This is a genomic window from Microbulbifer sp. A4B17 (genome assembly GCF_003076275.1).
Classification (GTDB): Bacteria; Pseudomonadota; Gammaproteobacteria; order Pseudomonadales; family Cellvibrionaceae; genus Microbulbifer.
Genome location: NZ_CP029064.1, coordinates 3,574,527 through 3,632,197 on the forward strand (window position 1 = coordinate 3,574,527; position 57,671 = coordinate 3,632,197).

49 protein-coding genes and 1 pseudogene (2 of these 50 cut by a window edge) are annotated in these 57,671 nt (G+C 51.0%); 19 read left to right on the forward strand and 31 right to left on the reverse strand.

Going from position 1 to position 57,671, the window contains the following annotated elements:
- The 4 genes from BTJ40_RS15745 to BTJ40_RS15760 all read right to left on the reverse strand — a co-directional run.
- On the reverse strand, positions 1-489 hold the 5' portion of the coding sequence (locus tag BTJ40_RS15745; protein WP_108733988.1) for a DMT family transporter. It extends 423 nt beyond the left edge of the window; 489 of the gene's 912 nt are visible here — the first part of the coding sequence; the start codon lies at positions 487-489; its stop codon lies beyond the left edge, outside the window.
- Positions 490-568: 79 nt separating this feature from the next.
- Positions 569-2,296, reverse strand: a complete 1,728-nt coding sequence (gene recJ / locus BTJ40_RS15750) for a single-stranded-DNA-specific exonuclease RecJ (protein ID WP_108733989.1) — start codon at positions 2,294-2,296, stop codon at positions 569-571.
- 60 nt (positions 2,297-2,356) lie between these two features.
- Positions 2,357-3,757: a threonine synthase gene (thrC, locus tag BTJ40_RS15755; protein ID WP_108733990.1), complete on the reverse strand. Its 1,401-nt coding sequence runs from the start codon at positions 3,755-3,757 to the stop codon at positions 2,357-2,359.
- An 86-nt stretch (positions 3,758-3,843) separates the two neighbouring features.
- The gene (locus BTJ40_RS15760) at positions 3,844-5,166 is read right to left on the reverse strand and encodes a homoserine dehydrogenase (protein WP_238152223.1); all 1,323 of its coding nucleotides are present in this window, start codon (positions 5,164-5,166) and stop codon (positions 3,844-3,846) included.
- A gap of 404 nt (positions 5,167-5,570) precedes the next feature.
- On the opposite strand from BTJ40_RS15760, the gene BTJ40_RS15765 reads away from it, so the two are divergent.
- The 3 genes from BTJ40_RS15765 to aspA all read left to right on the forward strand — a co-directional run bounded on the left by BTJ40_RS15765 (position 5,571) and on the right by aspA (position 9,078).
- Complete coding sequence (locus tag BTJ40_RS15765; RefSeq protein ID WP_108733992.1) at positions 5,571-6,584, forward strand: asparaginase; 1,014 nt, start codon at positions 5,571-5,573, stop codon at positions 6,582-6,584.
- A gap of 105 nt (positions 6,585-6,689) precedes the next feature.
- On the forward strand, positions 6,690-7,505 hold the full coding sequence (locus BTJ40_RS15770; protein WP_108733993.1) for a helix-turn-helix transcriptional regulator: 816 nt from the start codon (positions 6,690-6,692) through the stop codon (positions 7,503-7,505).
- A 106-nt stretch (positions 7,506-7,611) separates the two neighbouring features.
- On the forward strand, positions 7,612-9,078 hold the full coding sequence (aspA, locus tag BTJ40_RS15775) for an aspartate ammonia-lyase (protein WP_108733994.1): 1,467 nt from the start codon (positions 7,612-7,614) through the stop codon (positions 9,076-9,078).
- A 53-nt stretch (positions 9,079-9,131) separates the two neighbouring features.
- Here the strand turns inward: aspA and BTJ40_RS15780 are convergent, their stop codons facing one another.
- From BTJ40_RS15780 to ffh, 6 genes are all read right to left on the reverse strand, one after another.
- Positions 9,132-9,881: a DsbC family protein gene (locus BTJ40_RS15780; protein ID WP_108733995.1), complete on the reverse strand. Its 750-nt coding sequence runs from the start codon at positions 9,879-9,881 to the stop codon at positions 9,132-9,134.
- Positions 9,882-10,200: 319 nt separating this feature from the next.
- Positions 10,201-10,551, reverse strand: coding sequence for a 50S ribosomal protein L19 (gene rplS, locus BTJ40_RS15785; protein ID WP_108733996.1), 351 nt, complete (start codon positions 10,549-10,551; stop codon positions 10,201-10,203).
- A 79-nt stretch (positions 10,552-10,630) separates the two neighbouring features.
- Positions 10,631-11,395, reverse strand: a complete 765-nt coding sequence (gene trmD / locus BTJ40_RS15790; protein ID WP_108733997.1) for a tRNA (guanosine(37)-N1)-methyltransferase TrmD — start codon at positions 11,393-11,395, stop codon at positions 10,631-10,633.
- Positions 11,396-11,407: 12 nt separating this feature from the next.
- Positions 11,408-11,947 carry a ribosome maturation factor RimM gene (rimM, locus tag BTJ40_RS15795; protein ID WP_108735295.1) on the reverse strand — a complete coding sequence of 180 codons (540 nt, stop codon included), beginning with the start codon at positions 11,945-11,947 and terminating at the stop codon, positions 11,408-11,410.
- Between the two features lie 22 nt (positions 11,948-11,969).
- Positions 11,970-12,209 (reverse strand): 30S ribosomal protein S16, encoded by a 240-nt coding sequence (gene rpsP / locus BTJ40_RS15800; protein ID WP_108733998.1) that lies wholly within the window; start codon positions 12,207-12,209, stop codon positions 11,970-11,972.
- Positions 12,210-12,364: 155 nt separating this feature from the next.
- Positions 12,365-13,786: a signal recognition particle protein gene (ffh, locus tag BTJ40_RS15805; RefSeq protein ID WP_108733999.1), complete on the reverse strand. Its 1,422-nt coding sequence runs from the start codon at positions 13,784-13,786 to the stop codon at positions 12,365-12,367.
- Between the two features lie 205 nt (positions 13,787-13,991).
- On the opposite strand from ffh, the gene BTJ40_RS15810 reads away from it, so the two are divergent.
- Complete coding sequence (locus BTJ40_RS15810) at positions 13,992-14,792, forward strand: inner membrane protein YpjD (protein WP_108734000.1); 801 nt, start codon at positions 13,992-13,994, stop codon at positions 14,790-14,792.
- Positions 14,793-14,871: 79 nt separating this feature from the next.
- Entirely contained in the window at positions 14,872-16,134 is a 1,263-nt protein-coding gene (locus BTJ40_RS15815) for an HlyC/CorC family transporter (RefSeq protein ID WP_202862817.1), read from the forward strand.
- A gap of 13 nt (positions 16,135-16,147) precedes the next feature.
- On the opposite strand, the gene rnhB is transcribed toward BTJ40_RS15815, so the two are convergent.
- The 16 genes and pseudogenes from rnhB to rpsB all read right to left on the reverse strand — a co-directional run bounded on the left by rnhB (position 16,148) and on the right by rpsB (position 32,722).
- Positions 16,148-16,765, reverse strand: coding sequence for a ribonuclease HII (rnhB, locus tag BTJ40_RS15820; protein WP_108734002.1), 618 nt, complete (start codon positions 16,763-16,765; stop codon positions 16,148-16,150).
- 6 nt (positions 16,766-16,771) lie between these two features.
- Complete coding sequence (gene lpxB / locus BTJ40_RS15825; protein ID WP_108734003.1) at positions 16,772-17,944, reverse strand: lipid-A-disaccharide synthase; 1,173 nt, start codon at positions 17,942-17,944, stop codon at positions 16,772-16,774.
- Between the two features lie 99 nt (positions 17,945-18,043).
- Positions 18,044-18,823 (reverse strand): acyl-ACP--UDP-N-acetylglucosamine O-acyltransferase, encoded by a 780-nt coding sequence (gene lpxA, locus BTJ40_RS15830; RefSeq protein WP_108734004.1) that lies wholly within the window; start codon positions 18,821-18,823, stop codon positions 18,044-18,046.
- A 104-nt stretch (positions 18,824-18,927) separates the two neighbouring features.
- The gene (gene fabZ, locus BTJ40_RS15835; RefSeq protein WP_108734005.1) at positions 18,928-19,368 is read right to left on the reverse strand and encodes a 3-hydroxyacyl-ACP dehydratase FabZ; all 441 of its coding nucleotides are present in this window, start codon (positions 19,366-19,368) and stop codon (positions 18,928-18,930) included.
- Between the two features lie 79 nt (positions 19,369-19,447).
- Positions 19,448-20,509, reverse strand: coding sequence for a UDP-3-O-(3-hydroxymyristoyl)glucosamine N-acyltransferase (lpxD, locus tag BTJ40_RS15840; RefSeq protein WP_108734006.1), 1,062 nt, complete (start codon positions 20,507-20,509; stop codon positions 19,448-19,450).
- 14 nt (positions 20,510-20,523) lie between these two features.
- On the reverse strand, positions 20,524-21,039 hold the full coding sequence (locus BTJ40_RS15845; RefSeq protein WP_108734007.1) for an OmpH family outer membrane protein: 516 nt from the start codon (positions 21,037-21,039) through the stop codon (positions 20,524-20,526).
- 68 nt (positions 21,040-21,107) lie between these two features.
- A complete protein-coding gene (gene bamA, locus BTJ40_RS15850) occupies positions 21,108-23,660 on the reverse strand; it encodes an outer membrane protein assembly factor BamA (protein WP_108734008.1) in 2,553 nt (850 codons plus the stop codon).
- Between the two features lie 68 nt (positions 23,661-23,728).
- Positions 23,729-25,000 (reverse strand): annotated as a pseudogene (bamA, locus tag BTJ40_RS15855) (outer membrane protein assembly factor BamA); the annotation flags it as partial.
- Positions 25,001-25,113: 113 nt separating this feature from the next.
- Positions 25,114-26,469, reverse strand: a complete 1,356-nt coding sequence (gene rseP / locus BTJ40_RS15860; protein WP_108734010.1) for an RIP metalloprotease RseP — start codon at positions 26,467-26,469, stop codon at positions 25,114-25,116.
- A gap of 60 nt (positions 26,470-26,529) precedes the next feature.
- The gene (gene ispC, locus BTJ40_RS15865) at positions 26,530-27,714 is read right to left on the reverse strand and encodes a 1-deoxy-D-xylulose-5-phosphate reductoisomerase (RefSeq protein WP_108734011.1); all 1,185 of its coding nucleotides are present in this window, start codon (positions 27,712-27,714) and stop codon (positions 26,530-26,532) included.
- A 108-nt stretch (positions 27,715-27,822) separates the two neighbouring features.
- Positions 27,823-28,668: a phosphatidate cytidylyltransferase gene (locus tag BTJ40_RS15870; RefSeq protein WP_192879340.1), complete on the reverse strand. Its 846-nt coding sequence runs from the start codon at positions 28,666-28,668 to the stop codon at positions 27,823-27,825.
- Positions 28,669-28,789: 121 nt separating this feature from the next.
- A complete protein-coding gene (gene uppS, locus BTJ40_RS15875; RefSeq protein ID WP_108734013.1) occupies positions 28,790-29,545 on the reverse strand; it encodes a polyprenyl diphosphate synthase in 756 nt (251 codons plus the stop codon).
- Entirely contained in the window at positions 29,545-30,102 is a 558-nt protein-coding gene (frr, locus tag BTJ40_RS15880; protein ID WP_108734014.1) for a ribosome recycling factor, read from the reverse strand. The genes uppS and frr overlap by 1 nt, the downstream gene beginning before the upstream one ends.
- Positions 30,099-30,836 carry a UMP kinase gene (pyrH, locus tag BTJ40_RS15885; protein ID WP_108734015.1) on the reverse strand — a complete coding sequence of 246 codons (738 nt, stop codon included), beginning with the start codon at positions 30,834-30,836 and terminating at the stop codon, positions 30,099-30,101. The genes frr and pyrH overlap by 4 nt, the downstream gene beginning before the upstream one ends.
- A gap of 162 nt (positions 30,837-30,998) precedes the next feature.
- A complete protein-coding gene (gene tsf, locus BTJ40_RS15890) occupies positions 30,999-31,862 on the reverse strand; it encodes a translation elongation factor Ts (RefSeq protein WP_108734016.1) in 864 nt (287 codons plus the stop codon).
- 113 nt (positions 31,863-31,975) lie between these two features.
- Positions 31,976-32,722, reverse strand: coding sequence for a 30S ribosomal protein S2 (gene rpsB, locus BTJ40_RS15895; RefSeq protein ID WP_108734017.1), 747 nt, complete (start codon positions 32,720-32,722; stop codon positions 31,976-31,978).
- A 325-nt stretch (positions 32,723-33,047) separates the two neighbouring features.
- On the opposite strand from rpsB, the gene map reads away from it, so the two are divergent.
- From map to BTJ40_RS15955, 13 genes are all read left to right on the forward strand, one after another.
- Entirely contained in the window at positions 33,048-33,818 is a 771-nt protein-coding gene (map, locus tag BTJ40_RS15900) for a type I methionyl aminopeptidase (protein ID WP_108734018.1), read from the forward strand.
- Positions 33,819-33,940: 122 nt separating this feature from the next.
- Positions 33,941-36,646: a [protein-PII] uridylyltransferase gene (locus BTJ40_RS15905; RefSeq protein ID WP_108734019.1), complete on the forward strand. Its 2,706-nt coding sequence runs from the start codon at positions 33,941-33,943 to the stop codon at positions 36,644-36,646.
- A 31-nt stretch (positions 36,647-36,677) separates the two neighbouring features.
- Entirely contained in the window at positions 36,678-37,850 is a 1,173-nt protein-coding gene (gene dapC, locus BTJ40_RS15910) for a succinyldiaminopimelate transaminase (RefSeq protein ID WP_108734020.1), read from the forward strand.
- Positions 37,851-37,924: 74 nt separating this feature from the next.
- Positions 37,925-38,593, forward strand: a complete 669-nt coding sequence (gene nth, locus BTJ40_RS15915; protein ID WP_108734021.1) for an endonuclease III — start codon at positions 37,925-37,927, stop codon at positions 38,591-38,593.
- Between the two features lie 2 nt (positions 38,594-38,595).
- Positions 38,596-38,940 (forward strand): ArsC family reductase, encoded by a 345-nt coding sequence (locus BTJ40_RS15920; protein WP_108734022.1) that lies wholly within the window; start codon positions 38,596-38,598, stop codon positions 38,938-38,940.
- Between the two features lie 21 nt (positions 38,941-38,961).
- A complete protein-coding gene (dapD, locus tag BTJ40_RS15925; RefSeq protein ID WP_108734023.1) occupies positions 38,962-39,993 on the forward strand; it encodes a 2,3,4,5-tetrahydropyridine-2,6-dicarboxylate N-succinyltransferase in 1,032 nt (343 codons plus the stop codon).
- A gap of 94 nt (positions 39,994-40,087) precedes the next feature.
- Complete coding sequence (dapE, locus tag BTJ40_RS15930; protein ID WP_108734024.1) at positions 40,088-41,221, forward strand: succinyl-diaminopimelate desuccinylase; 1,134 nt, start codon at positions 40,088-40,090, stop codon at positions 41,219-41,221.
- A gap of 371 nt (positions 41,222-41,592) precedes the next feature.
- Positions 41,593-42,324 carry a cupin domain-containing protein gene (locus BTJ40_RS15935; protein WP_108734025.1) on the forward strand — a complete coding sequence of 244 codons (732 nt, stop codon included), beginning with the start codon at positions 41,593-41,595 and terminating at the stop codon, positions 42,322-42,324.
- A gap of 19 nt (positions 42,325-42,343) precedes the next feature.
- Positions 42,344-43,219, forward strand: coding sequence for an SDR family oxidoreductase (locus tag BTJ40_RS15940; RefSeq protein WP_157954113.1), 876 nt, complete (start codon positions 42,344-42,346; stop codon positions 43,217-43,219).
- Positions 43,220-43,679: 460 nt separating this feature from the next.
- A complete protein-coding gene (locus BTJ40_RS22365) occupies positions 43,680-43,844 on the forward strand; it encodes a hypothetical protein (RefSeq protein WP_157954115.1) in 165 nt (54 codons plus the stop codon).
- A 611-nt stretch (positions 43,845-44,455) separates the two neighbouring features.
- Positions 44,456-45,100 carry a hypothetical protein gene (locus BTJ40_RS15945; protein ID WP_108734027.1) on the forward strand — a complete coding sequence of 215 codons (645 nt, stop codon included), beginning with the start codon at positions 44,456-44,458 and terminating at the stop codon, positions 45,098-45,100.
- Positions 45,101-45,840: 740 nt separating this feature from the next.
- Positions 45,841-47,916 carry a S9 family peptidase gene (locus tag BTJ40_RS15950; RefSeq protein WP_108734028.1) on the forward strand — a complete coding sequence of 692 codons (2,076 nt, stop codon included), beginning with the start codon at positions 45,841-45,843 and terminating at the stop codon, positions 47,914-47,916.
- A gap of 166 nt (positions 47,917-48,082) precedes the next feature.
- On the forward strand, positions 48,083-50,143 hold the full coding sequence (locus BTJ40_RS15955) for a S9 family peptidase (protein ID WP_108734029.1): 2,061 nt from the start codon (positions 48,083-48,085) through the stop codon (positions 50,141-50,143).
- Between the two features lie 178 nt (positions 50,144-50,321).
- Here BTJ40_RS15955 and BTJ40_RS15960 read toward each other — a convergent pair whose 3' ends face one another.
- Positions 50,322-52,112, reverse strand: coding sequence for a hypothetical protein (locus BTJ40_RS15960; RefSeq protein ID WP_108734030.1), 1,791 nt, complete (start codon positions 52,110-52,112; stop codon positions 50,322-50,324).
- A gap of 1,823 nt (positions 52,113-53,935) precedes the next feature.
- Here BTJ40_RS15960 and BTJ40_RS15965 point away from each other — a divergent pair.
- A complete protein-coding gene (locus BTJ40_RS15965) occupies positions 53,936-55,264 on the forward strand; it encodes a S9 family peptidase (RefSeq protein ID WP_108734031.1) in 1,329 nt (442 codons plus the stop codon).
- A gap of 88 nt (positions 55,265-55,352) precedes the next feature.
- On the opposite strand, the gene BTJ40_RS15970 is transcribed toward BTJ40_RS15965, so the two are convergent.
- From BTJ40_RS15970 to BTJ40_RS15985, 4 genes are all read right to left on the reverse strand, one after another.
- Positions 55,353-55,805, reverse strand: a complete 453-nt coding sequence (locus tag BTJ40_RS15970) for a Spy/CpxP family protein refolding chaperone (protein WP_108734032.1) — start codon at positions 55,803-55,805, stop codon at positions 55,353-55,355.
- A gap of 297 nt (positions 55,806-56,102) precedes the next feature.
- The gene (locus BTJ40_RS15975) at positions 56,103-56,471 is read right to left on the reverse strand and encodes a hypothetical protein (RefSeq protein WP_108734033.1); all 369 of its coding nucleotides are present in this window, start codon (positions 56,469-56,471) and stop codon (positions 56,103-56,105) included.
- Between the two features lie 6 nt (positions 56,472-56,477).
- Positions 56,478-57,020 carry a flavodoxin gene (locus BTJ40_RS15980; RefSeq protein WP_108734034.1) on the reverse strand — a complete coding sequence of 181 codons (543 nt, stop codon included), beginning with the start codon at positions 57,018-57,020 and terminating at the stop codon, positions 56,478-56,480.
- A 221-nt stretch (positions 57,021-57,241) separates the two neighbouring features.
- Positions 57,242-57,671, reverse strand: partial view of a Spy/CpxP family protein refolding chaperone gene (locus BTJ40_RS15985; protein ID WP_108734035.1) — the 3' portion only. Its footprint extends 35 nt past the window's final position; 430 of the gene's 465 nt are visible here — the last part of the coding sequence; the start codon falls outside the window, past its right edge; it ends in the stop codon at positions 57,242-57,244.

A 57,671-nucleotide genomic window follows, 5' to 3' on the forward strand; every position in this document is an offset into this window, starting at 1 on the left:
TAAGTCGCCCACCAGCTGGGATTCTTCACTGAAGTCTGCCAACCAATAGAGACCGAACAAAGCAAGGCCAATTCCCATCCAGGTCCAGCGGTTGGTTTTATGCCCCAGGGACAAACCGATCACCGGCACCAGCAGTAAATAAAAACCGGTAATAAATCCAGCGCGACCGGCAGTGGTATAAAGCAGGCTCACCTGCTGCAGCGCTGCACCGAGAAACAGCCAAAAACCCAACAGTGCACCACCGGGCAGGCAGGCGCGCCAGGTGTGATTCACCGATTGCCCCTCGGCTTCACCGGGCTGGGCATCGCGACGGGAGGACAACCAGTAAACGATGGGGATCAGGATTAAACCACCGAGAATAAAACGCCATGCGTTAAATGCCAGCGGCTCAATATCCGCCATGGCAATCTTTTGCGGCACAAAGGCAACGCCCCAGAAGAGAGCGGCTAATAACAGTAGGACTTCGGCCTGGACTTGTTTGCGTTTCACTACTTTTTACTTCCAAACAACTTGGGAGCTGTTGCAAAAAACTCCATGTTTTTCCCAACAGCCAAATACAAAGTGCACCCTATACCGCTTCTAACAGGCTCACCATTAATTGCAGGGATTCCCGCCCGCGAAATTCATTAACATCGAGCTTAAAAGCCAAGCGCACTCTTTCCGTGGGCTGCGGCCACTGCTCGGAGTCCACATTAAAAGCAATAGCATCCAGCTCTAATTGCGGCGCCTGGGGCGGCGCCACCACCATTTTTAAATGGCGCTCGCCGACAATGCGCTGTTGCAGCAACAGGAATTCACCGTCGAATACCGGCTCTGGAAACGCCTGTCCCCAGGGCGCGCAAGCACGCAACATGGCTGCCGTGTGCAAAGTGTAATCCCCAGATTCCAACTCACCATCAGAGTCGATAACCGCGTGCAGCTGGTTTTCATTCAGGCGGTTGCGCACCACCTGCTCAAAAGCCTTGCGGAAAGCCTCCAGGTTTTCCTGGGGTAAGCTCAGCCCCGCCGCCATAGCGTGGCCACCGAACTTGCTGATCAGGTCCGGATGAGAGGCGGCTACGTCACTCAGGGCATCGCGAATATGCAGCCCGGGAATCGAACGCGCAGAGCCCTTCACCAGGCCATTATCACCCTCAGCAAATGCGATCACCGGGCGGTGGAACTTCTCTTTGATGCGGCTGGCCAAAATACCCACCACACCTTGATGCCAGTTGGCATCGTACAGACACAAACTCCAGGGAATTTCGCCCTCCAGGCGCAACTCATCCAGGGCCGCCATTGCTTCCCGCTGCATCCCCTGCTCGATCGCTTTGCGATCCCGGTTCAGGGCGTCCAGCTCGCCGGCCAGCTCCCGCGCTTCACTGGGATCGCGGGTGAGCAGGCAGCGGATACCGGTGCCGATATCGTCGAGACGGCCAGCCGCATTAATACGCGGCCCCAAAATAAAACCAATATCTGTGGTGGAGAGCCTGCGCTGATCGCGCCCGGCAACCTCCATCAGGGCGGCAATTCCGGGCCGGCAGCGGCCGGCGCGGATACGGGCGATGCCCTGGTGAACCAGAATCCGGTTGTTGTGATCCAGTGGGACCAGGTCGGCCACAGTACCCAAGGCGACCAAATCCAGGTATTCGGCCATATTGGGCGGGGCGATACCGCTCTGCTCAAACCACCCACTCTGCTGCAGGGCCGTGCGCAAACGGCTGAGCAGATAAAAGATCACCCCCACTCCGGCGAGGTTCTTGCTGGGAAAGCCACAGTCCGGCTGGTTCGGGTTTACGATGGCATCCGCCTGCGGCAGCTCACTGCCGGGCAGGTGGTGATCCGTCACAATCACTTTCATACCAGCAGCTTTTGCCGCTGCCACGCCCTCGATACTGCTGATACCGTTATCTACGGTGATCAGCAGATCGGGCTGATAATCTTTGGCTACCTCGACAATTTCTGGAGTCAGCCCGTAGCCAAAGTCAAAGCGATTCGGCACCAGGTACTCAACCCCCGGCGCGCCCATTGCACCCAGGGCCAACACCCCCAAGGTGCTACTGGTGGCTCCATCCGCATCGAAATCCCCCACGATAAGGATTTTCTTCTGCCCGTGGATAGCCTCCACCAGCAAAGCAACGGCAGCCTCCAGCCCGCGCATACTCTGCGGGCTCTGTAATTGAGAGAGACTGTGATCCAGCGCTTCTTCGCTGACAATCCCCCGCCCCAACAGGACACGTTGCAATATTTTTGGTGTTTCAGAAGCAAAACGGCCAGTAGACAAATCCACTGGCCGTCGCTGAATTTTTGTACTCAATGTATTTCTCAGCAAACAAATAGCTAATCGGTTGCCGCTTATTGCACGACAGTGTGCCGATTAACTGCCTTCTGACAGCATCGTCGCCATATAGTCGTGTACTTGGGACAAGTTATTGGGCAATACCTTGAAGCGCTCCTCCCGCTGCCAGAGATCCTGCATATGACTCGGCAGGGGAATCTCTTTTTCTGGCAGGGCCTGGGCCACGGCATCGGGGAATTTTGCCGGGTGTGCGGTAGATAAGCAAACCATGGGCTGTTCGGTGGAGTGACGTACCTGTCGTGCGGCTTCAACCCCGATAGCTGTATGCGGATCGAGCAGATATTCGCAGGAGCTGAAGGTCTCGCCAATCACTTCAACCGTGCGCTTGTCATCCACCCGGCTGGAGGAGAAAACTTCTCTCGCTTTGCCCAGGGCCGATTCACTCAAATGCATGGGTTGGCTGCGATCCGCGAGCAATTCAGCAACCGTCGCACCATCGCGACCGTAGAGGTCAAACAGCAATCGCTCAAAGTTACTCGACACCATAATATCCATACTGGGAGACAAGCTGTGCACCAGTGGTTTGGGAGTGTGGTCATTGCCGCTGATGCAACGATGCAGAATATCGTTGGCATTGGTCGCAATTACCAATTGGTCGATAGGCAAACCCATCTGCCTCGCCAGGTAACCGGCAAAAATATCGCCAAAATTACCGGTGGGTACGGAGAAATTAACGGTTTTATCCGGCGCCCCCAGGCGCAGGGCGGCATAAAAGTAGTAGACGATCTGCGCCATAATCCGCGCCCAGTTAATGGAATTAACCGCTACCAGGCGGCGTCCATCGGGCAGGAATGATTGATCGGCAAAACTCGCTTTCACCATATTCTGGCAATCGTCGAAATTACCTTCGAGAGCGATATTAAATACGTTGTCCGACTGCACTGTGGTCATCTGGCGTCGCTGGACTTCAGACACACGGTTATGGGGGTGCAGAATAAAAATATCGATATTGTCGCAGTGGCGGCAACCTTCGATCGCGGCCGAACCGGTATCCCCAGAAGTTGCCCCCATAACCACCACTCTTTCACCGCGCTTTTTCAGCAGGTGATCAAAGAGTTGACCGAGGAACTGCAAGGCAAAATCTTTAAATGCCAGGGTGGGCCCGTGAAACAACTCGAGCACCCACTCATTGGTGTCCGTCTGCACCAGCGGGGCAATAGCTTTGTGGCGGAAGTGCTTATAGGAACGCCCGATGATACCGCTCAGCTCTTCATCACTGAGATCATCCCCCACAAACGGCTGGATAATGCGAAAGGCCAGCTGCTCGTAATCGAGCCCCGCCATAGAGGCAATTTCCTCACGAGAAAACTTCGGCAAAGTCTCGGGAACATAGAGACCTCCATCGCTGGCAAGGCCTGTTAGTACAGTATCGGCGAAGGAGAGAGACGGCGCGCTGCCGCGTGTGCTGACAAATTTCACAGTATTTCTTGGCTCTTATCGCTGGCTGGGGAGTTTATTGATTGGGGCACCGAGCCCGGGGTTATGTCACTCGGCGCCCGCAGGGTTTATCCGAGGCTCTCAACACGAATCCTGACGACTTCACCTTCGACCGTTTCCAAAGCCTCTATTTGTGCAACCGCTTCGCGGAGGCTGGCTTCATCGGCTCGACTGGTCAAAATCACCACCGGGACAAGTGCCTCACCTTCAACCGGTTCGTGCTGGATCAGAGCCTCGATGCTGATGCCCTGATCACTACAAATGGTGGCTACCTGAGACATAACACCAGGCTTGTCGTGGGCTGCGATACGCAGGTAATAACTGGTAATAACATCTTCTTCTGGCAATACCTGGGTTCCCCCTTGATCCGCAAGGGCGACACCCGCTGCCGGCACTCTGTGCTCCGGCTTGGCCTCAAGAGTGCGGGCCACATCAACAAGATCGGCGATCACTGCCGATGCCGTGGCTTCATCGCCCGCACCAGCGCCGTAATACAGGGTTGGTCCCACAGCATCGCCGCTGACCAGCACCGCATTCATAACGCCGTTTACGTTGGCGATCAAGCGGCGCTGGGGAATTAAGGTCGGGTGCACCCGCAACTCCACACCCTTGTCGGTGCGACGCGCAATCCCCAGGTGCTTGATACGGTATCCCAGCTCATCTGCGTAGCGAATATCTTCACTACAGATCCGGCTGATGCCTTCGGTGTACACTTTGTCAAAAGCAAGCGGCATAGCAAATGCCAGGGAAGCCATGATCACCAGCTTGTGAGCAGCATCGATACCTTCCACATCAAAAGTGGGGTCCGCTTCCGCATACCCTAAAGCTTGGGCCTGGGCCAGAGCTTCATCGAAACTCCGCCCTTTTTCCCGCATCTCAGTGAGGATGTAATTGCCGGTGCCATTAATAATTCCGGCGAGCCACTGCACCTGGTTGCCCACCAATCCTTCGCGCAGGGATTTAATAATCGGAATACCGCCAGCTACCGCCGCCTCATAGGCAATGGTGACATTGTGCTTTGCGGCCAGCTCAAACAGCTCGTTGCCGTGTTCGGCAATCAGCGCCTTATTGGCGGTGACAACATGCTTGCCATTTTCAATCGCTGTGCGCACCAGCTCCTTGGCTACCGTAGTGCCACCGATAAGCTCCACCAAAATATCCACGTTGGGATTATTGGCGACATCGAAAATATCCCGGGTAACGTTTATCTGGCTGGTATCACAGTGTGCGTTATCGCGGCGCGCGCCTATTTGCTCAATGACCAGGGCGCGACCACAACGGACTGCAATTTCCCGCCCATTGCGCGCCAATACATTCACCGTTCCACTGCCGACAGTACCCAGGCCACAGATACCGATCCGCACGGCACGGGGTGCCTTTTTTACAACCACCTGAGCCTCCGCCTCCGCAGTCTCTTCCACTGTTGCGCTCACAATGTTCCTCCGCGCAACTATAGGGGCAGCGAACCAGACCGGGATCTATCCCCGATTACATAGAAAGTGCCACCACAGGAAGCCGCGCAATAAATGCAAATAAAATTGACAAAAGATCATCAACCTTACCGAGCGGAACGTAAAAAAGTCAATATAATTGCGCCATAAAGGCACCGCTTCCGGCTAGAGTAGAGTCGAAACTTCTGTCACCCAAAATCACCTCTTGAAACCAACAGCGTCCTCAGTAGATGCTATAGAAGCATCTACTAGCATCAGGTAACAGCAACCTGCGAAATTGCATCCACCGCGCCTTTGCACAAAATAGGGGCGTACTGAATCCGGACTCAGATAGTGGTCGAGTAATGAAGAAAACCCTAATCCTTTATACAGGCGGAACCCTGGGAATGCGCCGAAGCGAATCGGGCTATGTGCCTGACGCCGACCTGGAAGGCGCACTGGGCCGCCTCTTACAAGATGTTATCGGCCAGCTTCCACAATACGATTTCCAGGCACTCGACCCACTGCTGGATAGCGCCAATATGCGACCAAAGGACTGGTATCACATTGCCAGCCTGATACGCGACAACTATAGCCAGTACTCAGGCTTTTTGGTGCTGCACGGCACCGACACCATGGCCTACACCGCCTCAGCACTGTCCTTTGCCCTGCAAGGCATTGAAAAGCCCGTGGTCGTCACCGGCTCCCAGATCCCCTTGCGGGAGATGCGCAGCGACGCCTATAACAACTTAATTGCGGCGCTACTATTAAGCGGCTCCGACGATATCAGGGAGGTTTGCCTCTACTTCAACGGCAAACTTCTACGCGGCAACCGTGCAGTAAAGGTCAGTTCTGGCTCACTGGATGCTTTTAGCAGCCCCAATTACCCCTGCCTCGGGGAAGTGGGTATCCAGGTCAATATCGACCACAACGCCCTGCTGGTGCCCACCGGTGAACCGCAGTTTCAGATTCCCGCCGATGCCAATGGCGGAGTGATTTTACTGAAACTATTCCCCGGTATATCTCCCTCACTGATTGAGAAAATTTTAGAGAGCCGCCCCGAGGGCCTGATTATTGAAACATACGGCACCGGCAATGCGCCGACTGACGACAGCGCATTTACCGAGCAGCTTGAGAAGGCTTCAAAGCTCGGCACTATTTGTGTAGCAGTGTCCCAGTGTTTGGAACACCAGGTGGATCTCGGGAAATACGCTGCGGGCTCCGCACTGCTTGATGCCGGTGTTATAGGTGGTCTGGATATGACCAGCGAAGCCTGTTTTGTAAAGCTCAACCATCTGTTGGCAATGGGCTATTCCGATACGGAAATTAAAACCCTATTACAGCGCCCGTTGTGCGGTGAGTGCAACCACCCCAACTGATAGAAACTGGAACTATTGGCGAAGCCATATGGCTTCGCCTTTTAAAAGGGACCGAGTGATTAACAGGGATTGAAGGGATAACCTCTATCCAGAAGCAAAATACCGATGAGCAACGATTTTTCGCAAAACCTCCGCCTTCTGTGCAGCTTCTACCCATCCATAGCCGAGGTGTGCCGGCGAATTGGGGTGAATCGTGCCCAGTTCAATAAATATCTCAACGGTAACACTCAACCCTCCCAGTATACCCTGGGAAAGATATGTCATTTTTTTGGCGTAGAGCCCCATGAAATCGTGATGCCCCACGAGCAATTCCGCCAAATTGTTCGCGTGCGCAATGTACCTTCTTCCGACAGTCTCCCAGCCAGGCCCTACAATCGCGATATTGATATCCTGATGCGGGAATCCCTGGGACGAGCCGATAAATATTTGGGTTTCTATTTTGAATATCACTATTCTATGACCTTTTCCGACCATATTATTCGCAGCCTGCTGCATATTGAGTCGGATGGTGATGGATATTACTTTCAGCGCTTTGAGCGTATGCGATACCCGGATAGGGATGAGTGGTATAAATCCCGCTATAAAGGCATGCTGCTCTTTCTTGCCGATCGTATTTTTTTGGTCGGCTATGAGTCGTTGACTCACAATGAAATCGCACAAACTATTTTATACCCTACCTATAAAAGCCGGGTCAGCTATCTATCCGGATTAAAACTGGGAGCATCCGCCAGTGACAGGCGTGAGCCCGTCTGCACAAAAGTGGTTCTCGAATCTCTCGGTCGCAACATCAGCATTAAAAACGCACTGAAATTATGTGGTGTTTTTGGTCCAGAGTCCGAAGAGATAAACAAAAATATTCGCGAGAATATTCGCGCAACCTCTACAGAGGGGCCGCAGAGTTTCTTTGCGACACCACTCTAAAAATACTTCCCAATTAATTACTAAATTACCCCAACACGAGGCTTGCGGGAGGTGGGGATATTACCGCACCCCACACAGGCCCATACGATGAAGAGAAGAGAAACTGATGACTAACGATTTCCACACACTCAAACCAATGCCGGTTTTTAGTGCAGGTGCAGAAACCCGCTTGGAGAAAGATTTATTGGGTGAGCGCGAAGTACCTGCCGATGTCTATTTTGGCATTCAAACTTTGCGCGCTTTGGAAAATTTCCAGATTACCGGAATTACCCTGAACCACTTCCCCAATCTGGTAAAAGCACTGGCGATGGTTAAAAAAGCTGCGGCCAGCGCCAATGGACAGCTCGGCTACCTGGAGCCCAAAGTGCAGGGTGCCATTGCCACCGCCTGTGACGAGATTATCGATGGCAAACTGCACGATCAATTTTTGGTAGATATGATTCAGGGCGGCGCTGGCACTTCTACCAATATGAATGCCAATGAGGTGATTGCCAACCGCGCACTGGAATTACTCGGTCACAACAAAGCCGAGTACAAAAAAGTCCACCCCAACAACCATGTAAACCTGTCGCAATCTACCAATGATGTTTATCCAACCTCGATAAACCTGGCCATTCTGCTCAGCTACAGCGACCTGGTTCAGTCCATGGAGAGCTTGTGCGTTGAGTTCGACAAGAAGGCCAAAGAGTTTGCCTCAGTAATTAAAATGGGGCGCACCCAGCTGCAAGATGCCGTACCCATGACCCTGGGCCAGGAGTTTGCCGCTTTCGCCGCTACTGTGCGCGAAGATGTCGACAGAGTGAAGGAGCTGGTCGCTCTATTCAAAGAGATCAATATGGGTGGTACCGCGATCGGCACCGGCATTAATACCGACCCGGAATATCGTCAGCTGGTTGTTAACGCGCTGTCAGAAATTTCCGGCATCGATTTTGTCTGCGCAGAAAACCTGGTGGAAGCCACTTCCGACATGGGCGCCTTCGTGATGTTCTCCGGCGTAATGAAACGCATCGCCGTTAAGATCTCGAAAATTTGCAGCGATTTACGCCTGATTTCCAGCGGCCCTCGCGCTGGCCTCAATGAAATTAACCTGCCGCCGATGCAACCCGGCTCATCCATTATGCCCGGCAAGGTCAATCCGGTTATTCCCGAAGTAGTTAACCAGGTTGCCTACCAGGTGATCGGCAACGACCTCACGATTACCCTGGCTGCTGAATCCGGTCAGTTGCAGCTCAATGTAATGGAGCCAGTGATCGCCTTTAACCTGCTACAGTCCATGCGCCTGATGACCCAAGCCATGACCACGCTTGCGGAGCGCTGTGTGAGCGGCATCACTGCCAACGAAGAGCACTGCCTGCAACTGGTTGAGAACAGCATCGGCCTGATTACTGCGGTAAACCCGTTTATTGGCTATGAAAATGCCACCCGCATCGCCAAGCAGGCACTGATCACTGGTGCCAGTGTGAAGCAGTTAATTCTTGATGAGGGGTTACTGAGTGAGGAGGAACTGAACGATATCCTCGCGCCGGAGAATATGACCCAGCCGAGAAAAGTAGAAATTAAAAACCCTGCTTAAAAACAAAAACCGGCGGCCTCTCGGCTGCCGGTTTTTTTAGCTATCAGCCGGGCTTAAATTCCCAGCTCTTTAAGCAGGCGATCCGGTGGCAGATAACCGGGAACAACCCGACCATCTTCCATCACGATAGTCGGCGTACCGCGCACATCGATAGCCTCGTTGCCCAACTTGTATTGAGCTGCAACCGGGTTTGTCTTACAGACATCCAATGGCACATTTTCACGGTTCTTAAGTGCAGTCAGCGTCTTGTTGCTGTCTTCCGCACACCATGCAGTTGCCAGCTTGCGATATCCCAGGGAATTCAGGCCACCTCGCGGGAATGCCAGGTAGCGTACTTCGATTCCGCGCTTGTTCAGCTCAGGCACATCCTGGTGCAGCTTGCGGCAGTAACCGCAGTCCACATCGGTAAATACATAAACACTTGCCTTGGTTTCACCTTTCGGCGAGAAGACAATCATATCCTCAGTATCCAGGGCACCCATCACCTCAGCGCGGCGTGTCGCCCTACGCTGTTCGGAAAGGTTGGCAACACCGCCAGCCTTCACCTGGTAGAGATCGCCGTAAACAAAGTGATTGCCATCAGCAGAGACGAACAGGGTCGTGTTGCCGTCATCGACATCCACTTCGTAAAGCCCCTCGATTGGGCTCTCCCGCACCTCTCCATAGGTTGCTTTGGGATTACTCGCCTCAAGGCGTGTCTTGATGGTTTTAACAACGTTGGTATCGACTTCTGCCAACGCTGCAGAGCCCACCAGACTGAGTAGCGCGCCAGCGATTGCCAGCGGCTTCTTGATAAGCGTCATTACCAATTGCTCCTTAAATTCTCATTGGGCTTCGACTTAATCATCGGCCTTCAGTTCCAGCCAGTATGGCAGCTCTTTGCCGCTGCGAACCTATTTGGCACGTTTTAACATATCCAGTCACCTTGGACTACGCAAAACACCGCAAGACGTGAGCGCTTTAGCGAAACTGACTGCATCCCCGCGCCACGGCAAGCCCGTGTCCATTTATGTCAGTTAAGGCAAGCTGACCCAATCTGGGACACCAAATAAGCTGCTCGTAACCCACATACAAAAAAGGCCGAAGCGTACGCTTCGGCCTTTTTCTGCGATCAAGGAGAGCTTAGTTGAGCTTCTCTTTGATACGTGCAGCTTTACCAGTCAGGCTGCGGAGGTAGTACAGCTTGGCCTGACGCACGTCACCGCGACGCTTAACCTTGATGCTGTCAACCAGCGGGCTGTGAGTCTGGAAAGTACGCTCAACGCCAACACCGTGGGAAATTTTACGCACAGTGAAGGAGGAGTTCAGACCACGGTTGCGCTTACCGATAACCACGCCTTCGAACGCCTGCAGACGCTCGCGGTTGCCCTCTTTTACTTTTACCTGAACGATTACAGTGTCGCCCGGTGCGAAGGGAGGTACTTCGCTCTTCAGCTGTTCCTGCTCCAGCTGCTGGATAATTTTGTTAGTCATTTGGATCGCTCCCAAATACAGATTGTGTAGCTTCTCAGCTAGTTCACCGAACTACTCGCGCCTCCCGGCGAATTCGGCCTCAATTTTCTTCGAGCTTCTGTTCCCGCTGGATCTCATCCAGCAACAACTTCTGCTCATCGCTCAGCTCCAACCCTTGCAATAAGTCCGGGCGTCGCTGTTGCGTGCGCGCCAATGCCTGTTTCAGGCGCCAGCGGCGTATTCTTTCATGGTTGCCGGAAAGCAAAACTTCCGGTACCGCTACTCCCCGATATTGTTCCGGTCGGGTGTAGTGTGGGCAGTCCAGCAGGCCAGAGGAGAAAGAGTCCTCAACCGCCGATTGGTTGTGTCCAAGTGCGCCGGGAATCAAGCGGGTAATAGCATCCACCATCACCATAGCAGCCAGTTCGCCACCGCTGAGGACATAGTCACCAATGGACCACTCCTCGTCGATCATAGATTCGACGATACGCTCATCCACACCTTCGTAGCGCCCCGCCAACAACACCAGGTTGCCAGCTGCAGACAGCTGCTCCACTCCACCCTGATCGAGCTGTCGACCCTGGGGAGACATGTAGATACTGCGTACAGATTCACCGTCTTCACCAGCCCAAGCTCGAGCAGCCTCGAGAGCCTGGTAAAGGGGCTCAGCTAACATCACCATTCCCGGTCCACCGCCGTAAGGGCGATCGTCCACAGTCCGGTGCCTGTCACTGGTAAAGTCCCGAGGATTCCAACAGCGAACTTCTAAAAGGCCATCTTTCACAGCCCGTCCACTGACGCCATACTCGGTCAATGCGGCAAACATCTCCGGAAAAATGCTTACCAGAGCGATTCGTTTTGCCATCGCTCCTACGCCTTAAAAAGCCGGGTCCCAGTCGACGGTTATGACACCGACTTCCAGGTCAATATTGGTAATAAACTGATCCGGCAGATAGGGAATCAAGCGCTCGCGCTTATCCGCTCCACCGCGCACCACCATTACATCGTTGGCGCCAGTTTCCATCATGCGAGCGACGGTACCAAAGTCATGATCTTCGCCATCGAAATGGCTGACAACCTTTAACCCTTCGAGCTGGTGCCAGTAATACTCACCATGCTCAAGCTCAGGCATCAGTTCACGAGCTACAGCAATATCGCGCTGGCAAAGCCGAGCCGCCAAATCGCGGTCATCAATGCCTTTCACATGTACAATCAAGCCCTTGCCGTGACGCTTGCCAGCGTCAATTTCGAGAGCTTCCCAACCTTTCGGCCCCTGCAAGCGCCAATTAGGGAACTGCAGGATGTTGTCCATCGGCTCGGTATAGGAGTGAACCTTGACCCAGCCGCGCACACCATAAACGGTAGTAACGCGCCCAACCGTGACCAACTCTTCGGAAGGTTTTCCGTTATCTGTCACAGGAGCACCACTTACGCGCAAATTAAGCAGATTCTTTCAGAAGCTTGCCGACGCGGTCAGAAACCTGTGCGCCACGACCCAGCCAGAAATCAACACGCTCGCGATCAACACGCAGACGCTCTTCCTGACCACGGGCAACCGGGTTGAAGAAACCAACACGCTCAATAAAACGACCGTCGCGAGATTTGCGGCTGTCGGTAACGGTCAGATGATAAAACGGGCGCTTTTTAGCACCACCACGGGCCAAACGAATGGTTACCATGTAACTTTCCTATAGGTTCAACACTAGGCAACCGCACTAAGCAGTCACCACAACAACTTTTTACCGGCAGCAGGGCCGGCAGAAAGGCGGCGTATTCTAATGTACCACCCCAGATTTGTATAGGGTCGCCAAGCCGCTCGGAGAACCGCAGCTCTCTACTTCTTTTTAAGGCCCGGTGGCAGGCCTCCTGGCATACCGCCCATGCCACCCATACCGCCAGGCATACCACCACCCATACCGGGCAGGCCGCCGAGGCCGCGCATCATTTTGCCCATGCCGCCGCCTTTGAGCTTCTTCATCATCTTGCCCATCTGCTTGTGCTGCTTGAGCAGGCGATTCAAGTCCTGCAGCTGGGTGCCGGAACCGGCAACGATGCGGCGCTTGCGCGAACCGTTAAGAAGGTCTGGATTGCGGCGTTCGGCGGGCGTCATAGAGGAAATCAATGCGTCCATACGCTTAAATTCTTTGCCCATATCGGCCTGTTGTGCAGCCTGCGCTACACCGCCCATGCCGGGCATTTTCTCCAACAGGGAGCCAAAGCCACCCATGTTTTGCATTTGCTGCAGCTGATCGCGCAAGTCTTCCAGGTCAAAGCCTTTACCCTTCTGGACCTTCTTAACCAGCTTTTCGGCTTTCTCTTTATCGATCTTCTGCTCTGCTTCTTCAATCAGAGACAGAATGTCGCCCATCCCCAGGATACGAGAGGCGATACGATCCGGGTGGAAGGTTTCCAGGGCGTCGGTCTTTTCACCAACACCGATAAACTTGATTGGCTTACCGGTGACGTGACGCACGGAGAGAGCGGCACCACCACGGGCATCGCCATCGGCCTTAGTGAGAATCACACCGGTCAGCGGCAGTGCATCATTAAAGGCACTTGCGGTATTTACCGCATCCTGACCGATCATTGCATCGATCACGAACAGGGTTTCCGCCGGGTCCAACTCGCTGTGCAGCTCACGGATCTCATCCATCAGCTCGGAATCTACATGCAGTCGACCGGCAGTATCCACAATCAGCACATCGGCAAACTGCTTGCGGGCAGCGTCCATAGCACCCTTGGCAATATCCAGCGGCTTCTGCTCAGCTGTAGAGGGGTAGAACTGTGCCCCCACTTCACCGGCCAGGGTCTCCAGCTGTTTGATAGCGGCGGGGCGGTAGACGTCCGCACTCACCACCATGACTTTTTTCTTTTCACGCTCTTGCAGGTATTTGGCCAGCTTGGCCACACTGGTGGTTTTACCAGCGCCCTGGAGGCCCGCCATCAGGATTACCGCCGGAGGTTGCACGGCGAGGTTGAGAGGCTCTGCAGCCGCACCCATTACCTTAACCAGCTCATCCTGAACAATCTTGACGAACTGCTGGCCCGGGTTGAGAGCCTTGCTAACCTTCTGTCCTACCGCGGCGGTGCGCACTTGCTGAACAAATGCCTTAACCACTGGCAGGGCGACATCCGCCTCCAACAGGGCCTTGCGCACTTCGCGCAAAGTATCGCGGATATTGTCATCCGTAAGGCGCGCTTTACCGGTAACTTTCTTTAAGGCCGCCGATAAGCGGTCACTCAGGTTATCGAACATAAATTCGTCTCGATTTCTCCGTTTACGGACTCAACCCCAGTGCGGAGGGGCGCGAAATTAGGGGGGAGCAAACTGCAACTCCCTCTCTGAGGCGCGGCAGTATAGCCCAGGTCTCGCCACAGCCGAAATATCGCAAGTCTTCCTTGTTTCAACTGGCTATGACACACTCCTGCCCTAACGCAATAATGAAGACACGGATTTACCCATGGCGGCTTTCGCCCACTGGACAGCTATCGCTCTCTACCTGGCCACAACCATAGTTGCAGGTGCGGCTCTGGCCCGAAAACAACAGCCGAATTCCAAGCTGCTTCTCAGCCTTTTGGCGGGTGCACTTGTCACCCACGGAATATCCCTGGGACACGTTCTCTTTTCACCCGAAGGCTATCGCTTTGACCTGCTGGCAATGCTTTCGCTGATATCCTGGGTAGTTAACTTTCTATTATTGATCCTGGCCGTTGGCCGGCCACTTACGCTACTTATTCTTATTTTCGCACCAGTGGGAGCCGCCACTGAATTTGCCGCATCCCATATTTGGGGCACCGTAACGCCACATCAACAGATCTCTGCCGGCATTGCGGTACACGCTCTACTGTCTATTTCTGCCTATTCGCTGCTGACCCTGGCTACCCTGCAGGCGATCTATCTCTATTACCTCAACCAGCAGCTGCACAACCACAGGCCGGTAGGCGCCACCCGTCTTCTTCCACCATTGCAGAGCATGGAATCACTGCTGTTCGGCCTGATCACTTTCGGGCAACTACTGCTCACCGCCTCCCTGCTGACCGGCTTCGTCTTTGTTGGCAATTTGTTTGAAGAGGGGCCAATACACAAAACCATCCTCTCTATGGTCGCCTGGGTTCTTTACACCATACTCCTATGGGGACACTGGAGGTTGGGCTGGAGAGGCAATACCGCTGTGCGTTGGACCTTAAGCGCTTTCGCCGCCCTACTACTTGCCTATTTTGGTAGTAAGCTGGTTATGGAAGTCATTCTCCAGCGCGGGTAATCGAATATACGACTGCAAAGCTTGCGGAGGTCGGCAATATGTTCCAATATCTCCGCCTGGAAATAAAAAGAGTTCTCCCTTGAACGAGATGCCCACGGGCCTGCTATTCGGTTTGCTGGCCCTATTGATACTGATATCCGCCTTCTTCTCCAGCTCCGAAACCAGCATGATGGCGCTTAACCGCTATCGCCTGCGGCACCAAGCCAAAAGCGGGCACCGCGGGGCAAAGCGCGCCACGGAGCTGCTCGCACGCCCGGACAAGCTGATCGGCTCAATTCTGATCGGCAACAATCTCGTTAACGTTCTTGTATCTGTAATCGCCGGCTCGGTATTCGCGCAAATTTACGGAGAAATACTCACCACCATAGTCTTAACTCTTGCCCTGCTGATTTTTGCTGAGGTCACACCAAAGACTATTGCCGCTCTACACCCGGAAAAAATTGCTTTCCCCGCCTCATTTATTTTGCGCCCACTGCAGTGGTTGCTCACCCCCCTGGTGTTGTTGATCGGTGGCATATCCAACGGCCTGGCGCGCATGCTGGGAGTCGAAACAAAAGCGAATAGCGAAGCGGAACACCTGGCCCCCGAAGAACTCCGAACCGTTGTATTCGAATCAGGCGCCCTGCTTCCCAGCAAGCACAAAGGCATGTTGCTCAACGTATTGGACCTGGACCAGGCAACCGTTGAAGACATCATGATCCCTCGCAATGAAGTTATGGGCGTTGACCTGGAAAACAGCGCCGAACAGATCCTACAGCAGCTAGCGGAAAGCTCCTACACTCGCCTCCCGGTATATCGCGGTGACATCAATCGAGTAGTCGGCATACTTCATCTGCGAAAAGCGGCGCAAATACTGCGCGACGGACCCAAGAATTTAACTGCAGAGCGGCTCAACTCCTTCATCGATGAGCCTTACTTCGTACCCGAAGCAACACCGCTCCCTACACTGCTGATGAACTTCCAGAAAACCAAGCGCCGGATGGGGCTGGTAGTTGATGAGTACGGAGAGGTAATGGGTATCGTTACCCTGGAAGATCTGCTGGAGGAAATTGTCGGCGACTTTACCGCGAGCCCAGTACCCAGCGATGACGAGGAGATAGTCGCCATAGAAGATGGCTGGTATATGATCGAGGGCGGCACTTCTATTCGCGATATTAATCGCACCCTGGGCTGGGAGCTGCCCACTGACGGACCGAAAACCTTTAACGGCCTGGCAATGGAACACCTGGAGAGTATTCCTGATGGAAACATCAGCCTGTACATCCTCAATTACCTGGTGGAAATTGAGGAGGTCTCAGACAAGATGATTACCCGGGCCAGAATCAAGCGAATCGACAAGTAACGCTACAAGCGTTTCACTCAACCTCTTCTAGCAAGCGCCTTACCGGTGCAAAGCTGGTGCGGTGTATTGGAGTGGGGCCCTGCAATTGTAAAGCTTCCATATGCGCCTTGGTGGGATACCCTTTATGACCTGCAAGGCCGTAACCGGGATATTCAGAGTCCAGCACCACCATTTCCCTATCACGGGTCACCTTAGCCAAAATAGACGCCGCCCCAATTGCAGCGACACGACCATCTCCCTTTACAACGGTATCGCAAGGGTAAACCCAGTTCGGTTTTTTATTGCCATCCACCAACACAAATTCAGGCTGCACGGATAGCTGCGCAACTGCACGATGCATCGCCAGTAAGCTTGCCTGCAAAATATTTAGCCGGTCAATTTCCTCAACCGTTGCACGAGCGATGGAGTAACTGAGTGCTCGCTCACAAATCTCATCAAATAACTGCTCGCGCTTTTTTTCAGTCAGTTTTTTGGAATCTGCAAGCCCCGCAATTGGCTTGTTAGGGTCGAGAATCACAGCTGCGGCAACTACATCACCAGCCAAGGGGCCGCGCCCTACCTCATCGACACCTGCAATCAAATCACCCTTGAAGGGGCAAACATAGGGGGGCAATTCTGTTTTACTACTCATAACTTATTACCACTCGACAGATTCAGGCTTAGCTTCCAGCAACCCCAGCACTGCATCCGCAGCACGCTCAGAAGCATTTCGCCTTAGCTGCTGATGCATTTCAAAAAACTCACGCTCTAAATGATCTCCAAGTAGCGGATCTTCAAAATACTGCATCACCGCCGCACCAAGATTCTCCGGAATAGCATCATTCTGCAAAATTTCCGGCACCAGTTCTTTCTGAGCTAACAAATTCGGCAGGGAAACCCATGGGGTATGCAGCATTCGCGAGACAATCATCGACGTCAGCCTTCCTAACTTATAGGTAACGACCATGGGTTTTTTGAGCAGCATCGTCTCTAGAGTTGCCGTACCCGATGCGATAAGTACACAGTCTGCCGCAGAGACAGCCCGCCTCGACTGCCCTTCCAGCAAAGTAACAGGTAACTCCGGGTAATCTTTTAACTGCTCTTGAATCTCAACCATTCGCTGCTGATTAGCAGCGGGAATAACAAACTTAATATCCGGGTTACGTTGGTGACACCAGCGCGCAGTTTGTAAAAACAGCGGTCCGAGCATACGAACCTCGCCCCCGCGACTACCGGGCAAAAGTGCAATTACCCGGTCGTCCTTCTCGAAACCCAACGCTTTGCGCTCGCCGGCAATATCAACTTGAAGAGGCATTTCATCGGCAAGGGGGTGGCCGACAAAGGTAACCGGTACCTGGTTTTCTCGATAGAAATTCGCCTCAAATGGAAGCAAAGTCAGCATATGATCAACAGCGCGGGCTATCTTTTTAATCCGCCCCTGTCGCCAGGCCCATACCGAAGGGCTGACATAATGGACAGTGGGAATGCCCTCTGCCTTGAGTGCAGCCTCAAGAGTCAATGTAAAGTCCGGGGAGTCTATACCAATAAATAAATCGGGAGGGCTATCAGTAAAATGGCGACGGAGAGATCTGCGAATTTTCAACAGTTCTGGAAGGCGCTTTAAAGGCTCCACCAGTCCCATTACCGACAATCGCTCCATAGGAAATAAGGTTTCGGCTCCCTGCTCCAGCATTCTCGGGCCGGCAATCCCCTCAAACCGTACATTGGGAAGTCGCGCCTTTAATGCGGCCATCAAACCAGAACCGAGGATATCCCCTGACGCCTCACCGACAACAATACCAATTCGTATCGGCTTATTTTTTTCTGACACGCCTATATCCCTCCTCTTAGGGAGCTGTTTAAATTAGTAAGTGGGAATTTGCATAAAGTACAACCGGAGCTGTAAAAGACAGCTCCGCAGAGAAATGAACTAGCGAACAATGCCGCGAGTAGTAGATTGCAAAGACTCTATCCACGGCTGAATAACTGGAGATTGTTCACGCAACTCCATCAAAGCCTGCAATGCCTCCTGCATAGTCAGCCCGCGACGATACACGGTCTTATAGGCTTTATTAATCAGGGCAATATCCTCCCGGGAAAAACCTCGTCTGCGCAGGCCCTCCGAATTAATCGTCTTCGCCTCAGCCGGATTTCCCGCAACCATTACATAGGATGGAACATCTTTACCAATAGCCGCACCCATCCCCAGGAAAGCGTGCTCTCCAACAGTACAATTTTGGTGAACCAGGCTATAGCCACTCAGGATCGCCCAATCCTTCACGATGACATGTCCAGCCAAGCCCGAATTATTCACCATAATAATATGGTTACCTACAACACTGTCGTGACCGATATGCGCGTAAGCCATAATTAGGTTGTCGTTACCGATAGTGGTTTCGCCACGGTCCTGCACCGTACCGCGATGGATCGTTACTCCCTCGCGGATTACATTGTTATCCCCAATAACAAGTGTGGTTTCTTCACCACGATATTTTTTGTCTGGGGTATCCTGCCCTACAGAGGCAAACTGGTAGATACGATTATTCTTTCCCATCTTAGTCGGCCCGCTAAGCACGACATGGGAGGCGATATCGCAGCCATCACCTATCTCTACCCCTGCTCCAACAATGGTGTAAGCACCGATACTCACCCCAGTACCAATTACTGCCGTAGGGTCGACAATAGCTGTAGGGTGGATACTTGTCTGCATTCTGGAATCTACTCCTCGGCATTAATCGTAGTGGGTAACCTTTACCCTATAATAAAAGCGGCTCGCAAAATTCCAGTTCGGGCTCTTCTGCGAGCTTTACAGAGCTACTGAACTTTTTTAACCGCACATAGGATATCAACAGAAGCTGCCAGCTCGCCATCGACACTGGCTTTACAGGCGAACTTCCAGATATTTCTGCGAACAGATACCGCTTCAGACTCAAGCTCAAGACGGTCACCGGGAATTACCTGGCGCTTAAAGCGCGCTTTATCCACTCCACCAAACAGGTACAAGTATCCGTCTTCCGGCTTTTTGCCGAACGTCTTAAAACCGAGGATTCCCGAGACCTGGGCCAAGGCCTCAACAATCATCACCCCCGGGAAAATAGGCATTTCCGGGAAGTGGCCATTAAAAACTTCTTCATTCCCAGAAATGTTTTTATAGCCTTTTATATACTTTCCTTCCTCGAGTTCGACAACACGATCCACCAACAAAAAAGGATAACGGTGCGGCAGGTACTCGCGAATTTCACGTACATCCATCATTCCAAATGCCCCCAGAAACCACTTCGGGGCGTAGAACGCCCCGAAAACAACAAAGCCAAATTTAATTAATAACTAAAATTCAATCGCTATTCCCATTCTTTTGGGACAGTTCTTGAACTTGTTTTTCCATGTCTTTCAGCCTCCGTGCCATTTGATCCAATTGACCAAAACGCACGGCGTTACGGCGCCAGACAGAGCTATCAGCAAAAGATAGGGCCCCAGAATAGCTACCAGTATGCTTTATCGACTTAGTAACGAATGTGTTGCCAGTCACCTGGCAGCCATCTGCAATCGTTATATGCCCATTGATACGGCTGCAGCCACCGAGAAGACAGTGCTTCCCTATCACGGCGCTACCGGCAATTACGGCACACCCGGCGATGGCCGTGTAGTCACCAATCTGCACATTGTGCGCGATTTGGACCAGATTGTCGATCTTGACTCCTCGCCCAATCACTGTATCGCCCAAAGCACCGCGATCTACACAGGTATTGGCTCCAATTTCCACATCTTCGCCAATCTGAACCCCACCAAGCTGGTGAATTTTTACCCACCCATCTTTATTAGGTGCAAACCCAAAGCCATCGGCACCAATGACTGTCTGGCTGTGAATAATACTCCGCGCCCCAATAGAACAACCATGGTGAATAACCACGCCGGCATATAGGCGCGTTTCAGCGCCTATAAAACTGCCTTCTCCAACAAAGCAGTTGGCCCCTACAATTGCTCCAGGATCCAACTTAGCATACGCCTCAACCACAGCCCCGGGCCCCACGCTGGCACCATCACCAATATCTGCATTCGGGTGAACCACGGCAGCGGGGTGAATTCCAGCAGGTGCTTCGGGGGTAGTATCGAACAGCGCAGTGGCACGGGCGAAAGCCAGATAGGGATCAGCAACACACAAAGCAGTTACCGGACACTCTTCAGCAAACTCTTCCGAAACCAGTACAGCAGCAGCCTTAGTTGTTTTGAGGAAACGTCGATAATTGGGGCTTGCGAGGAAAGCCAGGTGTTCAGCACCCGCATCCTGCAGTGTATTTAAACCCCGTATTTCTTGGCTGGAATCCGAATCGGGTGCCAACCGCAAGTCAGCACCCAGCTCTTGCGCCAACCGGGCAAGGGAAAAGCAATTTTTCATAGAAGGCTATCGACTTATTTGGCAGCGTTCATACGCTTAACGACAGCCTCTGTCAGGTCGACACTGGGGCTTACAAAGTAGGCCGTATTGGAATCCAGCACAATGTCGAGCTTCTGTTCTTTAATCAGAGCATCCAGGGCATCCCTGGCCTTCGGACCCATAGAAGCCTGAATCTCCTGACCAACTTGAGCTTCCATAGCACGCAACTTCTTCACAGTCGTCTCAAAATCCGAGCGCTGGAAATTCATTTTGCGCTGGTACTCGGTCTTTTGCTCATCCGACCAGGTCACGCTGTTCTTCTTCGCATCTTCAGCCATTTTTTGCAGTTCAGCACGAATCGACTCAGCACTGCTCTGCAGCTTCGAATATTCAGAACTGGTCTTCAGGGAGTTAACCTTGGTCTTGGCTGCATCTGTGCTCATGATCGCAGCCTGTAGGTTAAGTACCGCAACCTTGGTTTGCGCCAGCGCTGCGCCGGACAAGGTCATACCTGCAAGCAATACTGCAACAATTTTTACACTCTTAAGCACGTCGGTCTCTCCAATAAATTTTATTTTAATTGCGCTGTGATACGCCTAATTCATTTTATCTAATAAATTTAGAAGCTATTACCCAGGGTAAACTGGAATACTTCTACATCATCATCTTCATTTTTCTTAAGGGCTTTTGCCACGCTAAATGTCAGCGGGCCAAAACCTGTAATCCAGGTCAAGCCTATCCCCGCAGAGACATTCATCTTATCAAAGTCCACATCGTAACAGTTGATCTGAGTATCACCACAACTGGTGTCGAACACATTACCCGCATCAACAAAGAAAGCGCTTTGCAGAGAACGCTGATCCTTAACAAATGGCAGCGGGAAGATCACCTCAGCACTACCTTCGATTAGGATATTTCCTCCAAAAGGATCCGCATCGGTATAGGATTCAACAACCAGATCTCCATTGTCATCCACCAAATAACAATCTTTGGTTGCTACCCCATCAGCTGTGGCACATGCATAATCCAAATAATATTCGTATGGGGTAGACCTAGGACCGAGCGAATTACGCTCAAATCCACGCACAGAACCAAAACCACCGGCGTAAAAATTCTCAAAGAACGGCAGCTCATCAAGATCTCCAAAACCATCGCCGTAGCCCAAACGGGTACGTAAACGCAGAGTTAAGCTCTTAGTCAATGGACGGAAGTACTGGCCTGTATAAACCAACTTGTAGTACTCAAGGTCACTGCCGGGAACAGTAAACTCCAGAGATAGGTTTTGTGAAGCTCCGCGGGTCGCCAAGACCCCCCTATTCAAAGTAGAGCGAGCGTAGGATGCTGTCAGAGCGACATTGTTAAAAGAGTCCCCATAGCGATCAATAAACCCGTCAAAAGTGGTATTGAACTGACTATCATCAATATCCATTGACAGATCTAATGTTTCATCATTTTCCGCAGCCTCTACAATCAACAGATAGTCTTCATAGGTAATTCCCTCAAGAGCAACACCATCAATTAGTGTTGGACTTGATTGAATTTCCTGCACAGTGCCCGAGCCAGTAGATAGCTCAAGGTGGTTAAAGCTTACATTCAAGCCGACTCGGGAAATCTCCGACATCGGGTAACCAAAGTTAACACCACCACCATAAGTCGTGGTGTTGTAGTCAGAAAGGTTAACTTCGGAGTAATCATTTTCTGTATAGAAAACATTAAAACCACGACTCACTCCATCCGGGGTAAAGTAAGGATCGAGATAAGAGAAGTTCACAGAAGTCTGGTAGGTAGAGGCATTCATTCCGATACCAACGGACTTACCGGTACCCAACCAGTTATTTTCCTGGATATTAGCGCCCAATACCAAGCCGCTGCTCTGGGCCCAACCAATAGTACCGCCGATAGAGCCTGAGGGTTGTTCTTCAACCGTGTATTCGACATCAATCTGATCTGAAGTGCCCGGCACCTCACTGGTTTCCACCTCTACTTCCTTGAAGTAGCCCAAGCGCTCAAGGCGAACTTTAGACTGCTCTATACGGGCAGAAGAAGCTGAAGCGGACTCCATCTGACGCATCTCGCGGCGCAAAACCTCATCTGTAGTGCGAGTATTACCTCGGAAATTAATTCGGCGAACATAAGCCCGCTTGCCGGGGTTGATAAAGAAGGTAATTTTTACCGTTTTCTCTTCTTTATTGGGCTCAGGGATACCATTAACCTCAGCAAAGGTATAACCCTCATTCCCCAGACGCTTGGTAATATAATCCGAGGTTGTTGTCATACGAACCTGGGAAAAGGTCTGCCCTTCCCGCACCAACAGCAAGCGCTTGACTTCTTCCTCTGGAACGACGGGATCACCCGCCAGGTCCACTTCACTAATTGTGTAAACATCGCCCTCAAACACATTGACGGTGATAAATACACTCTCTTTATCGGGACTCAGGGAAACCTGGGTGGAGTCAATTTTAAAATCCAGGTACCCTCGATCCAGATAATAGGATTCGAGACGCTCCAGGTCGCCGGTCAATTTCTCTCGGGAATACTTGTCATCACTGCGCAGCCACGATAACCAGCCGGTGGTTTGCAGCTCGAAAATCTCTCCAAGCTCTTCATCGGAGAACGCTTTGTTACCCACAATATTGATGTGCTTAATCGCCGCCACAGAGCCTTCATCAACAATTACGCGAAGCTCAACCTGGTTGCGTGGCAGCTCTTTAACTTCTGTTTTTACACTGGCGTCATAACGACCCTGGGCAACATATTGGCGCTGCAGCTCCTGCGCCAAACCCTCCAGGGTTGCCCGCTTAAAGATCTGGCCTTCTGAAAGGCCATTTTCCTTCATACCTTTTAACAGGTCTTCAGTTTCAATCGCCTTGTTGCCAGTAATTTCGATGTTGGAAATAGCGGGGCGTTCGCGCACGGTAATAACCAGGACACCGTTTTCCTGGCCAATTTGAATATCTTCAAAATAACCAGTGCGAAACAGGGCCCGGGTGGCGCTCTGGATTTCCAAAGTCTCAACCTCATCCCCGACTCGCACAGGGAGAGCAGAGAATACGGTGCCGGCAGAGACTCGCTGCAGCCCTTCCACACGAATGTCATCAACCACAAATGACTGTGCTAGAGCACTGAGGGGCAGCGCCAGGCTAAGAGAAGCTGCTTTCAGAAAATCTTTCATCTACTAATTCCAGGTGTTTTTATTCGCAATCCAGGAGTTACAGCACTTAATTAGCGCCCCGCTTCCCCAGAATCAGAGGGTTGCCCCTCTACCATGTAATCAACATCGGGCCGGTCTGAGGTGCCGGGCACCTTAATTGTTTCAACTTTCACTACCTTCAAGTAACCAAGGCGCTCAAGACGCACTTTGGATTGCTCTATACGAGCGGAGGAAGCCAAAGCCGATTCCATCTGGCGCAACTCGCGTCGCAAAACTTCATCCGCAGTGCGAGTGTTACCGCGAAAACTAATACGTCGCACGTAAGTGCGTTTTCCCGGGTCAATAAAAAAGGTGATTTTTACAGTATTTTCTTCTTCATTGGCCTCTGGGATGCCGTTTACTTCAGCAAAAGCGTAACCTTTGTTACCCAGGTGCTTGGAAATATAGTCAGAAGTAGTGGTCATCCTTACCTGGGAAAACGTCTGGCCTTCACGCACCAACAGCAGGCGGTTAATTTCCCCCTCCGGTACTACCGGATTCCCGGCAAGTTCCACCTCACTGACAGTGTAAACATCACCCTCAATCACATTGACAGTAATGAAAAGGCTCTTCTTATCCGGACCTAGAGATACTTGAGTCGAATCAATCTGGAAATCAAGATATCCACGATCGAGGTAATAGGACTTCAAGCGCTCCAGATCACCTGTGAGCTTCTCGCTAGAGTACTTATCATCATTGCGTAACCAGGAGAGCCAACCTGTAGTTTTAAGCTCAAAAATCTCTTCCAGCTCTTTATCAGAGTAGACACGGTTTCCTACAATATTGATGTGCTTAATCGCAGCAACAACCCCTTCATCAACAACAACCCGCAGTTCAACCTGATTGCGCGGCAGTTCCTTAACCTCTGCCTTAACACTGGCACCATAGCGACCTTGCGCTACATACTGACGCTCAAATTCCTGAGTCAAGCCCTTGAGGGTCGAACGCTTTAAGATCTGACCTTCGGCCAGACCGTACTCCTCCATCGCTTTCAGCAAATCCTCGGTGGCAATCGCCTTGTTCCCCGAGATATCTATCTTTGATATTGCCGGTCTTTCTCGTAAGGTAATAACCAGAACGCTGTTTTCGTGCCCAATCTGGATATCTTCAAAATAACCAGTACGAAACAGTGCTCGGGTTGCATCCTGAATTTCAACAGGCTCAACTTCATCCCCTACCCGAATCGGAAGTGCTGAAAAAACTGAGCCTGCAGAAACCCGTTGCAACCCGTCCACCCTAATATCACTGAGAACGAACGACTGTGCTAAGGCGCTGACGGGCAGCACCAAGCTCAGAGAGATCGCATTCAGCAAATACTTCATACCGCTTCCGAGTCGCTTTTACTCGCAACAAAGTTTCCCAAGGCGAACAACACCGTATTCACACACAAAATTCCAACGAAACTCTGCGCTCGGGACTAATAGGCTCCAGAGCACTACAAACGCAAAATATCGTTGTACAAAGCAAGCCCCATAATGCAGAGCACCAGGGCCATACCCACCTGCAATCCAATCACCTGCACTCTCTCCGACACAGGGGAGCCCTTGATCGCCTCTATACCGTAGTAAAGAAGGTGACCGCCATCGAGTACCGGAATAGGCAACAGATTAAGTACACCAAGACTGATACTGAGCAGTGCCAGCAATGACAGGAAAGACTGCCATCCCGCTTCCGCGGAAGTACCCGCCACTTTAGCAATGGTAATGGGGCCGCTCAAGTTTTTGGTCGAAAGTTGACCAAATAATAGTTTCTTCAGGCTGTTCAGGGTAAAGACTGTTTTATCCCAGGTCTCCTGCAGTCCCTTCACCAAGGCGCCACCCAATCCGTAGTGATAAACGCGAACCCGGTCCTCAGGCCAGCTCTCTGATACCGGCTGCACACCGACCTGCCCTATGGTCTCACCACTCTCCAGCTTGACCTCCGCCGGAGTTACAGATACTGCTACCGGTTTACCCTCACGCTCGACAGTGATATCCATAGGGACACCCGCGCGGGCTCTCACATAATCAGTCCAGTCTTGGAAGGATGGAAATTTACGGCCATCAGTAGAGACAACCTTGTCTCCAGCCTTGAGTCCCGCTAAGGCAGCTGGACTACCCTCCACCACGTTGTAAAGGGTCATGCTCACCGGTGGCGTCCAAAGCTGTAGACCAATCTCTCCCAGAGGGTCTGGAACTTCACGTCCGGCAAGCCAGCGGTTTATATCCGCAACCATATGGTATTCAAGGTTGGAATCCGGGTAGCGCACCGAAAACTCTATGGTGCCACTATCACCCAGGCGGTTGGCAAGGCGCCAATTGAGGGCATGCCAGGTAGGGGTAGCCTCGCCATCCACAGCGACAATTTCCTGCCCCGGCTCAAGCCCTGCCGACGCGGCAATACTTTCGGGCTGAACAGACTTAACAATAGGCACAGGGCCCGCAGTACCGCCGAGAAATACTGCCCAGAAAAACACTATTGCTAACAGAAAATTAGCAGCAGGGCCCGCGGCGGCAATCGCCATCCTCGCCCAAACACTCTTGCGATTGAACGCCCGATCCAGCTCATCAGCAGCTACTGGACCCTCGCGCTCATCGAGCATCTTCACGTAACCGCCCAGGGGAATAGCAGAAATGGTGAATTCGGTACCGTGGCGGTCATAGCGGGAGACCAGGCGACGGCCAAACCCCACAGAGAACCGCAGCACTTTAACACCGCATAAGCGTGCTACAAGAAAGTGCCCAAATTCGTGGAAAGATACCAGTACACCGAGAGCCACCAAGGCCCAGATTACCGTCTGAATTAGATCCATACTCAGCTACAACTTCTTGTCATACGCAAATTAGCGGCCATTATACGCCGGGCAATAGGTTTAAAGGGCGGCAAGCGCCTGCTTGGCCAGTTCTCGCGCATTGAGATCAATGGCTTCGACTGCCTCAAGTCCCGACAGTTCAACGACCGGAACACTATTCATCACTTTTTCTATAATTCGCGGGATATCGGTAAACGCCAAGCGCCCCTCCAGAAAGGCCTCCACCGCAATTTCATTCGCTGCATTCAAGACTGTTGGAGCACTTTTTCCCTCATTAATAGCCTCTCGCGCCAACCTCAGACAGGGGAAGCGCTCGAAGTCCGGGACCTCAAAATCCAACCGCCCTTGCGCTATCAGGTCTAATGCAGGTACTCCTGCATCAATGCGCTGGGGAAATGCCAGGGCATGGGCAATCGGCGTGCGCATATCTGGGTTCCCCATTTGCGCCAACAGCGATCCATCCCGATACTGCACCATCGAATGCACAATGCTCTGGGGATGCACGACTATCTCAATCTGCTCGGGGCGAGCATTAAACAAATAGCACGCTTCTATAAATTCGAGCCCTTTATTCATCATTGTGGCGGAGTCAACGGAGATCTTCCGGCCCATCGACCAATTTGGATGAGCACAGGCCTCACTTGGTGTCACTGCTGCCAACTCGTTGGCAGCACGCGTACGAAATGGCCCGCCCGAACCAGTAAGCAGTATTTTTTCCACGCCAGCTGAACCCAAATCCCCACAAGGGAATGGCAAGCACTGGAAGATCGCATTGTGCTCACTGTCAATTGGCAACAAATGCGTACCACTCCCACTTAGGGCCCGCTCAAATATTGGCCCCGCCATAACCAGGGCCTCTTTGTTTGCCAGCAGCACTTTCTTGCCTGCTTCTACCGCTGCCAGAGTTGGGCGCAGCCCAGCTGCTCCCACGATTGCCGCCATCACCGTGTCGACACAAGAGTCGGAGGCCACACGACACAAGCCATCCACCCCACTCAAAACCTGAGTATCAGCTTCGCCGGCTAGTAGTGCGCGCAGCTCTTCAGCGCGCATCTCATCCACTACCACTGCATATTGAGGCTTAAATCGCCGACATTGTTGTGCAAGGTCGGCAACTCTCTCCCTGGCTGTCAAGGCAAAAACAGAATATTTTTCCGGGTGTCGCGCCAGCACATCCAGGGTACTCACACCGATTGAGCCTGTGGAACCGAGAACGGTAATATTTTGCGGGGATGTAACTTGCATAGGCTCTTATCGTACCTCTGGCAGCAATAATGCTACCACCAAACAATTGCGCGCCCGGCATAAGCCGGGCGCTATCGAGTAAAACACAAAACTGGGGCAGGGGCGTCTTTACAGATATTTAGGCAATTCACTGGCCAGTGCGGCCATCGTGAACACCGGCAGAGCGGCAGAAAGACTGTCTATCCGATCGAGGATGCCACCATGACCCGGCAGCATGTGACTACTGTCCTTGATACCTCTATGCCTCTTAAACATGCTCTCCACCAGGTCTCCAATGACCGAGGCCAAAGCAGTAACCAAGACACCAAAAGTAAACAAGACAGTATTTTTTAACGGCAGCTCAAAGAGATAGGAAGTTACCAGAGCCAAAATCAGGCAAGCACCCAGCCCACCGAAAAAGCCCTCCCAGGACTTGCCCGGGCTCACTTCTCGAGCCAGCTTGCGCTTGCCAAATTTGCGGCCGACGAAGTAGGCACCCACATCCGCCGCCGCAACGATAGCCACAACATAGAGTACCAGCCAGGCACCGTGATCCAAACCGCGCAGAACCACCAGGGACAACCAGGTTGGAACAAGCACTACAAGGCCAATAAGACCCCGAACCCAGCGATTGCCCCAGAGTGCGGCACTGGACGGATAACTTTGCACCCATAAAAACGCGAGCGCCCACCAACCGCAGGCCACCGCCAGAATCTGGCGTCCGCGATCGATATCTGGATCATTGAAATTCATTGAAAAGACGTATTGGGCCGTGACCATGAGAGTCAGCCCCAATGCGGCCAGAAAAACAAAGCGCAAGGCTCTATTCAGGTTGGAGAGATTAGCCCACTCCCACCCCGCCAGCAGGATAACCGCCACAAATATTAGCGAAAACCACTGCATTGGAAGCAAAAACAGAACTCCCATAAACAGTGCCAATAGCACCAAAGCAGTAATTATTCTTTGTTTTAGCACCGCAAACCCCTTTGTAAGTAGCTTGACAACTCTGTCTGGATACATTGCACAGATCAAGAGCGTGTCGGCAAAGATTTCCAACCAATTTTACGGTAAGCCCGACATTGCGGGCTTTCTCTGATCACGCCTGAGCGACTGCGTCATCCCCCTCTGCGCGACCACCGAAGCGACGGTCTCGCAACTCGAAAGCTGCAATAGCCTTATCCAGGGCAGCCTCGTCAAAATCAGGCCAAAGCGTATCAGTAAAATAGAATTCACTGTAAGCAGCCTGCCACAAGATAAAGTTGCTGATACGCTGTTCGCCGCTGGAACGTATCAATAGATCCACCGGGGGTAGATCTTCGAGCTGCATATATTTACCGAGCACATCTTCTGTGATCGATTCCGGGGAGCGCGAACCCTCGGCAACCTCTTGCGCCAGCTTGCGCGCCGCCTGGGCAATATCCCAGCGCCCGCCGTAGTCAGCAGCAATAATCAAATCACCCTCGGTCCCCGCCTGGGTAATATCTTCCGCTTCGGCAATCGCCCTCTGCAGGCGTGGCGAAAAACGGTCCCGCCGGCCAATCACCCTCAGGCGCACGCCTTCCTCCCGCATTCGCCGGGCCTCTTTGCGCAAGTAGGAATTAAACAGGCTCATCAGCAGCTCAACCTCTTTCGGGGGGCGCTGCCAATTTTCGCTGGAGAAGGCAAATAAGGTAAGCGCTTCAACTCCGCGGGCTTTACAGGCTGTAAGCAGGTCGCGGATACGCTCAACGCCGGCCTTGTGGCCGGCTGAAGGGGAGAGCCCCTTTCGAGCTGCCCAACGCCCATTGCCATCCATAATAATGGCGATGTGGCGCGGGCCGGGAGCATTTAGCTCGGTACCACCGATGCTCATTAAATTTCCATCAGGTCTTTTTCTTTCGCTGCCAACGCTTTGTCCACATCAGCGACAAACTGATCGGTAATTTTCTGGATGTCGTCACTTGCGCGACGCTCATCATCCTCAGAAATTTCCTTATCCTTGACCAGTGATTTCACATCCGCCAGCGCATCGCGGCGAATATTACGGATGGATACCCGCGCAGTCTCAGCTTCACCTTTAGCCTGACGAGTAAAGTTCTTACGGGTTTCTTCCGTCAGCATGGGCATTGGGATACGAATCACAGCACCAGCTGTGCTGGGATTAAGCCCTAGATCCGATTTCATAATGGCTTTTTCGATTTCCGGAACCAGATTTTTCTCCCAGGGAGTTACAGAAAGAGTGCGAGCATCCTCTACAGTAACATTGGCAATCTGAGACAGCGGAGTATCAGAACCGTAATAGGAAACGTGGATACCATCGAGAATACTCGGGTGCGCACGGCCGGTGCGAATCTTGTTGAAATTTCCAGCCAGGGCATCAAGCGCTTTACTCATACGAGCTTTCGCGTCTGTTTTTATATCTTCAATCACGATTTCACTTCCTCTTCGATTAAGGTGCCTTCCTCGCCACCAACCACAATATTCAACAACGCACCGGTTTTATCCATACGGAATACCCGCACAGGCATATTGTGCTCGCGACACAGGCAAATAGCGGTCAAATCCATCACGCCGAGCTTCTTGTCGAGAACCTCATCGTAAGTCAACTGGTCATAGCGAGTTGCCGTCGGGTCTAGCTTGGGATCGGCAGAATAAACGCCATCAACTTTGGTGGCCTTCAGAACCAGCTCAGCCTCAATTTCGATACCGCGCAGACAAGCTGCAGAGTCGGTGGTGAAGAACGGGTTACCGGTACCGGCAGCAAAAATCAGAACCTCGCCACGCTCCAGGTAGCGAATTGCCGCACGGCGATCGTAGTGATCGACAATACCGCTCATTTGAATCGAGGACATGACTCTCGAGGTGATGTCAGATCTTTCCAGGGCATCGCGCAGTGCCAGGGCATTCATTACCGTGGCCAGCATTCCCATGTGGTCGCCAGTAACTCGATCGAGACCAGCAGCGCTCAGCGCAGCCCCACGGAACAGGTTGCCACCGCCAACAACCAGGCCCACCTGGACCCCGATACCGACCAGCTGTCCAATCTCCAGGGCCATTTTGTCCAGCACCTTGGGACTGATACCGAAACCCTGATCACCCATCAGCTCTTCGCCGCTGAGCTTTAACAAAATTCTCTTATATTTGCGGTCTTTAATACCGGGCATTCGTTGGTCCCCTTCAATGTACCTGTTAGTGGCCAGGTCTTGCCGCTGAACATTACAACAATTTCAGTCAATTACACAGAGGGGCGCCCCACTGTAGGTATAAAACCCCAGCGGAAGCACCCCAATGCGAACAGGTGCCCGCAGGCACCCAATAATATGCGATTAAGAAGAGGATTTAACCTGAGCCGCAACTTCCGCTGCGAAATCCACCTCTTCCTTCTCGATACCTTCACCCACTTCGTAGCGAACAAAGGAAACCACATCGGCACCGGCATCTTTAACCAGCTTGCCAATGCTTACGTCTGGGTTCTTAACGAAAGGCTGCTCTACCAAGCTGTTCTCTTTCAGGAACTTCTTGATACGGCCGCCCATCATTTTCTCTACGATTTCAGCCGGCTTACCTTCCATATCCGGCTGAGCCTTGATGATGTCCTTTTCTTTTTCCAGGACGTCAGCAGGCATATCTTCCGGCTTGTTCACCTGCGGGTTAACCGCAGTCACGTGCATGGCAACATCCTTAGCCAGTTCGACCTCGCCACCGCTCAGGGCTACCAGGGCAGCGATGCGGTTGTTAGAGTGAACGTAAGCACCGACAACCGGTGCTTCAACCAGCTCAATACGACGTACGCCGATGTTCTCACCGATTTTCTGAACCAGTGCCTCACGAGCAGTTTCCAGCTCGCCTTCCATCAGAGCGGCAACGTCTTGCTGGCGATCGGCAAATGCCTTCTCCACAACCTTGGCAACAAATGCCTGGAAGTTTTCATCGCGAGCAACGAAGTCGGTCTCGGAGTTCACTTCAACCAGTACGCCGTAGCTGCCGTCTTCTGCAACTTTAGCGGCAACAACGCCGTCAGCAGCGGTGCGGCCAGCTTTCTTAGCGGCCTTCAGGCCGGAGGCTTTGCGCAGGTCTTCAATCGCCTTTTCGATGTCGCCGTCAGCAGCCGTCAGAGCTTTCTTACACTCCATCATCGGCAGGCCGGTACGCTCGCGCAGTTCTTTTACCATAGACGCGGTAATCGCCATGATTCAATCCTCGGGGTTCTGTCACTAAAAATTAGAAAAAAGGGGCCGTAATTCGGGCCCCTTTTTGAGTTCGCAGTGTAAAACTTCTGTGTTACACCACTTAGCCCTGCAAATTACTCTGCAGCGGCTTCGTCATCGCTAGCTTCGACGTATTCGTCCTTCGCAACGGTATTACCAGCTTCTGCGGCGCCGGCAAGTACTGCGTCGGCTACAGCAGTGGTGTACAGCTTGATTGCGCGGATAGCGTCATCGTTACCGGGGATCACGTAATCAACACCAGCGGGATCGCTGTTGGTGTCGACAACACCGATTACGGGAATACCCAGCTTGTTAGCTTCCTGGATAGCGATGCGCTCGTGCTCAACGTCGATTACGAAGATCGCGTCAGGCAAGCCACCCATATCCTTGATACCACCGATGGAGCGCTCAAGCTTGTCCATGGCACGGGTACGCATCAGAGCTTCTTTCTTGGTCAGCTTCTCGAAAGTACCGTCCTGAGACTGGGCTTCCAGCTCGCGGAAACGCTTGATAGAAGCGCGGATGGTTTTGTAGTTGGTGAGCATACCACCCAGCCAGCGGTTGCTGACGTAAGGCTGGCCACAACGCTCTGCCTGCTCTTTGATAGACTTCTGTGCAGCACGCTTGGTGCCAACAAACATAATCTTTTTCTTTTGAGCAGTCATGCCCTTGATGATCTGCAGGGCTTCATTAAAAGCCGGTACAGTGTGCTCAAGGTTGATGATGTGAATCTTGTTGCGGGCACCAAAGATGAATTGACCCATCTTCGGGTTCCAGTAGCGGGTCTGGTGACCAAAGTGAACACCAGCCTGCAGCATATCGCGCATACTTACTTGCGGCATAATAAACCTCTATATATACGGGTTAGTCCTCCACGTATCCCATGCGTCAACCCCTTTCAGGGCACCCAGACACATGTGTCGATGCGTGTGCGGCTTTTACTCGCCCAGGGAGTATCCCCAGGCGGCGCGCTTTATACCACAAGTGCACCCCATAGTGAAGAATTGGCACCGATTTCGCGCAAATGATCACGCCTCAATGCTATTGGCGGGACGCCGGAGCCATCCTTGCGCCAATAGCGGCAAAATGTGTCCTACAGCCAGCAATCCGCTACAATAGCCCGCCTCTTGGGCGCTACCCGCCCCAACCCAGAAACAAAGGATACGCATGACCTCAGCCATTAAGACCCCAGAACAAATCGCCAAGATGCGCACCGCAGGCCGCCTCGCCGCAGAGGTGCTGGAAATGATTGGCGAGTATGTCGTTCCAGGAGTCACTACCGAAGAACTGGATCGTCGCTGCCACGAACACATTGTGAAGGTACAGAAAGCGGTTCCGGCCTGCCTCGGTTATCGCGGCTTCCCAAAATCTATATGCACTTCCGTCAACGAAGTGGTGTGTCACGGTATCCCCTCCGAGAGCAAAATTCTCAAGAAGGGCGACATCATTAATATCGATGTGACCGTTATCAAAGATGGCTGGTACGGTGACACCAGCAAGATGTTCTTTGCCGGCAAGCCCGCCGCCCACGCTGAACGCCTGGTACAAATCACCCAGGAGTGCATGTACAAAGCCATCGAAATTGTTCGCCCGGGTACTACCCTCGGCGATATTGGCCATGTTATCCAACAGCATGCCGAAAAAAACTACTACTCAGTGGTTCGCGACTTCTGTGGGCACGGCATCGGCGATGTGTTTCACGAAGACCCTCAAATCCTTCACTACGGGCAACCAGGTACCGGGGAAGTGCTCAAGGAGGGTATGACTTTCACTATTGAGCCAATGATTAACGCGGGTAAAGCAGCCACACGCGTATTGGGTGACGGCTGGACTGCAGTAACCAAGGACCGTCGACTCTCCGCTCAGTGGGAGCACACTATGGCGGTAACCAGTGATGGTGTGGAAGTACTCACTGCTCGCAGCGAGGAGAGCTTCTAAACAAACTGGCGACACCGCGGGAGAAAAATAATTCTCTCGCAGTGCCGCCAGTAGCGACAATCCGCAAACCGAACCCAAGCCGCTGCCTACCTGCGGCAGCCCAAGAGCCAAACGGACTTCCCATGCAGCCGGTCAGCCCACCCTACTTTGAACGCCCCCTGTTTTTCTTTGACCAGTCCCGTTTTCGCAGGGACTTAAGCTCCGGCGATAAGCCAGCACTGGAGATATTCAAAGACGCTGTCGGCGCAGCCGAGCGGCAAATGGCAGAGCGATTTCGCGAGGGGGAGGACGTCGTTACTCTGGTGCACGAGCGCGCCCTGTTTGTAGACTGCCTATTGCACTACGTCTGGCACCAGTTCGAGTGGAGTGAGGGCATAGGTCTTATCGCTGTGGGCGGATACGGGCGCGGTGAGTTACATCCCCACTCCGATATAGATCTGCTGATCCTCTCCAGCGATCACCCCGCCTCTGATACCATCGATAATATTGAGCGCTTCGTGGCCTTCCTGTGGGATCTCGGCCTGGATATTGGCCACTCGGTGCGAAATATCGAGGAGTGCCTGGAGCTGGCCGCGAAAGATATCACCGTGGCCACCAACCTCACCGAATCCCGCACAGTTGTCGGCGACATTACAGTTGGTGAACAGCTGACTTCACAAATGGAGCACAAAAGGCTCTGGCCCACCGAAGAGTTTTTCAAAGCCAAGCTCGCCGAACAGAAAAAACGGCACAGCAACCAGCAGGCTGCTGAATATATTCTCGAGCCCAATATTAAGAACTCTCCCGGGGGCCTGCGGGATATCCAGACAATTGCCTGGGTTGCCAAATATTTTTTCCAAGTGCGCACCCTGAAGCAACTGCAGGGCAAGGCATTTTTTACCGAGGAAGAGTTCGCCATATTACAGTCCGGGGAAACCTTCCTCTGGCGTGTGCGCTACGGCTTGCACCTGCTCGCCGGCCGCGCGGAAGAGCGACTGCTGTTTGACTACCAAAGAGAACTGGCGAAGCAATTCGGTTATGTGGATAGCGACACCCAGCTCGCCGTTGAGCAGTTTATGCACAACTACTACCGCATCGTGATGGCACTGCAGGAATTGAACGATGTACTTCTCCAATATCTCGGCGAAGCCATCCTTCAGCGCAAAGGCAGCCAGCTGGTCATTCCGCTAAATGAGCGATTCCAACTGCGCGACGGCAATATTGAGGTTACCCACCCCCAGGTATTTAACCAGGAGCCCTCGGCCCTGCTAGAGATCTTCGTGCTGATGGCCAACAACCCGGATATTAGCGGAGTACGGGCCTCCACCATCCGCCTGATTCGCGAACACCGACACCTGATCGACGACCAGTTCCGCGCAGATCCGAAAAATACCCAGTTGTTTATGCAGCTGCTTCGCTCACCCCGGGGCTTGTCAACCCAGCTATCCCGAATGACCCGCTACCGCATTCTCGGGCGATACCTACCAGAATTTGGGCAGGTAACCGGGCAAATGCAGCACGACTTATTCCATATCTACACCGTGGATGCCCACACCTTGCAAGTTGTGCGCAATATGCGCAGCTTCCGGAGCCCCGAGGCGCGGGAAAAATTCCCGATTGCAGCGGAAATTCTCGAGCGCATGCGCCAACCGGAACTGCTGTATATTGCCGGTCTCTACCACGATATCGCCAAAGGACGCGGTGGCGACCACTCCAAACTGGGCGTTGTGGATGCAGCGGAATTCTGCCAGCGCCACCACCTGCCCGCCCGCGACCGGCGTCTGGTTTGCTGGCTTGTAGAAAAGCATCTATTGATGAGCCAGGTTTCACAGAAGCAGGACATCAGTGATCCCGAAGTCGTGCACGCTTTCGCCCGTGAAATGGGTGACCGCGAACATCTGGACTACCTGTACGCCCTCACAGTCGCAGATATCAATGCCACCAACCCGGAACTCTGGAACAGCTGGCGGGCCAGTTTGATGCGCCAGCTCTACCAGGCCACCCGGCACGCCCTGCGCCGAGGCCTGGAAAACCCCATCGACCGGGAAGAAATCATCGAGGAAACCCGCTGCCAGGCAATGGAAAAACTGGACGCTATGGGACTTCCGCAAGCTTCGGTGGAAAATATCTGGGCACAAATGGGGGATGACTATTTTGTTCGCGAGACCGCTGACAATATCACTTGGCACACTTCAGCCATCCACGAACTGCACAGCAGCCCTGACACTAGCCAAAAAGACACCCTGGTTTTAACGCGAAACTCGGGGCCCGGCGAGCACGATGGCGCTACCCAGGTTTTTGTCTACACGCCTGATAGAGCCAACGTATTTGCCGCAGCGGTTACCGGGCTGGATATGCTCAACCTGAACGTTCACGATGCGCGCCTGTACAATTCTGCCTCTGGTTATACGCTGGATACTTTTTACGTGCTGGATGAAGCGGGCCAACCGCTACTGGACGAACCCCAGCGCCTAGCGCAGATTCGCGACACTCTACAGCAGGAATTGGCCCTGGTTGAGGACTACTCAAAGATCATTCAGCGACGTACGCCCCGCCGCCTTAAAATGTTTGAATTGAAGAGCCAGGCTCATCTCTCCACTGAGCCCGGCGATCATTACAGCACCCTGGAAATTACCAGTGCCGACAGACCCGGCTTGCTGGCCCGCATCGCGCGTATTTTTATTTCCCACGATCTGCGCCTGCACAATGCAAAAATTTCGACACTCGGCGAACGAGTCGAAGATATTTTTCACATTACCGATGCCGAGGGATCACCACTTACCGACATCGAGGCCAACGGCGCACTGGAAAAAGCCATTTGCCTGGAACTGAACAACCAAGACGCCTAACCGAAAAAACGCCCGAGGCCCGCTCACGACCATGAACCCAAATCTGGAACAGCTGCAGCCCTATCCATTTACCAAGCTGCAAGCCCTGAAAGAGGGCCTCCAAGCGGCGGACAAGCCGCATATTGCACTGTCCATCGGTGAGCCCAAGCATGCGCCACCGGAGTTTGTCAGTGCAGAGCTTGTTCGACACCTGGACAAGCTTGCCGCCTACCCACTGACCAAGGGAATAGAGCCCCTGCGGCAGGCGATCGCCAATTGGCTGAGCCAGCGTTTTCAGCTATCCAATGTGAGCGCAGATAGCCAGGTGCTGCCGGTGAACGGGACCCGGGAAGCACTTTTTGCATTCGCCCAGGCGACCGTTTCCGCAGGCAGCAAAGTCCTGATGCCCAATCCCTTCTACCAGATCTATGAGGGCGCGGCCCTTCTCGCCGGGGCGCAGCCGCACTTTATTAACTGTGTAGCAGAAAACCAATTCAAACCAGATTTCACCTCGGTGCCGGAATCGGTTTGGCAGCAATGCGAATTGCTTTACCTCTGCTCTCCCGGCAACCCCACCGGCGCTCTTCTCGAAGCTGAAGATTTTAAACAGCTGATAGAGAAGGCAGACCGCTACGATTTCACCATCGCCTCCGATGAATGTTATTCGGAGCTGTATTTTGACGAGTCATCACCGCCGGTAGGATTATTACAGGCCTGCGAGGAAATGGGGCGAACAGACTTTCGCCGCTGTGTAGTATTCCACAGCCTATCAAAGCGCTCGAACTTACCCGGGCTTCGCTCGGGCTTCGTCGCCGGTGATGCCGATCTGCTGCAAAAGTTTTTGCTCTATCGAACTTACCACGGCTGCGCCATGCCGCTGCCCAATCAATATGCTTCGATCGCAGCCTGGCAGGATGAGGAACACGTCCGCCAGAATCGCGCGCTTTACAGTGAAAAGTTTTCTTCAGTTCTCGAAATTCTCGACGGCTGCCTAGAGGTACAACAGCCACAGGCAAGCTTTTATCTATGGCCCAAGGTCGGGGATGGTGAGCGTTTTGCCAGGGAACTCTATGAGGCGCAAAATATCACGGTACTTCCCGGTGCATTTCTCGCCCGCGATAGCATCGGCTTGAACCCCGGTCGCGAGTATGTGCGTCTGGCACTGGTAGCGACACTGCAAGAGTGCATCGACGCAGCGCACCGTATAAAGGCATTTTGCAGGTAAGGCCAACTCACTCTTCAAGAACAACTGACAATTCGAGAACATACAGGAACCCCACGCCCAGGCATATCTTAACAATGGCAGTAAAAAATCTACTCAAACAAGAGCGCGTCACTTATATTTTGCAGCGCCTGGAGGAACTCTACCCGGAAACTCCCGTTCCTCTCGATCACAAAGACTCCTATACCCTGTTGGTTGCGGTACTCCTATCCGCTCAGTGCACCGATGAGCGTGTCAACCAGATAACCCCTGCGCTCTGGCAGCTGGCAGACAACCCCACGGATATGGCGCAGGTCCCGGTAGAAGAGATCCAAAAAGTCATTCGCCCCTGTGGCCTCTCCCCGCAAAAATCCAAAGCCATCAGCAAGCTCTCGCAGATCCTGATCAACGAATACCACGGCGAAGTGCCCGAGAATATGGCCGCGCTGGAGACCCTGCCCGGGGTCGGACACAAGACGGCGAGCGTGGTTATGTCACAGGCTTTTGGGCACCCGGCGTTTCCCGTCGATACCCACATTCACAGATTGGCCCAGCGCTGGGGCCTAACGAATGGCAAAAATGTCACCCAGACGGAAAAAGACCTGAAGCGGCTGTTCCCAAGAGACAAGTGGAATAAATTGCACCTGCAGATTATTTTCTACGGTCGCGAGTTCTGCTCTGCGCGGGGCTGCGATGGCACCGTCTGTGAAATCTGCACAACCTGCTACCCCAACCGTAAAAACCCCAAGAAAACCCAAAAGGCGTAACCGTGATTACTCTGTACGGCATTAAAAACTGTGACACCGTAAAAAAAGCCCGTAAATGGCTGGAGAAAAATGGAGTCGATTATCGCTTTCACGATTTTCGCGTAGACGGCATGGAAGATGTCCCCCTACAAGCATGGCTGGATAAATTTGGCTGGCAAGAGGTCCTAAATCGCCGCTCAACGAGCTGGCGTGAACTGAGCGATGAACAGAAAAACGAAATGGACAATGCACTCGCTTTAGATCTGGCCAGTGCAACCCCTACCTTAATCAAACGCCCGGTCACCACCACCTCAAAGGAAACCCTTTTCGGTTTTAAAGAGGCGACCTTCGAACAACTGCAAAGCTAGTCGAATTAGGAGATAACCACCATGAGCAATATTTACAGCATCGGTTTTGGTGTCGGCACCTGTAACAGCAAGGGCGACTGGCTGGAAGTTTACTACCCCAAACCCCTGTTTAAACCCAGCGCAGAAATCGCTAACGCAGTTACTAAAACTCTCGGCGTGGCAGAGGGAAATCACAGCCTGCCTCTGGACTCCACCCAGCTACAGAAATTAGCCGATGCTCTTCACAGTGCAGGCGCCGCTGACCAGGCGGAAATCCTGCAGCAGTTCGCCAATTCCCAAAGACCTCTCGCAGTAGTTATTTTGGCTACTGACGAAGCCCCGCAGTCAGTGCCCGAGGCCTACCTGAAGCTACATCTTCTCTCCCACCGCCTGGTAAAACCCCACGAGACCAAACTCGACGGTATTTTTGGCAAGCTGGTTAATGTCGCCTGGACCAATCAGGGAGCCATTGATCTTGAGGAATTACCGCAGCGACAACTGGATGCAAGACTCAAAGGTGAGTACCTGGATGTCTCCTGCGTGGATAAATTCCCCAAGATGACCAATTACGTAGTACCAGCTGGAGTTCGTATCGCCCACACCGCTCGAGTGCGCCTGGGCGCATACCTGGGGGAAGGCACCACTATCATGCACGAGGGCTTTGTTAACTTTAATGCTGGCACCGAAGGACCCGGCATGATTGAAGGCCGTATTTCCGCCGGGGTATTTGTCGGCGCCGGTTCTGATCTCGGTGGCAGCAGTTCTACCATGGGTACACTTTCCGGTGGCGGAAATATCGTTATCTCGGTAGGCGACAACTGCCTGCTCGGCGCTAATGCCGGTATCGGCATTCCCCTTGGCGACCGCTGCACTGTCGAGGCTGGGCTCTACATTACAGCTGGAACTAAAATCGCCCTGCTGGATGACAGCGGCAAGCTGGTAGAGTACATCAAGGCCAGAGATCTGGCCGGAAAATCCGATTTACTTTTCCGCCGCAACTCCACTAATGGTGCAGTGGAATGTCTCACCAACAAGAGTGCTATCGAGCTCAATGAAGCTCTACACAGCAATTAAAATTGCACGGTGCGGAACTTCAATTCCGCACCGCTGCGCCCCACCCCTTTAGCCGCCCCTTTGCGGCCCATCTCTCTATACAAGGAAAGCCCTAGTGACTCCCACTCTCCAACTCGCTTTCGACCTGATTCGCCGCCGCTCTGTCACCCCCGAAGATGCGGGGTGTATGGACCTTATGATCCAGCGCCTGGAAAAAATAGGATTCCAGGTAACAAAATTGCGCAGAGGTGACACCGATAATTTTTGGGCTGTGCGCGATGGCTCTAGTGAAGGCTCCCTACTCGCCTTTGCCGGACACACCGATGTCGTACCCACAGGCCCAGAAGAAAACTGGAGCTGCCCCCCCTTCGAGCCTGAAATTCGCGACGGTTTTCTATATGGCCGTGGTGCGGCGGATATGAAGGGTTCCCTGGCAGCCATGGTGGTTGCCTGTGAGGAGTTCGTTGCGGCACACCCAGACCACAGCGGGCGTATAGCATTTCTAATCACCAGCGACGAAGAGGGCCCGGCAACAAACGGCACCGTTAAGGTTGTCGAGTGGCTCGAAGAGCAGGGGGAAAAGATTGACTGCTGTATCGTCGGCGAACCATCCAGTAGTGAACGGGTTGGCGATATCATCAAAAATGGGCGCAGGGGCTCGCTCGGCCTGGAACTAAAAGTTCTCGGCACCCAGGGCCATGTGGCCTACCCTCACCTGGCCGAGAATCCGATACATACCCTGGCCCCTGCTCTCGCTGAACTCGCTGCCGAGGAGTGGGACCAGGGGAATGAATTCTTCCCCGCAACCAGCTTCCAGGTTTCCAATATCAATGGCGGCACCGGTGCAACCAATGTTATTCCCGGCGAAGTAGACCTGGTGTGCAACTGGCGCTTTTCCACTGAATTAACCGCCGAAGACCTGGAGACCCGGGCGCGGGCAATTCTGGACAAATACAACCTCAAATACGAGGCGAACTTTAAATTATCCGGACTGCCCTTTCTCACCGCTGAGGGCCCCCTGGTTCAGGCAACTCAGCAGGCAATTCTCACAATCACTGGAGAAAAAACGGAGCTATCAACCGCTGGCGGCACTTCCGATGGCCGTTTTATTGCCCCTACCGGAGCCCAGGTCGTAGAACTGGGACCGGTAAATGCCACTATTCATAAAGTGGACGAAAGGGTTGAGGCCGACCACTTGGATATCCTCAAAGATATTTATCGGGAAGTCTTAAAAGAGCTACTCACTTAAATTAATCCGGCTCAGCCTAGAGGCTCGAAAAGGGCGAAAGCTCAACGTGTTCTTTTGAGAGACCCCAGCTTTCACGGCTGGGGCAGTAAAACTCCAGTAAGTTTATCCAGCAAAAACTGGCTATCTCTTGAATATTGCAATTCAGCATATCTACCAACTCTGCCAATACAACACCCAATTATTCCAGACCGTGCAAGGTGGCTCGAGCCGACACAATTTATCGAGAGCACCAACTATCGCCAAGTTGGTTTAGACTACTAAATAAGTTGCGGCAGAGATACTTCGCGAATCGCGCCGACGACCACCAACCGCCCACTGATTCTCGAGTCGCGCAGCTCCTGCCACCAACTCGAGCCCTCGAGAAAGACGCCATGAAAAGCGTAATCAAGTTGGACCCGCACAACCCAAGTGGCGAAGGCCTTGAGTCCTGGGCTGTCATCCCTCCCTCTTTTCTTACCGGCCCGACACCTATCCAGCGAGGGTATAAAGCCTTTGAGCGCAACGGCCTCTGCACTGGGACCTGGGATTGCTCTGGCGGAAGCAGCACAGGGCTCAATCCCTATCCATTCTTTGAGTTCATGCTTCTGATCGAGGGCCACGTCGGCATTATCGACGAAACAGGACATAAAGAAGTTATCTCTGCTGGAGAGCCGTTTTTCCTCCCGCAAGGCCTTAATTGCGCATGGGACATGCCGGTATATTACCGCAAGTACTTTATCAACCTATTCAATGATGAGTATCCTGCAGAGACTGATCCGTCTAAGCTGAGAGTCGTGCGCCCGCTTCCAAACATTTCAGAAGGTGACTGCAGAGAGACCAGCCTCAGCGCCCTAGAGCCACACCAAGCCAGACACCTGGCATACGAGTCTGGCGATGGCAGGATCCAGGTCGGCACATTGATGTCTGGCCCTTGTCGTTGCGATATCACAGATTTCAGTCGGAGCGAACTGATATGTATGCTGGAGGGGGCGGTACGGGTCACAACGTCAAACGGTGAGGAGACCTTCCACGCCGGTGACAGCTTCTTCGTACCGTTGAATGCCCCAGTCGGGTGGCACGCCGACAAACCTTTTCGCGCATTCTTTTGCGCAGTCTGGCCCTGAGCATCAATGGATTACATCAATGACTGTCCTCATCTTTGGTGGCTCAGGAAACGTCGGCCGGGCCCTCATTCCGATCTTGTATGCGAGTGGAGCAAAGATCCGGGTTGCCACACGATCGACTGCCTATGCCGCAAGTCTCCCCGATGATATTGATACAGTCATTGCCGATATGGACGATCCTTCCACCCTGAGGCCCGCATTTAAGGGGGTTGAGAGTGTCTTTCTGCTCATCGCAAATAGCCCCAAGGAGACCCAGCAAGGCCTGTCCACGCTGGCGATTGCCGCTGAATCACCCCCCAGGCACATCGTTTATCTATCGAGCGATCTTGCAGTTCGCGCACCGATGATCCCTCATGCGGGTGGAAAATTCGCCATTGAAACAGCGCTGCGAGCAAGCGGGATCGCGCATACGATACTGCGGCCCACCTACTTCGCTCAGAATGATCTTGTTCAGAAGGATGTGATCACTGCAGGTGCTTATGCAACGCCGTTGGGGGCCCACCCGGTTGCACGCATCGATACCCGTGATGTTGCGCTCGCAGCAGCTACAGCACTCTTAGACATAAGGGCGAAGAACGAAGTATTTCTTTTGTCGAGTTTGGATGCCCCTAACGGCAATGAAACCGCTGCACTCTGGTCCATAGCACTTGGTCGCGCCGTCATCTACCCTGACCTAACGCCGGAAGACTTTGCCAACAGCATCGAAACCATGGTGCCTCCATGGCTGAATTTCGATCTTCTGATCATGCATCGCTGGTTCAAAACAAACGGCCATCCAGTCAATCAGGAAGATCTCGAGGCTCAGGCCGCACTTTTACCACAGGGTCCGCGAAGCTATCGGAGTTTCGTAGAAGAAACGGCCAATATATGGCAGAGTGAAACCCAAAGCCGCTAAGTACCGTAGCTCAACCCATTCTCAACACAGCCGCTATCGTCTTAGTGGTAGGTCGCCCTTTATGTCGTTAGCCCAATACACACCCTGACCCCGGCTCTCATTGAAACTGCGCCTACCAGAATTATGGTTGCCGAACCAGGACCTGAAAAACCTCTATTCACATAGTGGACGAAAGGGGTGAGACCGACCACTTTGATACCCTCAAAGATATTTATCGGAAAGTATTAAAAGAGCCATCACTTCAATTAACCTGGCTTAGTTTGGAGACTCAAAAGGTGCGAAAGCACCAAGTTTACTTTTGAGCTGCCACAGTTCTCCTGGCTGGGAAAGTGAATCTCCAGGAAGTTTATCCACCCAATAAACTGACTACTCCTTCAATATTGCAATTCAACGTATTTGGCCCCTCTGACACGATCCCTTCGGTATGCTCCGTCAAACAATAATAAGGAGCCCATTGACTATGAGCAGGTTTATAGAATTTATTGCTGGGGCGATTTCAGCCCATTCAAACACAAATGAACCCTTACCCAGTTTTAGTTACGAGGACATATTCGACCGCGAGTATGCCCGCGATCCACGGTTTGGCGCCAACGATAAAAATATTTATTACGGCACAACTCCCTAGGGTCTGCCTACACTAATCATTCTATCTGTGAAAAGTAAAAAGCTAATGACGAATATAAAAGTTATATCTAATTTATCAGATCAAAAAAATCTTCGGAACCCTTTCAGCCTTCATGGAGAGTGGCATTGATTCAACAACCCAAAAGATAAAGCTTTTCACGCGGACACCCATAAATTTTGTTTCCGATCCTTCTACTCAGCAACTTATTGTTTTGAAAGGCCAAGCTGAAACATCAACAAATCAATTAACATAAACAAAATAATCACATCTTTACAAAAATTAAAATTAATATGCGAAGCTAGCTTTCTAAAGAGTGCAGTAAACTAGAAAACCTAGCGATTTAAGTAACTGATACCCCCTTATCATTCCAAAACCCAACCTCCTTTAAAGTGAAAATTAAAAATCCTAGCTATTGTTGCCGCCCTCATGAATCAATCGATCATTAAAGTTAAAGATCTGTAAAGATAAAAGCCCTTAACATGAGGGACTTTTTGGCACTCCACTTTCCATATAATTTCGAGACCTATATACTGGACCTCAGTAGCCAATACTGCCGTTTCAACTAAAAAACCATCATTGGTTACGTTTCGACATCAAAGAAATGATAGCTTATGAAAAATTTAAAAAATCCTCGTCAAACCATTATCAACTGGAGCTTTTGGTCACTGCTCTTCTTGTTATTTTCCTGGTGGCATGGAACATTCGAACGCCCTCTTTCCGCAGAAGAAAAACAGTACTACTCCGAAAAGCTGGCAGAATTAAATCCCGATGAATCGCCATCAGAATTTTTGAAGTTACTTGAACGGGATCGCGGTGAACCAATTTTTATGTTGAATGCTATCAAGCACTATGACGAACCTGTTAAAACTAAAGATCAAAGTAGACCAGTGAGTTCAAAGGAGGTCGCGAAAAACTATAATAATTACGTGATGAGTTTCTTAATTAAGCGCGGGAGCTATCCGATTTTTTTGGGAGACGCTTTAGGCGCAACTGCGGCAAAGTGGGGTGTTGATTATGAAGGTGACTGGTCTACTGCCGCAGTGGTAAGATATCGCAGCATGCGCACCCTTCTAGATTTAGCAATAGATCCAACCTTCAGGGAAAAACACCACTATAAAAAATCAGCATTAGAGCGCACTATTGCTTACCCTAATGAGGCACGCCTGATAGCGGGAGGCCTCAACCTAGTAGCCTTTCTTATCCTTTTATGCGGAGCGCTAGTCTCCCAGCTGATCATCAACAGACGGAAGAAATGAAAATGTGTGGACCACCTGTAATTGGCTTTAGGTGGGACCCCTTGGAATTCAATGCATACGGCAGATAAAACCGTGCCTGGCAATATAAAAAATAGCGTCAATAACTTATATAGTTGGTATCTTTACGCTCCCTCGCTGCAAGGGCTAAAGATGTTCGAAGTTTTGAGTTGCACTTTTGACCGAACAAACGGCCATCCAGACAATTAGGAAAATCTCGAGACTCAGGCCGCTCTTTTGCCAGAGGACCTGCGAAGCTATCGGAGTTTCGTAGTAGAAAAAACCAACCTATGAAGGAGTGGGACCCATAGCCGCTGAGTACCGTTACTTAATCTCTTTTTCAACACGGTCTCAATCGTCGTAGTAATAGTTAGCCCCCTGCATCGCAAACCCAATACGCGCCCTGGCCCTCCAAACCAGGGCTGCTAAATGCCACTATTCATAATAGTGACGAAAAGGTTAAGGCAAACTATTTGAGTACCCTCAAAGATATTTATCAAGAAATATTAAAAGAGATACCTGCGTAAATTAACCCACCTCAGGCTGGAAGCTCGAAAAGGGCGAAAGCTCCAAGTGTACTTGCTAGGTGTCCCAGATTTCCTGGGTGGGAAGGTAAGATTTCAGTAGGTTTATCCGCCAAATAAACTGACTATCCCTTCAATACTGCACTTCAGCGTATTTATCCCCTCTGTTGACACCCCTTCGGTATGCTGCATCTAACAATAAAAAGGAGCTCACGGACCATGGATAGGTTTATAAAGTTTATCGCTGCGGCAGTTATTGCAAGCCCGGCATTTTCCGCCCACGCAAATACAAATGAACATTCACCCAATTTTAGCTACGAGGATATCTTCGACCTGGAGTACGCCAGCGACCCACAGTTTGGCACTAACGATAAAAACATTTATTACGTGCGCAACTCCCTGAACAAAATGGCAGATACCACAAGGGCAAACCTCTGGTATATCAGCGATGATGGCAAAGATCACCGCCCCTTAACTTCGGGAGATTTTCACGACCACTCCCCACTTCTATCTCCAGATGGAAAAACTATTGCCTTTATCAGCGACAGGAGTGGAAAGCCCCAGATACATTTATTGTGGTTGGACAACGGTAAAAGCGAGCAAATTTCCCACCTACCCAAAGCTCCATCAAATATCCAGTGGTCTCACGATGGCGAGCATATTGCCTTCACCATGTTCGTACCCGAAAGCAAACCACTGCCAGTAGAGCTTCCCACACCACCAGAGGGGGCCGAGTGGGAGGAACCACCCCAGTTTATCGACAAGGGCTTATATCGCATTGAGGGCCAGGGATATTTAGAACAGGGCAATTCACAGGTTTTCATGATTTCCCGTGAAGGAGGCACTCCACGCCAACTCACCAGTGGGGACTACGAGCACAACAGCCAACTCAGCTGGGACAAAAATAATAAAGCCATTTACTTTTCAGCAAATCGCCACCCAAATCATGAAATTGAAATGCTGGATTCAGAAATTTACAAAGTAAATATCGACGATGGGAACATTGAACAAATAACCGAAAGATTTGGCCCCGACCTTCAGCCTCAAATCTCACCCGACGGAAGAAAGCTGGCTTATATAGGCTATGAAGACCAGCGGTTTTCCTATCACCAAAACACTTTGCGAGTGATCGACCTCACTAGTGGAAAAAACCAGCTAATAAAAACTGCCAGTGATCGTAGCGTTTCCGATTTTCAATGGTTCGCCGACAGCAAGCGTATTGCTTACAGTTATGACGATCATGGCTCAACCAAAATTGCCATTAAGAAAATTGGCGGAAAGGAAACCTTGATAGCGGATGACGCCGGTGGACTGACATTAGGCGCGCCCTATAGTTTTTCAGATTTTGCTGTCTCTAAACGCGGGAACGTTGTTTATACACAAACCACACCTCAGATTCCCGCAGAACTTGCAATTTCCCGTGGCGGCAAGATAAAAACTCTTACGGCGATCAACAATGATTTGATACCGCTACGCAATATGGCCCATGTGGAAGAGATAAACTATAAATCCAGCTTCGATGGTCGCAATATCCAGGGCTGGATAGCCTACCCCCCAAATTTCGACCCCCAAAATAAATACCCTCTGTTACTTGAGATTCACGGCGGCCCACTAGCCAACTACGGCCCGCGTTTTTCTGCCGAAATGCAACTATTTGCCGCCGCAGGCTATGTCGTGCTCTACACCAACCCTCGCGGCTCTACCAGCTACGGCAACGAGTTTGCCAACTTGATCCATCACAACTTCCCAAGCCAGGATTACGATGACCTAATGGCAGGTGTCGATGCGGTCATCGCCCAAGGCTATATTGATGAGGAGCAATTATTTGTTACCGGCGGAAGTGCCGGCGGCACACTGACAGCCTGGATTATCGGCAAAACTGAACGATTCAGGGCCGCGGTAGTTGTCGCACCTGTAATCAATTGGGAGAGCTTTGTTCTAACTGCCGATTACTCCAAATTATTTACTCGCTACTGGTTTTCCGGGATGCCTTGGGAGACCCCCGAGGAGTATCGACGCCGCTCTCCACTCACATATATTGGCAATATCACTACACCGACCATGCTATTGACTGGCGAAAACGATTATCGCACCCCGATATCCGAGACCGAGCAGTTTTACCAAGCACTAAAGTTAAACGATGTAGAGGCGGCTATGGTACGCCTCCCCAATACATCCCATAACTTCTCTGACAGACCCAGTAAGAGAATCTCTAAAGTAGCCTCGACCCTCTACTGGTTTGATCAACACAAACCCAATAGAGAAAATGAAAGCGAGGACTTGGCAACCAACTAATTCAAAATTTTACAGGCATATTCGGCCAAATAACGGAGTAGCAGGTCAGCCAACCCGCTACTCCATCACGGATTATCCCATCGAGCACACCAGTCAACGGATCACTCCCTTTGCCCCCCCTTCCTCAGGTATCCTCTAGGAAACAAGAAGGAGGAGCCTAAAGATCATGAACCGGCTAATAAAAATTGTCGCAGCGATGTTTATCGCCAGCCCTGCGCTCGCTGATAACCAACTACCCAATTTTAGTTACGAGGATGTATTTAATCTCGAATACGCGAGTAGCCCTCAGTTCAGCAGTGACGGGAAAAGTATTTATTACGTCCGCAACTCAATGAACAAAATGAAAGACGGCAAGCGCGCGAACCTTTGGCGTATCGGTACCGATGGCAAAGATCACCGCCCTCTGACCTCTGGAGACTACTCCGATTACTCCCCACAGCTATCCCCCGACGGGAAGACCATCGCTTTTATCAGCACCCGCAGTGGCAGCCCACAGATCCACCTGCTGTGGTTAGATAATGGCCAGAATCTGCAGATTACTCACCTGCCAAAATCCCCCTCCAATATCCAGTGGTCACGGGATGGTAAGCAAATAGCTTTCACCATGTTTGTACCGGAAAGCAAACCTCTGCCAGTACAGCTCCCCAGCGCGCCGGAAGGCGCAGAGTGGGCTAAGCCACCACAGTTTATCGACAGCAGCATTTATCGTTCAGATGGCATGGGCTATTTAAAGCAGGGACATGTACAGGTTTTTGTGATCCCTCGGGAGGGAGGTACCCCTCGCCAACTCACCGAAGGCGAGTACGATCACCACAGCAGTCTCGCCTGGAGTAAAAATAACGATGCAATTTACTTCTCAGCCAATCGTCATCCCGATCACGAAATTGAGCTGATGAACTCAGAAATTTACAAGGTAAGCCTAAAAAACGGCAACATCGAGCAGATTACCGAACGCTATGGTCCCGACCATCACCCACAGATGTCTCCAGATGGTACAAAGCTGGCCTATTTGGGTTTTGAGGATCAGAAGCTCGGATACCAACAACATACTCTGCGCGTCCTGGATCTCAATAGCGGGAAGTCTCGTAAAATAAAAACTGCCAAGGATCGCAGCATCTCCAACTTCCACTGGCTGGGCGATAGTAAGCGAATTGCCTATAGCTACGACGATCACGGCTCCACCAAAATAGCCATCAAGAAAATTGGTTCCAGCGAAACCTTGATGGCCAGCGACGCTGGAGGCCTTTCGCTGGGGCGCCCATACTCCGGTGCCAATTTTGCAGTCTCCAAACGCGGGGACATCGCCTACACACAAACAACCCCTCAGAATCCCGCCGAACTGGCTCTAGCGCGCAACGGCAAAACCCAGGCACTCACCGAGCTCAATGGCGACCTGATGCCACTGCGCGAGATGGCAAATATTGAGGAGATCAACTACAAATCGAGCTTTGACGGCCGAGATGTTCAGGGCTGGGTCGCTTACCCACCCAATTTCGACCCCGAGAAGAAGTATCCCCTTCTATTGGAAATTCACGGTGGTCCCTTCTCTAATTACGGCCCCAGATTTGCCGCCGAAGTCCAGTTATTTGCCGCTGCTGGTTATGTTGTTCTGTACACTAACCCCCGTGGCTCCACCAGCTACGGCCATGAATTTGCCAACTTAATTCACCATAACTACCCGAGCCAGGATTACGACGACCTGATCTCTGGCGTCGACGCTGTAATTTCTCAAGGTTATATTGATGAAGAGCAGCTATTTGTTACTGGTGGCAGTGGTGGGGGTACACTGACAGCCTGGATTATTGGCAAAACCGATCGCTTCAGAGCTGCTGTTGTTGCCAAGCCTGTCATCAACTGGGAGAGCTTCGTTTTAACTGCCGATTATTCGAGGTTTTTTACCAGCTACTGGTTTTCAGGCATGCCCTGGGAAAAACCTGAGGAATACCGCCGCCGTTCACCACTCACTTACGTTGGAAATGTTACCACTCCCACCATGCTCTTAACTGGGGAAGAGGATTACCGCACACCGATGTCAGAAACGGAACAGTTTTATCAAGCGCTTAAACTTAATGATGTTGACGCTGCCATGGTTCGCATTCCTGGGGCATCCCACAGTATTGCTGCCAGGCCAAGTCAGTTAGTGGCAAAAGTTGCATCGATTCTATATTGGTTTGATCAACACAAACCCGATAGGGAGAATGAGAGTGAGTATATAGTGAGCAATTAACTAAATTTCATCCACCGACTCTGCCTATTCAGAAAGGAGCGGATCAACCGACCCGCTCCTGATTCAAGAGTTACCCCTTCAAGCACACTGCCACTTCTCAATCAAACCATCAGCAGCTTACTTAATAGCTCTCCGGAAAGGGCTGAGCAATTTACACTACCCTCGGGCAAAAGATAAGTTAAAGCCTTATTTCTATAGCGCCTGTACCTACAACTTGATCACCCTCGGCATAAAGGCGACATTTTCCAAAAACCTTGTATCGTTTTCTATATTTCTCACAAAGGCCAAGTGCATTATCATTTGCGACTTGCTGATCGACATTTTCTTCAGAGAGACCTACTGCAAAGGACCCTCTAAAATCCAATGCTAAAGCTACAGCTTTTTTCCCCGTCATGCTCTGATATTTTTCAAGTTTTTCACCCAAACCTTCCTTAACTGGCTTAGCTGATAACCTATCCCCTTTTATTTGCTCAATCTCCCTGCGCATTGAAGTTAGGCGGGACTCTCGCTCTAAATTGGAAAGCTGCACCATTAAAGGACTTGCAACCTGAGCAAAATATTCTTTATCACGGCTAACATAAAGCTCATGCGCATACCACCACGCTATCCTTACATTCCTAGGCGCACGCAGATAAGCCTGTTCAAGTATTTCAAGATAATCTTCTCGCGGGTATCCCAGCACCTGCATTACTACCGCAAGCTCATACCAATAGATGGGCACATCATCTTGGGAATTAACAAGTTTGACATACTTGTCTCGTATATCTACCACCGCATTTAAATTGATATTCTCAAATTTCGAAAGCTCTTCAGCCAAACCTATACGTGCCTGAACCTCCAGAAACCAGCGTTCTCCATGGAACTCTACAGGAATAGAATCCAACCACCCTTTTGCCTTCGGAAAATTTCCAGCCTGCAGTTCTGCAACCGCCATTGCAGAATTTAACTCATAACTACGAATTTCCTGCTTTTCAGCATAATCAATAAAACTCTTTAACTGGGCAACCTCCTGCCCCGTAATCGCCATAAAATTTGCAATTTCTAAAATCGCATTTTTTTTAGGGAGGCGTGTTACGGCACTATTAAATTCAGCCTCTTTCACCTTGGGCATAGGCATTCTAAAATACCCAAATTTGGACTTGGGTAAACTACGATATTGTGACTCGAGCTCTTCGAATGTCATACCAAGCTCCTCCCAAAGTGGGCGCGCCTCAGCCAAGCCTTTGTTGTAGCTATTCAGATACCGCCCTAAAGCCTTTGCCCGTTGTCGGTCAAAAATCAGCCAATGCGCTAACATCCAGCCATTAGCATACAAAGCTTCTCGGTCCTTATTATTCAAAGACCCATTTTTTGCCTCGAGGAGCGTCTTTAAAGGCAATTCCCTTGAATAATCTAGTGTAATAGCTCGACTTATTGGAATCATCCCAAGCTCATATTCATCCTCGCGGAAACTGATCGTAGAAAAAACCTCCGCCATTCCCTCACTATACCAGTAGGGCAGATTAGATGAGCTGCGCCCATAAGTAAGGAAATGTACATACTCGTGAAATAAAATCTGACGTGCAGGATTACCTGGGAAATATTTATTTCCCGCCAAATTCACCAGAGCAAAGCTACCGTGAGAGGTGTTACGAAATAAACCTACGACCATGCGAACATCCTCCCGACCAGAAACGCCCTTAAAACTTAACGTATCCGACAAGGCATAAACGGTTAGCTTTTGCTGATCCGGTATAAATCCTATATGCCTCTCCGCTACAACCCTCAGCCTTTCAAGGTCGACGGCCAACCTTTCAACCTTCTCCGAGTTACCATTGGTAACTATACGAAAATGCTTGGTCTCTATCTCATACCATTTTGAATTAACCAGCTTTTGAGTTGATGTACACCCCCCCAAAAAAGCAACAGATAATAGTAAAGCCCAAAGGAATTTACATATAAACCACCTATAAACCATTCCTAACCCCATCCCCGCCCCTTAAAATAATTTAACAATCCAAAAATATAAGAAACCATACGCTACAAATCACCTGTCATAAGTGACTCACACACCATTAAACCATTGGGAATTACAGCAATTGAATCCTCACAAAACCAGACATCAATACAGAGACCATCAGAACAAATATTTCCGACACGCCTTATAACCTTATCGCAAGCTCCAGCCAGATAACTTTGAAAACAGCCTTTATTCCCCATAGGTTTGGCCGGTATATATCATATGAAAGTGTTAAAGACTTAGCACTTAACTGGGTCTCCTGTACCATTAAGACCGACCACACTTCTAAACCCAAGAAACTCATACTCCCAATCTACTACCCAGTCTTTTGTTCGCGTACAATATACCTGAAAATTTGTAAAGATGGGCTTATGCAAACACCACCACTCCTATCTTCCCCCGGCACTGGAGTTACAAAACTTTTTAACTGATTATTTTATGTTTCGGCCAAATAGCTTTCTCTGCGCTACAACTCCCTACACTCTGCCGCCCTTAGTGGTAAGACACAGGCGTTCATCCAACTCTATAGCAGCTTGTGTAAGATGGTACACAACTGAAGATCAACCACAACTCAAGCTTTAGCGGCTGCAGTATTCGGTGCCGGGTCCCCTAACCACCCAATTTTTACCCAAAGAAGAAATAGCCCCTCCTCTAATTACTGCCTAGATTTTTCACCGCAGTTCAATTATTTACCTTCGCTGTCGACACTGCTCCCCTGCAGTCCCACCACTTAGAGCTAGGAATTTTCCAGTTTAATTCACTATAACTATCCGAGCCAAAACTACGACAGCTTGACTTAAGGCGTCGACATAGCTATTTCCCCAAGGTCATATTAACGAGGGGCACTGTACGACACTAATGGCAGTAGTGGAGGCACTTTAACTACCTGTATTACAAGTGAAACAAACCACCTTAGAGCCGCCCTCAAGCCTATAATCAACTGGGGAAATTTTTGTCTTATCTGCCATTTGTTCCAGACTCTTTACCAACTACTGGCTCTCAGGAATATCCTGGGAAAAATCCGAAAAGGATTACCGCACACCGTCATAAGAAACAATGCAGTTTATTAGGCATTTAAACTCAGCAATATTGACATCGTGATGATTCACAATCCTGTGCCACTACACATCGCTACCAAACAAAATCCATTCAAGACCGAGGTTACATCGACGCTTTATTGACTCAACCAACACAAACCAGGCCAAGATGCTGGGAATCAGCGAATAAGTTAAATTCATGATAATATGCTCCATGCAAACTACTTTGGGCAGACAAAAATACCTTTATTTTTCAAGCCTTATTAATCTGTGCACAATATAAAAATCCCTACATTTTAATGAGTCGAGCTTAATGCGAAACCTATTCTTATTTCTTATCCTCTGGCCTACAGTGGTACTTGGCAGCCAAGTACCATTAGCAGACTTACTGCGCCACTCTGGAATTCAAGATGTACAAATATCCCCTGACGGAACCCATATAGCTATACGCAGAACGCGCTAAGGTAAACGCGCTCTATTTTTATGTCTCTCAAGCCACTCAAGGTAACTGGGGCCTCCGCTTTATCGGCAAGAAAGAGGTTGGTGATTTTAAATGGGTAAACAATAAAAGAGTTGTTGCTGAAATGTGGGAGCGTAGGGCAACGTTAGAAACGCCGACAAACTACGGCCCGCATAAAGCAGGTAGAGCCGACATACGCACACTCCACCATCATTGATATCATTAAGAGAAATGACAAGAAAATTTTAGCCTCCACTAGTCCCTGGGCAAACAATTGGGAATCTTATGGGGAGGTGTTGGAAGTTAATGTTTATACAGGTGCCGAAAGAAAAATTATAGGCCTACCGCAATCTTATGGGCGTGCCTATACAGACGGGCAAGGAAATCTAACCTTCGCAACAGGAACGGATAAAAAGAGAAATCCTGAGCCATACCAATATTCAGATGGGCATTGGAAGAAAATCGAAGATCCTACTCTCAGCAGAGCAAGACTTGTAGGCATAAATCAAGAAACAGGAGAAACCTATCTAGAAATAGACAGGAAAAACAATACAGAACCTATAGGCGCCTATACCCACCCAGACTACCCAGAAGAACACTTTTTTAACAGCAAGGGGAATTTTCCAGCATTTTTTAGAGGATTGAAAAAGGCCTTTGATAGCTATCGTATATACTTTACCAGCACTACTTCCGATGGAAAGCTAGGTATTCTTGCAGTTTATGGAGACCGTCTCCCAGCTGACTATTTCTTGGTAAATATGGAATCTAAGAAAGTAGATTTCTTAATTTCTTCATCTGACTGGCTAGACCCAGAACAACTGAACCCGATGCATGCTGAATCGTTCGTAACTTCAGATGGCCTTCGCATTGGGACATATTTAACCTTCCCCCAAAATAGAGAGAAGAAGCTACCCCTTGTCGTGCTTCCTCATGGAGGACCTCACAGTCGAGATTATTGGAGATACAGTCGCGACGCACAAATATTATCTCAAAATGGATACTTGGTACTCCAAGTTAACTTTCGAGGCTCCAGTGGCTATGGTAATCATTTCTACAAGGCAGGTAAGCTCGAGTGGGGCGGAAAAATACAAAAAGATATTGCAGACTCTGTAAAATGGGCGATTGATAAAGGTTATGCCCACCCGGACAAGGTCTGCATTTTTGGTGGGGGTTTCGGGGGATACTCCGCTTTAATGAATACTATAAAATACCCTGAACTCTATAAATGCGCCATCGGTTACGTTGGTGTTTACGACCTTGAAATGATGTACACCAAAGGTGATATCAAAGATCGAGTCCGAGGCCTTGCCTATTTAAAGGAGGAAGTTAGTAAAAACAAAAGCTTTATGAGAGAGAGTTCCCCTATCCACAATATTGACAAGCTCAATATCCCATTATTTATCATTCATGGAGAGGAAGATGAGCGGGTTCCGGTAGATCATGCCGAGGAATTACTGGAAAAACTTGCGAAAGAGGGTAAGCCAGCAAAGAGCCTGATAATTGCTAAGGAAGGGCACGGTTTTTACTCTGAAAAAAATAATTTAAAACTATACACCCAATTATTAGAATTTTTAGACCAGCACATTGGTGTTGGTGCTGCAGAGAAAGAATCTAACGAAGGCTGAAGTTTAAATTAACTGTGTTGCCCCATAGTGTTCAGGGGCAACACTAGTTAGCTTTAAATCAGCTACATATCTCAAGCAAGGTAGCCACTCAACCGTGATCGCGATATGCCTTCCACTTCTTCATATGACGATCCTTTTTTTCAGCCTTCAGGGTTTCCAATTTGGCCAGCTGCTCTTCTGTTAGAACAGATTCAAATTGGGTGCGCATCTGGTTACGGCTTTGCATTTTAGCAACTTCCAGTTCCCCAATCTTAGCCCCCAGGCTTGCCAGGGTTTGCTGATCAGCGCCAGAACGAATTGCTTCACGTAGCTCGCCATAAGCTTTGTACATTTCCTCGCGCTTAGCCATTTTTCCTTCACGGTTGGACTCGCGAAGTTCCTTCAGTTGATCTTTTTGCGCTTCTGTCAGGTCCAGCTCTTTAGCAATTTTCTCTGGACCATGGCCGCGTCCTTTACCGTCACATGCCATGCTTACTGCTGGTACAGCCACTACTCCAGCCAATGCCAAACTACCTACTACAGTTTTCCAGTTTTTCATCATTCAACCCTCTCGTTTGCATTCAGTAAGTACATAGTAAGTGGGCACCGTGTAAACAGGGGATAACTGCGGTAAACCTTTGTTAAGAACTTTAAACAGGCTTTTTAAAGATAATCACAATTGAACGGTTTCTGAATAGCTCAGAGATTCCTTAATCAGTACGAATAATTCGCAAAAAGAAAGTTCTACTTAATCGCTTTTAAGAGAACGAATAGAAATAAAAAATGGCTTCTTTCATTAATTTAGCTTGGAAGCCAAACAGGTTTACTCTGTATGAGCTTCCGCAATATTCAGAAGTTTTTAATGCAGTGCGGCTGAGGTGGGATTTGGCTTTGTATCCACTTCTTCCAGCGCGTGAGTCAGAACGAAGTAATAAACTACCTGTTCGCGCCCTTGGACTTCAGTTATCAAGTCAAAGTTGTACTCTCCCCGCTCCCCTGAAGAAATACGGACAACGGCTATATGTTCAGGCTCAATAAACAGCTCGGCGACAGGTCGTTTACCGCGCATTACCTGAACCAGCTTGGTACGGGCATCTTCAGTGGTGAAGCGCCAGTGGTAATCGTCATCATCGTACACTACCGAATCACTACTTCCTGCCCTGACAATGCAATTCGTATGCTCTGCCAGCCAGGGCCAAAATTCGCTGAATAGCAGGGAGCTTTTCATAGAGGATCAGTCATCCAGCTCAAGGACTTCGCCGTCAAGCGCAAGTTCTTCCGCGACTTGTCGACACCAGAGATTGAGCCGCTCGGCAGTCATCTCTTCTTGCTGGTCTTCATCAACAGCCAAACCGACAAACTTTGCCCCACCGTCCACTTCAGCTTTTGAGGCTTCATATTCATAGCCTTCAGTTGACCAGTGGCCGACTATCGAAGCTCCCCTCTCCACAATAACATCGTGGAGCATACCCATAGCATCCAGGAAATAATCGCCGTACCCAAACTGGTCTCCCAGGCCAAATAAAGCAACTGTCTTACCGGTGAAATCGATTTCCTGCACATCTTCCCAGAACTCTTCCCAGTCAGATTGGATCTGACCAAAGTCCCAGGTAGGGATTCCAAAAATTAAATACTGGTAATTAACAATATCCAGCTGGGTAACATCAGCAATATCAAACAGGTCTACATTTTCTTCGCCCAGGCGGGCGCGGATGCGCAAAGCTACAGACTCGGTGTTACCCTCATCGCTGCCATAGAACAAGCCGATTTTACTCACTGTCAACCCTCTCCGCCCGATCCGGGCAACTACATACTAAATTACAAGGCGGCGTATTCTCCCAGCAATAAACGGGCTCAGCAAGTTACCTATTTGATCTGGTTTCGGAAGGTATAAAGAAAAATGCCCCCGGGGCAGCGGGGGCTAAGGGTTATGAACCTGCTGGGCCTTGGGGAAGGGTGCACCCAGCGGATCGCACAAGGAGTCTTTGGTTGGGGGGCCTAGGACTCTGTATCCTGGCTTGCAGAGCTTTCATCGCGCCGTTTCATTTGGCGCCCTCTGCGTTCACTCTTAAGCTGTTCTAACTTGGCTTTCTGCTCATCAGTTAGAATGGACCTGAACTGTTCTTTCATTTTGTTATGGCTCTGCATCTCCTGGACCTTTAGTTTGCCGAGTTCTTCGCCCAGCTGATCCAGTGTCGCTTGGTCAGCGCCCGATTCAATCGCCGTATCTATTTGCTTACGCAGCTCGATCATTTGCTCGCGCTGTGCCATTCTCGCCTCACGGTTGCTATCCCGATTGGCTTTTAACTGTGCCTGCTGACCTTCGGTCAGCTCAAGCTGACGGGCCATATACTCGAATCCGCGCCCCTGACCACCTTCACTGCCTCCAGAAGCCACTGCTACCGGGGCGACCAGAACACCTGCCAAG

Excerpts from the sequence above, each read along its gene's own strand:
- BTJ40_RS15960 (WP_108734030.1), bottom strand. The coding sequence starts at position 52,112 with ATGGGGTTAGGAATGGTTTATAGGTGGTTTATATGTAAATTCCTTTGG.
- trmD (WP_108733997.1), bottom strand. The coding sequence starts at position 11,395 with ATGGCAAAACGAATCGCTCTGGTAAGCATTTTTCCGGAGATGTTTGCC.
- BTJ40_RS15975 (WP_108734033.1), bottom strand. The coding sequence starts at position 56,471 with ATGAAAAGCTCCCTGCTATTCAGCGAATTTTGGCCCTGGCTGGCAGAG.
- dapC (WP_108734020.1), top strand. The coding sequence starts at position 36,678 with ATGAACCCAAATCTGGAACAGCTGCAGCCCTATCCATTTACCAAGCTG.
- tsf (WP_108734016.1), bottom strand. The coding sequence starts at position 31,862 with ATGGCGATTACCGCGTCTATGGTAAAAGAACTGCGCGAGCGTACCGGC.
- BTJ40_RS15905 (WP_108734019.1), top strand. The coding sequence starts at position 33,941 with ATGCAGCCGGTCAGCCCACCCTACTTTGAACGCCCCCTGTTTTTCTTT.
- BTJ40_RS15765 (WP_108733992.1), top strand. The coding sequence starts at position 5,571 with ATGAAGAAAACCCTAATCCTTTATACAGGCGGAACCCTGGGAATGCGC.
- BTJ40_RS15770 (WP_108733993.1), top strand. The coding sequence starts at position 6,690 with ATGAGCAACGATTTTTCGCAAAACCTCCGCCTTCTGTGCAGCTTCTAC.
- aspA (WP_108733994.1), top strand. The coding sequence starts at position 7,612 with ATGACTAACGATTTCCACACACTCAAACCAATGCCGGTTTTTAGTGCA.
- lpxD (WP_108734006.1), bottom strand. The coding sequence starts at position 20,509 with ATGAAAAATTGCTTTTCCCTTGCCCGGTTGGCGCAAGAGCTGGGTGCT.
- pyrH (WP_108734015.1), bottom strand. The coding sequence starts at position 30,836 with ATGCCCGGTATTAAAGACCGCAAATATAAGAGAATTTTGTTAAAGCTC.
- lpxA (WP_108734004.1), bottom strand. The coding sequence starts at position 18,823 with ATGCAGACAAGTATCCACCCTACAGCTATTGTCGACCCTACGGCAGTA.
- uppS (WP_108734013.1), bottom strand. The coding sequence starts at position 29,545 with ATGAGCATCGGTGGTACCGAGCTAAATGCTCCCGGCCCGCGCCACATC.
- BTJ40_RS15955 (WP_108734029.1), top strand. The coding sequence starts at position 48,083 with ATGAACCGGCTAATAAAAATTGTCGCAGCGATGTTTATCGCCAGCCCT.
- rplS (WP_108733996.1), bottom strand. The coding sequence starts at position 10,551 with ATGACTAACAAAATTATCCAGCAGCTGGAGCAGGAACAGCTGAAGAGC.
- fabZ (WP_108734005.1), bottom strand. The coding sequence starts at position 19,368 with ATGATGGATGTACGTGAAATTCGCGAGTACCTGCCGCACCGTTATCCT.
- rseP (WP_108734010.1), bottom strand. The coding sequence starts at position 26,469 with ATGGATCTAATTCAGACGGTAATCTGGGCCTTGGTGGCTCTCGGTGTA.
- dapD (WP_108734023.1), top strand. The coding sequence starts at position 38,962 with ATGAGCAATATTTACAGCATCGGTTTTGGTGTCGGCACCTGTAACAGC.
- BTJ40_RS15970 (WP_108734032.1), bottom strand. The coding sequence starts at position 55,805 with ATGATGAAAAACTGGAAAACTGTAGTAGGTAGTTTGGCATTGGCTGGA.
- bamA (WP_108734008.1), bottom strand. The coding sequence starts at position 23,660 with ATGAAAGATTTTCTGAAAGCAGCTTCTCTTAGCCTGGCGCTGCCCCTC.
- map (WP_108734018.1), top strand. The coding sequence starts at position 33,048 with ATGACCTCAGCCATTAAGACCCCAGAACAAATCGCCAAGATGCGCACC.
- BTJ40_RS15945 (WP_108734027.1), top strand. The coding sequence starts at position 44,456 with ATGAAAAATTTAAAAAATCCTCGTCAAACCATTATCAACTGGAGCTTT.
- ffh (WP_108733999.1), bottom strand. The coding sequence starts at position 13,786 with ATGTTCGATAACCTGAGTGACCGCTTATCGGCGGCCTTAAAGAAAGTT.
- rnhB (WP_108734002.1), bottom strand. The coding sequence starts at position 16,765 with ATGAGTAGTAAAACAGAATTGCCCCCCTATGTTTGCCCCTTCAAGGGT.
- rpsP (WP_108733998.1), bottom strand. The coding sequence starts at position 12,209 with ATGGTAACCATTCGTTTGGCCCGTGGTGGTGCTAAAAAGCGCCCGTTT.
- BTJ40_RS15810 (WP_108734000.1), top strand. The coding sequence starts at position 13,992 with ATGGCGGCTTTCGCCCACTGGACAGCTATCGCTCTCTACCTGGCCACA.
- nth (WP_108734021.1), top strand. The coding sequence starts at position 37,925 with ATGGCAGTAAAAAATCTACTCAAACAAGAGCGCGTCACTTATATTTTG.
- BTJ40_RS15780 (WP_108733995.1), bottom strand. The coding sequence starts at position 9,881 with ATGACGCTTATCAAGAAGCCGCTGGCAATCGCTGGCGCGCTACTCAGT.
- rpsB (WP_108734017.1), bottom strand. The coding sequence starts at position 32,722 with ATGCCGCAAGTAAGTATGCGCGATATGCTGCAGGCTGGTGTTCACTTT.
- ispC (WP_108734011.1), bottom strand. The coding sequence starts at position 27,714 with ATGCAAGTTACATCCCCGCAAAATATTACCGTTCTCGGTTCCACAGGC.
- BTJ40_RS15935 (WP_108734025.1), top strand. The coding sequence starts at position 41,593 with ATGAAAAGCGTAATCAAGTTGGACCCGCACAACCCAAGTGGCGAAGGC.
- BTJ40_RS15940 (WP_157954113.1), top strand. The coding sequence starts at position 42,344 with ATGACTGTCCTCATCTTTGGTGGCTCAGGAAACGTCGGCCGGGCCCTC.
- BTJ40_RS22365 (WP_157954115.1), top strand. The coding sequence starts at position 43,680 with ATGAGCAGGTTTATAGAATTTATTGCTGGGGCGATTTCAGCCCATTCA.
- BTJ40_RS15950 (WP_108734028.1), top strand. The coding sequence starts at position 45,841 with ATGGATAGGTTTATAAAGTTTATCGCTGCGGCAGTTATTGCAAGCCCG.